Source organism: Loktanella sp. DSM 29012 (genome assembly GCF_900110705.1).
In the GTDB taxonomy this organism is placed as follows: domain Bacteria; phylum Pseudomonadota; class Alphaproteobacteria; order Rhodobacterales; family Rhodobacteraceae; genus Loktanella; species Loktanella gaetbuli.
On sequence record NZ_FOEJ01000005.1, the window covers coordinates 336,924 to 392,618 of the forward strand.

At 61.2% G+C, this 55,695-nt stretch carries 57 protein-coding genes (2 of these 57 running past the window's edge); 27 read left to right on the plus strand and 30 right to left on the minus strand.

Annotated features, from left to right (window positions below):
* Positions 1 to 682 carry the 3' portion of an EI24 domain-containing protein gene (locus BMX27_RS13455; protein ID WP_090160320.1) on the plus strand. 32 nt of this gene lie to the left of the window's left edge, so the window shows 682 of its 714 coding nt (coding positions 33–714); its start codon lies off the left edge, out of view; its stop codon occupies positions 680 to 682.
* Here BMX27_RS13455 and BMX27_RS13460 read toward each other — a convergent pair.
* The gene (locus BMX27_RS13460) at positions 645 to 932 is read right to left on the minus strand and encodes a DUF1467 family protein (protein WP_090160321.1); all 288 of its coding nucleotides are present in this window, start codon (positions 930 to 932) and stop codon (positions 645 to 647) included. The two genes, BMX27_RS13455 and BMX27_RS13460, sit on opposite strands and share 38 nt — an antisense overlap.
* Before the next feature lie 3 nt (positions 933 to 935).
* Positions 936 to 1,340: a methylmalonyl-CoA epimerase gene (mce, locus tag BMX27_RS13465; RefSeq protein WP_090160322.1), complete on the minus strand. Its 405-nt coding sequence runs from the start codon at positions 1,338 to 1,340 to the stop codon at positions 936 to 938.
* 147 nt (positions 1,341 to 1,487) lie between these two features.
* On the opposite strand from mce, the gene BMX27_RS13470 reads away from it, so the two are divergent.
* A complete protein-coding gene (locus BMX27_RS13470; protein ID WP_090160323.1) occupies positions 1,488 to 2,204 on the plus strand; it encodes a response regulator in 717 nt (238 codons plus the stop codon).
* On the opposite strand, the gene BMX27_RS13475 is transcribed toward BMX27_RS13470, so the two are convergent.
* From BMX27_RS13475 to BMX27_RS13485, 3 genes are read right to left on the minus strand one after another with little or no spacing between them, the layout of a single operon-like run.
* On the minus strand, positions 2,201 to 2,956 hold the full coding sequence (locus BMX27_RS13475) for a GNAT family N-acetyltransferase (protein WP_090160324.1): 756 nt from the start codon (positions 2,954 to 2,956) through the stop codon (positions 2,201 to 2,203). The two genes, BMX27_RS13470 and BMX27_RS13475, sit on opposite strands and share 4 nt — an antisense overlap.
* A complete protein-coding gene (locus tag BMX27_RS13480) occupies positions 2,934 to 4,136 on the minus strand; it encodes a DUF1501 domain-containing protein (RefSeq protein WP_090160325.1) in 1,203 nt (400 codons plus the stop codon). Before BMX27_RS13480 ends, BMX27_RS13475 begins: the two co-directional genes overlap by 23 nt.
* A 2-nt stretch (positions 4,137 to 4,138) precedes the next feature.
* Positions 4,139 to 5,521 carry a DUF1800 domain-containing protein gene (locus tag BMX27_RS13485; protein ID WP_256212537.1) on the minus strand — a complete coding sequence of 461 codons (1,383 nt, stop codon included), beginning with the start codon at positions 5,519 to 5,521 and terminating at the stop codon, positions 4,139 to 4,141.
* A 198-nt stretch (positions 5,522 to 5,719) separates the two neighbouring features.
* Here BMX27_RS13485 and BMX27_RS13490 point away from each other — a divergent pair, with 198 nt between their 5' ends.
* Positions 5,720 to 6,322 (plus strand): L,D-transpeptidase, encoded by a 603-nt coding sequence (locus BMX27_RS13490; protein WP_090160326.1) that lies wholly within the window; start codon positions 5,720 to 5,722, stop codon positions 6,320 to 6,322.
* A gap of 69 nt (positions 6,323 to 6,391) precedes the next feature.
* Here the strand turns inward: BMX27_RS13490 and aspS are convergent, their stop codons facing one another.
* Entirely contained in the window at positions 6,392 to 8,170 is a 1,779-nt protein-coding gene (gene aspS, locus BMX27_RS13495) for an aspartate--tRNA ligase (protein WP_090160327.1), read from the minus strand.
* 209 nt (positions 8,171 to 8,379) lie between these two features.
* On the opposite strand from aspS, the gene carB reads away from it, so the two are divergent.
* Both carB and BMX27_RS13505 read left to right on the plus strand, forming a co-directional pair.
* Positions 8,380 to 11,712, plus strand: coding sequence for a carbamoyl-phosphate synthase large subunit (gene carB / locus BMX27_RS13500; protein WP_090160328.1), 3,333 nt, complete (start codon positions 8,380 to 8,382; stop codon positions 11,710 to 11,712).
* A 65-nt stretch (positions 11,713 to 11,777) separates the two neighbouring features.
* A complete protein-coding gene (locus BMX27_RS13505; protein ID WP_090160329.1) occupies positions 11,778 to 12,050 on the plus strand; it encodes a hypothetical protein in 273 nt (90 codons plus the stop codon).
* Positions 12,051 to 12,052: 2 nt separating this feature from the next.
* Here the strand turns inward: BMX27_RS13505 and BMX27_RS13510 are convergent, their stop codons facing one another.
* The gene (locus BMX27_RS13510) at positions 12,053 to 12,649 is read right to left on the minus strand and encodes a DUF805 domain-containing protein (protein ID WP_090160330.1); all 597 of its coding nucleotides are present in this window, start codon (positions 12,647 to 12,649) and stop codon (positions 12,053 to 12,055) included.
* A 122-nt stretch (positions 12,650 to 12,771) separates the two neighbouring features.
* On the opposite strand from BMX27_RS13510, the gene BMX27_RS13515 reads away from it, so the two are divergent.
* On the plus strand, positions 12,772 to 13,890 hold the full coding sequence (locus BMX27_RS13515) for a beta-ketoacyl-ACP synthase III (RefSeq protein WP_090160331.1): 1,119 nt from the start codon (positions 12,772 to 12,774) through the stop codon (positions 13,888 to 13,890).
* Here BMX27_RS13515 and BMX27_RS13520 read toward each other — a convergent pair.
* Entirely contained in the window at positions 13,887 to 14,720 is an 834-nt protein-coding gene (locus BMX27_RS13520; RefSeq protein ID WP_090160332.1) for an aldo/keto reductase, read from the minus strand. The two genes, BMX27_RS13515 and BMX27_RS13520, sit on opposite strands and share 4 nt — an antisense overlap.
* 133 nt (positions 14,721 to 14,853) lie before the next feature.
* Here BMX27_RS13520 and BMX27_RS13525 point away from each other — a divergent pair, with 133 nt between their 5' ends.
* Together BMX27_RS13525 and BMX27_RS13530 are read left to right on the plus strand one after the other, a co-directional pair.
* Entirely contained in the window at positions 14,854 to 15,453 is a 600-nt protein-coding gene (locus BMX27_RS13525) for a thymidine kinase (protein ID WP_090160333.1), read from the plus strand.
* 34 nt (positions 15,454 to 15,487) lie between these two features.
* The gene (locus BMX27_RS13530) at positions 15,488 to 15,976 is read left to right on the plus strand and encodes a cytochrome b (protein ID WP_090160334.1); all 489 of its coding nucleotides are present in this window, start codon (positions 15,488 to 15,490) and stop codon (positions 15,974 to 15,976) included.
* Here BMX27_RS13530 and BMX27_RS13535 read toward each other — a convergent pair.
* The 4 genes from BMX27_RS13535 to BMX27_RS13550 form a co-directional block, all read right to left on the minus strand.
* Positions 15,973 to 16,917, minus strand: coding sequence for a 2-hydroxyacid dehydrogenase (locus BMX27_RS13535; protein ID WP_090160335.1), 945 nt, complete (start codon positions 16,915 to 16,917; stop codon positions 15,973 to 15,975). The genes BMX27_RS13530 and BMX27_RS13535 overlap by 4 nt on opposite strands.
* Positions 16,914 to 17,255: a tRNA-binding protein gene (locus BMX27_RS13540; protein WP_090160337.1), complete on the minus strand. Its 342-nt coding sequence runs from the start codon at positions 17,253 to 17,255 to the stop codon at positions 16,914 to 16,916. The genes BMX27_RS13535 and BMX27_RS13540 overlap by 4 nt, the downstream gene beginning before the upstream one ends.
* On the minus strand, positions 17,248 to 18,063 hold the full coding sequence (gene proC / locus BMX27_RS13545) for a pyrroline-5-carboxylate reductase (RefSeq protein ID WP_090160481.1): 816 nt from the start codon (positions 18,061 to 18,063) through the stop codon (positions 17,248 to 17,250). The genes BMX27_RS13540 and proC overlap by 8 nt, the downstream gene beginning before the upstream one ends.
* An 80-nt stretch (positions 18,064 to 18,143) precedes the next feature.
* Positions 18,144 to 18,647, minus strand: coding sequence for a type III secretion system chaperone family protein (locus BMX27_RS13550; RefSeq protein WP_090160339.1), 504 nt, complete (start codon positions 18,645 to 18,647; stop codon positions 18,144 to 18,146).
* Positions 18,648 to 18,937: 290 nt separating this feature from the next.
* Between BMX27_RS13550 and BMX27_RS13555 the strand changes: the two genes are divergently transcribed.
* The gene (locus BMX27_RS13555; RefSeq protein ID WP_090160341.1) at positions 18,938 to 19,969 is read left to right on the plus strand and encodes a M42 family metallopeptidase; all 1,032 of its coding nucleotides are present in this window, start codon (positions 18,938 to 18,940) and stop codon (positions 19,967 to 19,969) included.
* 88 nt (positions 19,970 to 20,057) lie between these two features.
* On the opposite strand, the gene BMX27_RS13560 is transcribed toward BMX27_RS13555, so the two are convergent.
* The 3 genes from BMX27_RS13560 to BMX27_RS13570 all read right to left on the minus strand — a co-directional run bounded on the left by BMX27_RS13560 (position 20,058) and on the right by BMX27_RS13570 (position 21,747).
* Positions 20,058 to 20,627, minus strand: a complete 570-nt coding sequence (locus BMX27_RS13560) for a fasciclin domain-containing protein (protein ID WP_090160343.1) — start codon at positions 20,625 to 20,627, stop codon at positions 20,058 to 20,060.
* Between the two features lie 149 nt (positions 20,628 to 20,776).
* Positions 20,777 to 21,469 (minus strand): HAD family hydrolase, encoded by a 693-nt coding sequence (locus tag BMX27_RS13565; protein WP_090160345.1) that lies wholly within the window; start codon positions 21,467 to 21,469, stop codon positions 20,777 to 20,779.
* Positions 21,469 to 21,747: a DUF3572 domain-containing protein gene (locus tag BMX27_RS13570; protein WP_090160347.1), complete on the minus strand. Its 279-nt coding sequence runs from the start codon at positions 21,745 to 21,747 to the stop codon at positions 21,469 to 21,471. The genes BMX27_RS13565 and BMX27_RS13570 overlap by 1 nt, the downstream gene beginning before the upstream one ends.
* Before the next feature lie 93 nt (positions 21,748 to 21,840).
* Between BMX27_RS13570 and BMX27_RS13575 the strand changes: the two genes are divergently transcribed.
* The 3 genes from BMX27_RS13575 (at position 21,841) to BMX27_RS13585 (ending at position 24,419) form a co-directional block, all read left to right on the plus strand.
* Positions 21,841 to 23,229, plus strand: coding sequence for a diguanylate cyclase (locus BMX27_RS13575; protein WP_177172725.1), 1,389 nt, complete (start codon positions 21,841 to 21,843; stop codon positions 23,227 to 23,229).
* Between the two features lie 109 nt (positions 23,230 to 23,338).
* On the plus strand, positions 23,339 to 23,734 hold the full coding sequence (locus BMX27_RS13580; RefSeq protein ID WP_090160351.1) for a DUF983 domain-containing protein: 396 nt from the start codon (positions 23,339 to 23,341) through the stop codon (positions 23,732 to 23,734).
* Positions 23,718 to 24,419 (plus strand): NUDIX domain-containing protein, encoded by a 702-nt coding sequence (locus BMX27_RS13585; RefSeq protein ID WP_256212550.1) that lies wholly within the window; start codon positions 23,718 to 23,720, stop codon positions 24,417 to 24,419. The genes BMX27_RS13580 and BMX27_RS13585 overlap by 17 nt, the downstream gene beginning before the upstream one ends.
* On the opposite strand, the gene BMX27_RS13590 is transcribed toward BMX27_RS13585, so the two are convergent.
* From BMX27_RS13590 to BMX27_RS13600, 3 genes are read right to left on the minus strand one after another with little or no spacing between them, the layout of a single operon-like run.
* Entirely contained in the window at positions 24,401 to 24,742 is a 342-nt protein-coding gene (locus BMX27_RS13590) for an arsenate reductase family protein (RefSeq protein WP_090160353.1), read from the minus strand. The genes BMX27_RS13585 and BMX27_RS13590 overlap by 19 nt on opposite strands.
* Before the next feature lie 38 nt (positions 24,743 to 24,780).
* Positions 24,781 to 25,263, minus strand: coding sequence for a dihydrofolate reductase (locus BMX27_RS13595; protein ID WP_090160355.1), 483 nt, complete (start codon positions 25,261 to 25,263; stop codon positions 24,781 to 24,783).
* Positions 25,263 to 26,081: a thymidylate synthase gene (locus BMX27_RS13600; protein ID WP_090160357.1), complete on the minus strand. Its 819-nt coding sequence runs from the start codon at positions 26,079 to 26,081 to the stop codon at positions 25,263 to 25,265. The genes BMX27_RS13595 and BMX27_RS13600 overlap by 1 nt, the downstream gene beginning before the upstream one ends.
* A gap of 182 nt (positions 26,082 to 26,263) precedes the next feature.
* Here BMX27_RS13600 and BMX27_RS13605 point away from each other — a divergent pair, with 182 nt between their 5' ends.
* The 4 genes from BMX27_RS13605 (at position 26,264) to BMX27_RS13620 (ending at position 29,895) form a co-directional block, all read left to right on the plus strand.
* Positions 26,264 to 27,277, plus strand: a complete 1,014-nt coding sequence (locus tag BMX27_RS13605; protein ID WP_090160359.1) for a hypothetical protein — start codon at positions 26,264 to 26,266, stop codon at positions 27,275 to 27,277.
* A complete protein-coding gene (locus BMX27_RS13610) occupies positions 27,274 to 28,698 on the plus strand; it encodes a hypothetical protein (RefSeq protein ID WP_090160361.1) in 1,425 nt (474 codons plus the stop codon). The genes BMX27_RS13605 and BMX27_RS13610 overlap by 4 nt, the downstream gene beginning before the upstream one ends.
* 64 nt (positions 28,699 to 28,762) lie before the next feature.
* Positions 28,763 to 29,191, plus strand: coding sequence for a VOC family protein (locus BMX27_RS13615; protein WP_056036122.1), 429 nt, complete (start codon positions 28,763 to 28,765; stop codon positions 29,189 to 29,191).
* On the plus strand, positions 29,191 to 29,895 hold the full coding sequence (locus tag BMX27_RS13620; RefSeq protein ID WP_090160362.1) for a DUF1194 domain-containing protein: 705 nt from the start codon (positions 29,191 to 29,193) through the stop codon (positions 29,893 to 29,895). The genes BMX27_RS13615 and BMX27_RS13620 overlap by 1 nt, the downstream gene beginning before the upstream one ends.
* 31 nt (positions 29,896 to 29,926) lie before the next feature.
* Here the strand turns inward: BMX27_RS13620 and acs are convergent, their stop codons facing one another.
* A complete protein-coding gene (gene acs, locus BMX27_RS13625) occupies positions 29,927 to 31,882 on the minus strand; it encodes an acetate--CoA ligase (RefSeq protein ID WP_090160365.1) in 1,956 nt (651 codons plus the stop codon).
* Positions 31,883 to 32,071: 189 nt separating this feature from the next.
* Between acs and BMX27_RS13630 the strand changes: the two genes are divergently transcribed.
* Positions 32,072 to 32,563 (plus strand): YdcF family protein, encoded by a 492-nt coding sequence (locus tag BMX27_RS13630; protein WP_090160367.1) that lies wholly within the window; start codon positions 32,072 to 32,074, stop codon positions 32,561 to 32,563.
* A gap of 58 nt (positions 32,564 to 32,621) precedes the next feature.
* Positions 32,622 to 33,290: a hypothetical protein gene (locus tag BMX27_RS13635; protein ID WP_143056829.1), complete on the plus strand. Its 669-nt coding sequence runs from the start codon at positions 32,622 to 32,624 to the stop codon at positions 33,288 to 33,290.
* 2 nt (positions 33,291 to 33,292) lie between these two features.
* Here BMX27_RS13635 and BMX27_RS13640 read toward each other — a convergent pair whose 3' ends face one another.
* The 3 genes from BMX27_RS13640 to BMX27_RS13650 all read right to left on the minus strand — a co-directional run bounded on the left by BMX27_RS13640 (position 33,293) and on the right by BMX27_RS13650 (position 37,762).
* Entirely contained in the window at positions 33,293 to 35,581 is a 2,289-nt protein-coding gene (locus BMX27_RS13640; protein WP_090160371.1) for a glycosyl hydrolase family 28-related protein, read from the minus strand.
* Between the two features lie 103 nt (positions 35,582 to 35,684).
* Positions 35,685 to 36,119 carry a DUF4864 domain-containing protein gene (locus BMX27_RS13645; RefSeq protein ID WP_090160373.1) on the minus strand — a complete coding sequence of 145 codons (435 nt, stop codon included), beginning with the start codon at positions 36,117 to 36,119 and terminating at the stop codon, positions 35,685 to 35,687.
* Positions 36,120 to 36,181: 62 nt separating this feature from the next.
* A complete protein-coding gene (locus tag BMX27_RS13650) occupies positions 36,182 to 37,762 on the minus strand; it encodes a lysine--tRNA ligase (RefSeq protein ID WP_090160375.1) in 1,581 nt (526 codons plus the stop codon).
* A gap of 111 nt (positions 37,763 to 37,873) precedes the next feature.
* Here BMX27_RS13650 and BMX27_RS13655 point away from each other — a divergent pair, with 111 nt between their 5' ends.
* On the plus strand, positions 37,874 to 38,290 hold the full coding sequence (locus BMX27_RS13655) for a tellurite resistance TerB family protein (RefSeq protein WP_056036141.1): 417 nt from the start codon (positions 37,874 to 37,876) through the stop codon (positions 38,288 to 38,290).
* Positions 38,291 to 38,340: 50 nt separating this feature from the next.
* On the opposite strand, the gene BMX27_RS13660 is transcribed toward BMX27_RS13655, so the two are convergent.
* The 3 genes from BMX27_RS13660 to BMX27_RS13670 form a co-directional block, all read right to left on the minus strand.
* The gene (locus BMX27_RS13660) at positions 38,341 to 38,592 is read right to left on the minus strand and encodes a hypothetical protein (RefSeq protein WP_090160379.1); all 252 of its coding nucleotides are present in this window, start codon (positions 38,590 to 38,592) and stop codon (positions 38,341 to 38,343) included.
* A gap of 130 nt (positions 38,593 to 38,722) precedes the next feature.
* Positions 38,723 to 40,246 carry a D-alanyl-D-alanine carboxypeptidase/D-alanyl-D-alanine endopeptidase gene (dacB, locus tag BMX27_RS13665; RefSeq protein WP_090160380.1) on the minus strand — a complete coding sequence of 508 codons (1,524 nt, stop codon included), beginning with the start codon at positions 40,244 to 40,246 and terminating at the stop codon, positions 38,723 to 38,725.
* Positions 40,247 to 40,255: 9 nt separating this feature from the next.
* The gene (locus tag BMX27_RS13670) at positions 40,256 to 40,897 is read right to left on the minus strand and encodes a nicotinate-nucleotide adenylyltransferase (RefSeq protein WP_256212560.1); all 642 of its coding nucleotides are present in this window, start codon (positions 40,895 to 40,897) and stop codon (positions 40,256 to 40,258) included.
* 141 nt (positions 40,898 to 41,038) lie between these two features.
* Between BMX27_RS13670 and ettA the strand changes: the two genes are divergently transcribed.
* The 3 genes from ettA (at position 41,039) to BMX27_RS13685 (ending at position 43,688) form a co-directional block, all read left to right on the plus strand.
* Positions 41,039 to 42,694: an energy-dependent translational throttle protein EttA gene (gene ettA, locus BMX27_RS13675; RefSeq protein ID WP_090160384.1), complete on the plus strand. Its 1,656-nt coding sequence runs from the start codon at positions 41,039 to 41,041 to the stop codon at positions 42,692 to 42,694.
* Between the two features lie 365 nt (positions 42,695 to 43,059).
* Entirely contained in the window at positions 43,060 to 43,266 is a 207-nt protein-coding gene (locus BMX27_RS13680) for a cold-shock protein (protein ID WP_056036158.1), read from the plus strand.
* Between the two features lie 212 nt (positions 43,267 to 43,478).
* The gene (locus tag BMX27_RS13685; protein ID WP_056036161.1) at positions 43,479 to 43,688 is read left to right on the plus strand and encodes a cold-shock protein; all 210 of its coding nucleotides are present in this window, start codon (positions 43,479 to 43,481) and stop codon (positions 43,686 to 43,688) included.
* Positions 43,689 to 43,714: 26 nt separating this feature from the next.
* Here BMX27_RS13685 and BMX27_RS13690 read toward each other — a convergent pair whose 3' ends face one another.
* Positions 43,715 to 44,320: an arylesterase gene (locus BMX27_RS13690; protein WP_256212562.1), complete on the minus strand. Its 606-nt coding sequence runs from the start codon at positions 44,318 to 44,320 to the stop codon at positions 43,715 to 43,717.
* Between the two features lie 70 nt (positions 44,321 to 44,390).
* Here BMX27_RS13690 and BMX27_RS13695 point away from each other — a divergent pair, with 70 nt between their 5' ends.
* Both BMX27_RS13695 and BMX27_RS13700 read left to right on the plus strand, forming a co-directional pair.
* A complete protein-coding gene (locus BMX27_RS13695; RefSeq protein ID WP_090160388.1) occupies positions 44,391 to 45,062 on the plus strand; it encodes an ABC transporter ATP-binding protein in 672 nt (223 codons plus the stop codon).
* Entirely contained in the window at positions 45,059 to 47,575 is a 2,517-nt protein-coding gene (locus BMX27_RS13700; RefSeq protein ID WP_090160390.1) for an ABC transporter permease, read from the plus strand. Before BMX27_RS13695 ends, BMX27_RS13700 begins: the two co-directional genes overlap by 4 nt.
* A 56-nt stretch (positions 47,576 to 47,631) precedes the next feature.
* Here BMX27_RS13700 and gltX read toward each other — a convergent pair whose 3' ends face one another.
* The 3 genes from gltX to BMX27_RS13715 all read right to left on the minus strand — a co-directional run bounded on the left by gltX (position 47,632) and on the right by BMX27_RS13715 (position 52,252).
* Positions 47,632 to 48,957: a glutamate--tRNA ligase gene (gene gltX / locus BMX27_RS13705; protein ID WP_090160392.1), complete on the minus strand. Its 1,326-nt coding sequence runs from the start codon at positions 48,955 to 48,957 to the stop codon at positions 47,632 to 47,634.
* A gap of 32 nt (positions 48,958 to 48,989) precedes the next feature.
* A complete protein-coding gene (locus BMX27_RS13710) occupies positions 48,990 to 50,438 on the minus strand; it encodes a DHA2 family efflux MFS transporter permease subunit (RefSeq protein ID WP_090160395.1) in 1,449 nt (482 codons plus the stop codon).
* A gap of 155 nt (positions 50,439 to 50,593) precedes the next feature.
* Positions 50,594 to 52,252 carry an NAD+ synthase gene (locus tag BMX27_RS13715; protein ID WP_090160397.1) on the minus strand — a complete coding sequence of 553 codons (1,659 nt, stop codon included), beginning with the start codon at positions 52,250 to 52,252 and terminating at the stop codon, positions 50,594 to 50,596.
* A gap of 131 nt (positions 52,253 to 52,383) precedes the next feature.
* Between BMX27_RS13715 and BMX27_RS13720 the strand changes: the two genes are divergently transcribed.
* From BMX27_RS13720 to BMX27_RS13730, 3 genes are all read left to right on the plus strand, one after another.
* On the plus strand, positions 52,384 to 53,835 hold the full coding sequence (locus BMX27_RS13720) for an MORN repeat-containing protein (RefSeq protein ID WP_090160398.1): 1,452 nt from the start codon (positions 52,384 to 52,386) through the stop codon (positions 53,833 to 53,835).
* Between the two features lie 9 nt (positions 53,836 to 53,844).
* The gene (locus BMX27_RS13725; protein WP_090160399.1) at positions 53,845 to 54,354 is read left to right on the plus strand and encodes a GNAT family N-acetyltransferase; all 510 of its coding nucleotides are present in this window, start codon (positions 53,845 to 53,847) and stop codon (positions 54,352 to 54,354) included.
* A gap of 66 nt (positions 54,355 to 54,420) precedes the next feature.
* On the plus strand, positions 54,421 to 55,413 hold the full coding sequence (locus BMX27_RS13730; protein WP_090160400.1) for an LLM class flavin-dependent oxidoreductase: 993 nt from the start codon (positions 54,421 to 54,423) through the stop codon (positions 55,411 to 55,413).
* Here BMX27_RS13730 and BMX27_RS13735 read toward each other — a convergent pair.
* Positions 55,410 to 55,695 carry the 3' end of a 2-hydroxyacid dehydrogenase gene (locus tag BMX27_RS13735; RefSeq protein WP_090160401.1) on the minus strand. The gene runs 647 nt beyond the window's last position, so 286 of the gene's 933 nt are visible here — the last part of the coding sequence; the start codon falls outside the window, past its right edge; it ends in the stop codon at positions 55,410 to 55,412. The two genes, BMX27_RS13730 and BMX27_RS13735, sit on opposite strands and share 4 nt — an antisense overlap.

Sequence of the window (55,695 nt, forward strand, 5' to 3'; positions counted from 1 at the left end):
ACAATTGCCCGACCCCCGGTTCCAGCGCGTACTGTGGCTGGGTGTCGGTCTGACGCTAGCGCTGCTGGTCGGTGCCTATCTGCTGATCCTGGGTGTGATCGGCTGGTTTGTGTCCGACCCGGTGTCCCTGCCCTGGATCGGCGAAGTGACCTGGATCGACAACCTGCTGGGTTGGGGATCGTTGTTTGGAGTCCTCATCGCATCGGTTTTCCTGATGATCCCTATCGCATCCGCAATCACATCGCTGTTTCTGGATACCGTCGCAGAGGCGGTCGAGGATGCCCATTACCCCGACCTGCCGCATGTCGCAGCCACCTCCATCTTGGACGGGGTGCGCGACAGTATCGCGTTTTTGGGCGTGTTGGTGGGTGCGAACCTTGTGGCGCTGATCGGGTATATTTTGGTGCCGTTTGCCGCGCCTTTCATATTCTACGGGATGAACGGCTACCTGCTGGGCCGCGAATATTTTCAGGTCGCAGCCATGCGCAGGCTGGGCCGCACCGGTGCGCAGGCCCTACGCAAACAGCATATGGGTACGATCTGGACGGCGGGCATCCTGATGGCGCTGCCGCTGTCCATTCCGCTGGTGAACCTGTTCGTCCCGATCATCGGAGCGGCCACGTTCACACATCTGTATCACCGGATCACTCGGACCGCAGGCTTGGCGGACCCATCCGGTTGAACCAGTCGAAATCGCGTACTTCGATTGCGCCCGAGAGGATGATCCCGGCCACAACAATGTAAATCCCGATCGCCCAAAAGGTCGTCGTCTTTGCCTTTTTCTTGAAACTGAAATCTGCCGGGGCCGAAGCATGGGTGCCCGGCTCGATCTCGTTGGTGTCGCCCTGCGTCACGTTGCGCAGGGGCAGCACGATGAACAGCGTCATCCACCAGATCACGGCGAACAGCACGATGGCGGAAATGATGCTCATGGTTCAGACCTCTTCAAGTTCGATGAGACAGCCCTGGAAATCCTTGGGATGCAGGAACAACACGGGTTTGTTGTGGGCACCGATTTTGGGTTCACCGTTGCCAAGGACGCGTGCGCCCGTCGCCACCAGCTTGTCACGGGCGGCGATGATATCGTCGACCTCGTAGCAGATGTGGTGGATGCCGCCTGCTGGGTTCTTGTCCAGAAAGTTCTGGATCGGGGACTCTGCGCCCAGTGGATAGAGAAATTCGATTTTCGTATTCGGCAGTTCGACAAAGATCACCGTTACACCGTGATCAGGTTGATCGATTGCAGGGCCGACCGCAGCCCCCAGCGCGCCGCGATATTGTTCTGCGGCAGCGTCAAGATCCGGCACGGCGATGGCCACGTGGTTCAGGCGTCCGATCATCACATTCCCCTAGCATTTTGCCAGTGTTATGCAGGCCGCGCAGCCCCTTGCCAAGAGGAGGGGGGATTTTCCGCTGCGACATTAAGCTCTCCTTCACCTTCGGATGGTTGTCTGGACCCCAGACGTTCAGATCATAGGAGTGGGGACATGGACAACGTCGAAGAATTCTTGGTGCGGCGACCGCCGACTGCATTGCGGCCCCTGTTGGGCATGACCCTGCTGGTCGTCGAGGACAGTCGCTTTGCCTGCGAGGCGGTGCGCATGCTGTGCATGCGGTCGGGCGCGCGCGTGCGCCGGGCAGACAGTCTGACCAGCGCGATGAAACACCTGTCCATCTACCGACCGACGGCGATTATCGTCGATGTCGGTCTGCCTGACGGGTCTGGTCTGACACTGATCCGGCAACTGGCGCAGGCGACGCCGCGGATTGATGTGATCCTGGGCACGTCCGGTGATCCGGACATGGCCGATGACGTCATCGCCGCAGGGGGTGATGGTTTCCTACCCAAACCGATCGCCAGCCTGTCGGATTTTCAACAAGCAATCCTGTCGCATCTGCCCGCCAACCGCCAACCACAAGGACCGCGGATGCTGTCCGGGGAACAGGTCGCACCCGATCGGATCGCCTATCGCGAAGACCTTGAATACGCGGCCAGGGTACTGAAACAGGATCAGGGCGGTGACACGCTCGACTACGTTGCGGGGTTTATTATCGGGATTGCGGGTAGCGCCGGCGACACGGACCTGGCGTGCATGGCCAGCCGGCTGATCCGTGACCGGCGGCGGGGGGATGCTACAGATGGGCCGCTGAACAGCCTCACGGACATGGTGACAGCCCGTCTGAAAACGGCGTCAGGATTTTAGGCGCGGTCTTTTGTTTCCAACGCGGGATCCGACGCGAAGCGATAGGGTGCCGTCAACACCCCCAGATTGCTGCATTGCTGGCCGCGCGCATCGAAATTTGTCGGTGCCAACCAATCCAGATAGGCAGACCGCAGACCCGGCCAGTCACCATCCGTCATCGCAAACCAGGCGGTGTCCCGATTACGTCCCTTGACGATCAGGTGTTGACGAAACGTCCCTTCGTAGCTGAACCCCAGCCGCTGCGCAGCCCGGCGCGAGGGCATGTTCAGCGCGTTGCATTTCCAGACCATGCGTCGATAGCCAGCATCAAAGGCCCAGTCGCACAAAAGAAAGAACGCTTCGGTGGCGACGGGTGTGCGCTGCAAATCCGGCGACAGATTGACGTTGCCGATTTCGATCCCGCCTGCGGCTGTATCGACGTTCATCAGGCAGGCATAACCCAGCGGATCGGCGGCACCAGCCCGACAGATCGCCAACGCCAGACCATCGGCGGCAAAAACAGCCGCCATGATCGCACCAAAATCACCGACCGTCGCAGGCGGTGCATCAAACAGATAATCGAACAGCCAGGGATGCGGTCCGATGCGGTCGAACAACGGGTCGGTATCGCGCGCGGGATCCAGCGGGCGCAGATGCGCATGGTGCCCTGTCAGGGTCAGATCAGCGGGCGGATCTTCAGGCGGCGTCCAACGCGCGACGATCGGCCCGACGTGACGCTCGACCACCGGATCAGACCGCCAGCCGTGGCGCATCAGTCATGTCCAGCCCCGGAAAAATCGTGTCTTCGATATCGCCGCGCGACAGGCCGAACAGATCCTGCATGACACGACCGGCGGCGGCCCGCACATCCGAAGTTGGCATCAGGTCGCGCCGATCGAACAAATCGGCCTCGGCCAGTCCGGGCCAGCGTCCCAAGACCTGCCCGCCACGCAGCGCCCCACCCGCAAACAGCATCGCCCCACCCGTGCCATGGTCGGTACCCAGTGTTCCGTTTTCGTGCGCCGTCCGCCCGAATTCCGTCATGCACAGCACCGCAGTTCGATCCCAGACCGGGCCCAACCCATCCCGCAGCGTCAGGATCGTTTCGGCCAGATTTTCCAACGCGCCGTTCAACTGGATGTCCTGACGGCTGTGCGTATCCCAGCCGTGCAACGAGAAACTGGCGATCCGCGTCTCGGCGCGCAGGCGCTGCGCCGCAAAAGCCGCGACGCCTGCATGTCCCCGCGTGGGTGCTGGCGCCATCATCATGCCCATCTCGCCGTCTGCGCCCGCATCCTCTGCGTCAGAGGTAGCCTCGGTGAACAGGGTGTCGGCAATGTCGACGGCCCGCAGAGCCGCATCGCGAAAGATCGGATCGTCATGCAGGATCAGGTCCAGCAGGCGTCGCGATTGCGGAGACAGGTCCAGTTCCGACCGGGGGGACCATTGCAGATAGGGGTTGGTCCCGGACAGGATCTTCATCTGTTCATATCCGACCGAATAGGCAGTTTCTGCGGTCATGCCCGGCACAATGCCCAACATCCGGTTCAGCCAGCCGCTGCGCGATTCACCGGCGGGAAATGTCCCGGCCTCCAGTACGTCCTGCGCGTCAAAATGACTGCGCGGCCCGCGGTACGGTGACGACGTGGCGTGCAGCGCTCCGAATTGCCCCGCGTCCCATAAAGGACGCAAGCCGGACAGACCGGGGTGCAGGGCCCAGGCGTCGTTCAGCCCCAGACCGGCGGTTTCCATCAGGCGCGGGCGCAGGCGCGCAAGGTCAGGGTCACCGATGGGTCGTATGACATCGAGGCCATCAAGTCCGCCACGCAGCACGATCACCACCAGACGCGCATCCCACGGCCCCTGTGCGAGGGCCACGGGCGTCACCAATGGACTGGCAGCAAGAGAACAGCCAAGGGCAAGACTGCGCGTCAGGAATGCACGGCGATCCATCTTCAAATCCTTTGAAATGCGGGTGACGTCAGCACGAGGCCGATGCCTTCGGACCGGGTTTCGGCGCTGCTGGCCGCAAAGGTGACCTCGGCCGGGGCCTCCGGACCCAAAGCGGTCTGCACGAAATCACGTGGATCAGGCAGCGGGTCGACCATGACACGCGGGGCCCCCATGGCCCAGTTGATCCGCCCGGCCAGACCTTGCGGGGTGATCCAGCTTTCCGCGTCCTCTGGCCAACCGTCCGGACCGGAAGGTGCCTGATAGGGCTGGCCCATGACCTGCAAGGGTCGCACCATCCAGTCCCGGTAATCCGCCGGTCGCATGTTCAGGATATCGTCGCCGTCGACCCCCAATGCGCGCAGGCTGGCCATCACGAACAGATCGGGGCGGCGCACCTTGGACCGGTGCACGATCCAGGCCGCCGGATGTGACACCATCGCCTGCGTCACCGCCAAAAGATCCCCGCCCGTTTCCCGGAAAACGCCTGCGAGGGATGCGACAAGGGTCGGATCGGGCAGGTCCGACACGAAATGGACCACCAGCTTGGACGCGATATGGTCCGCCACCTCTGGCCGTGTTGCCAGATCGACCAGCGCCGATTTCACAGTCTGCAAATCCGCCTCGGCACTGTAACGCCGGCCCATCACCACTTCGGCCCCGGGTTCGGCACGATCGGTGCGATAGGCAAAGCCCTGACGGAAATCATAGGTGACACCGGTCAAAAGCTCGGCCAACTCGGTGACGTCGCGCTGGGTGAACGGCCCATCGGCCCCGAACAGGTGCAGTTCCAGCAATTCGCGTGCGAGGTTTTCGTTCAAACCGAACCCGCGTTTTTGCCCGACAGTGCTGTTTGGCCCGACGGACACCCATTGATCCAGATAGTGCAGCATCGCCGGATGCAGCGTGGCCGCCACCACCATATCCGAAAACCGGCCGACAACATGCGGTCTGATTGCATCGGTGACATAGGGTGCGATCATCGACCGAAAGGCAAAGGTCTTTGCCCGGACGGCAAAATGGTCCGCCCAGAACAATGTCAGGCGTTCGCGTAGCCCGTCATCGGTGGTCACGGCGCGCGCAATTGTCCGCAGGTGATCATTGCGGCGGGTCACGTTCATGGCCTGCCGAAATTCACCTTCCTTCTTTCGCAACTCTTCTACTTCGGGCGTCCCCCGTGCCGCACGCCGCGCGGCGGCCGCAAAACGAAACTCTGCCATCGAGGGGTCGGTCTCTTCCATGCCTGCGATCGGATAGCGTTCGGCCGCAAGATCCGGCCCGGACAACGACGCGATCATGGCCTGCACCGATGCAGGACCGGGCGCGGACGGCCCCAACCCCACGCCAAAGCGAAAGGCAGCGAGTGTCGGATCAAATGGAATGGTCATTGCGGCAAATCCTTTGGGATCGGATTATCATTTTTTGCACTGCCGTGCACCTCAAACTCGCGGGTTTCGGCATGACAAAAGACCGATTTTGACGGATGTCGAAATATTCGCACATGCGCTTGTGACTGGCGCAACCTTGCGCGACCGTGTGAAATTCACCAGATAGTGATACAAAGACGCGACCAAAGGACCGTTGTGATGATTGACCGCCGCCGCTTTCTGACCTCTGCCGCCATCGGGGCCGGTGGGATGACTCTGCCGACCCTGTTGCAGGCCCAAGAAGACACGCAAGCCATCGCAGAGCCGACATTCGACATGTCGCCCAAGGTTGTGCAGCTGGACAACCCGCTGCCCCCCGGGGAAATCCACGTGGTTCCGGATGTCTATTCGCTGTACTGGACCCTGCCTGACGCCGAGGCGATCCGCTATTACGTGGGTGTCGGGCGTGATGAACTGTACGAAGCCGGCGAATTCACCGTAGGCGCGAAAAAGGAATGGCCCAGCTGGACCCCGACGCCCGACATGATCGAGCGTGATCCTGACTCCTATGCGAAATATGCCGACGGCATGCCCGGTGGCCCGGAGAACCCGCTGGGCGCACGGGCGCTCTATCTGTTCCAAGAGGGGATCGGCGACACGTTCCTGCGGATTCACGGCACGAACAAGCCCAGCACGATTCGCACCGATGTGTCGAATGGCTGCGCCCGTCTGACCAATGAACAGGTCATTGATCTTTATCCGCGCGTCCCGACTGGATCGCGCGTGTTCCTCTACGAAAAGAACCTGCTGCCCCGCGCTTGACCCGCATGGGGCAATGAAAAAAGGCGCGTCCCTTGCGGGGCGCGCCTTTTGCATTGTCAGGTCGTCTGACTATTTGTCGGCGGGGATTGTCCGCAAGTGCAGCTCGCGCAGCTGTTCGTTCTGCGGCAGGCTGGGGGCGTTCATCATCAGATCCTCTGCGCGCTGGTTCATCGGGAACATGATGACCTCGCGGATGTTCGCCTCGTCGGCCAGCAGCATGACGATCCGGTCGATGCCAGCGGCACAGCCACCGTGGGGCGGCGCGCCATATTGGAACGCGTTGACCATACCACCAAAGCGTTTCTCCACCTCTTCCTTGCCGTAGCCTGCGATCTCGAACGCCTTGAACATGATTTCCGGGCGGTGGTTCCGGATCGCGCCGGACACCAGTTCATATCCGTTGCAGGCCAGATCGTACTGGTAGCCCAGCACATCCTCCGGGTCGCCCTCCAGCGCGGCCATCCCGCCCTGCGGCATGGAGAAGGGGTTGTGTTCAAAGTCGATTTTGCCGGTTTCCGCGTCACGCTCGTAAATCGGGAAATCGACGATCCAGGCAAAGGCAAAGCGGTCGGTGTCGATCAGTTTCAGTTCCTGACCGATCTCGGTGCGCGCACGGCCTGCGACACCCTCGAACGCGGCAGGTTTCCCACCAAGGAAGAACGCCGCGTCGCCCACACCCAGACCCAGCTGCTGGCGGATCGCCTCTGTGCGTTCCGGCCCGATGTTCTTGGCCAGCGGGCCGGCGGCCTCCATTCCCTCGCCCTGATCGCGCCAGAAGATATAGCCCATGCCGGGCAGACCTTCTTTCTGGGCAAAGGCGTTCATGCGGTCGCAGAACTTGCGTGACCCGCCGCCCGGCGCGGGGATCGCGCGGATCTGGGTGCCCTCCTGCTCCAGCAGCTTGGCAAAGATGGCAAAGCCCGAGTCGCGGAAATGATCGCTGACGACCTGCATCTTGATCGGGTTGCGCAGGTCGGGCTTGTCCGTGCCATACCAAAGGGCCGCGTCGCGGTAGCTGATCTGTTCCCATGTCTGGTCGACTTTGCGGCCGCCGCCGAATTCTTCAAAAATGCCGCCGATGACAGGCTGGATCGTATCGAACACGTCCTGCTGTTCGACAAAGCTCATTTCCAGATCGAGCTGGTAGAAATCGGTCGGCGACCGGTCGGCGCGCGGGTCCTCGTCGCGGAAACAGGGCGCGATCTGGAAATACTTGTCGTAGCCGGACACCATGATCAGCTGTTTGAACTGCTGCGGGGCCTGCGGCAGCGCATAGAACTTGCCCGGGTGCAGGCGCGAGGGCACCAGAAAATCGCGCGCGCCCTCGGGGCTGGATGCCGTGATGATCGGCGTCTGGAATTCGCGGAACCCTTGGTCCCACATGCGCTGGCGCATGGACCGCACGACATCGGTGCGCAGTTTCATGTTGTGCTGCATCGCCTCGCGGCGCAGGTCGAGGTAGCGATACTTCAGCCGCGTTTCCTCGGGGTATTCCTGATCGCCAAAGACCTGCAACGGCAGCTCCTTGGCCGCACCCAGCACCTCGATGTCGCGGACGAACACTTCGATTTCGCCCGTGGGCAGCTTGGGGTTGACCAGCTCGGGGTCGCGGGCCTTTACCTCGCCGTCGATGCGGATGCAGTATTCGGCGCGGACCTTTTCCACCTCGGCAAAGGCGGCAGAATCGGGATCGCATAGCACCTGGGTCACCCCGTAGGTGTCGCGCAGGTCGATGAACAGGATTCCGCCGTGGTCACGGACCCGGTGAACCCAGCCGGACAGCCGGACCTTGTCACCGACATTCGCAGCCGTCAGATCGGCGCAGGTATGAGAGCGATAGGCATGCATGGCAGGGTCCTTGGGTCAAAAAACGTTTGTCCCGATACACCCCTTTGACCCCGATAAGTCAAGCATGGCACCCGCGCGCCGTCTTTGTGCGATCACGCCAGCCCGGTGGCGCCGATTTTTCGCGAAAAATCGGTTCCCGGTCATCGGGCCTTGCACCTTGCCCGCGCCCTTCTATAACGCGGACAATTTGCTGCAATTTGGGGGCCGCCATGCCAAAACGCGATGATATCAAGTCCATCATGATTATCGGGGCCGGTCCCATCGTCATCGGACAGGCCTGCGAATTCGACTATTCCGGCGCACAGGCCTGCAAGGCGCTGCGCGAAGAGGGTTACCGCGTCATCCTCGTGAATTCGAATCCCGCCACGATCATGACCGATCCGGGGCTGGCGGATGCCACCTACATAGAACCGATCACCCCCGAGGTCGTGGCCAAGATCATCGCCAAGGAACGCCCCGACGCGCTGCTGCCCACGATGGGCGGACAGACGGGGCTGAACACCTCGCTGGCACTGGCCGACATGGGCGTGCTGGAAAAATACAACGTCGAACTGATCGGGGCCAAGCGTGAGGCCATCGAGATGGCCGAGGACCGCAAGCTGTTCCGCGAGGCAATGGACCGGCTGGGGATCGAGAACCCCAAGGCCACGATCGTGACCGCGCCGAAAAAAGCTGAAGGCAAATTCGACATCAAGGCCGGGGTGCAGCTGGCCATCGACGCGATTGAATACGTGGGCCTGCCCGCGATTATCCGCCCTGCCTTTACCCTTGGCGGGACGGGCGGCGGTGTCGCCTACAATCGTGACCAGTACGAACACTTCTGCCGCACCGGCATGGAAGCGTCACCCATGGCGCAGATCCTGATCGACGAATCCCTGCTGGGCTGGAAAGAGTTCGAGATGGAGGTGGTGCGCGACACCGCGGACAACGCGATCATCGTCTGTGCCATCGAAAACGTGGACCCGATGGGTGTGCACACCGGCGACAGCATCACCGTGGCCCCTGCCCTGACGCTGACCGACAAGGAATACCAGATCATGCGCACGCACAGCATCAACGTGCTGCGCGAAATCGGCGTGGAAACCGGCGGGTCCAACGTGCAGTGGGCCGTGAACCCCGACGATGGCCGCATGGTCGTCATCGAAATGAACCCACGCGTGTCGCGGTCTTCGGCCCTGGCGTCCAAGGCGACGGGTTTCCCGATTGCGAAAATCGCGGCGAAACTGGCCGTGGGTTACACGTTGGACGAGTTGGACAACGACATCACCGGAGTGACCCCTGCGTCATTCGAGCCGACGATCGACTATGTCGTGACGAAAATCCCGCGCTTTGCCTTCGAGAAATTCGCAGGCTCTGAACCGCTGTTGACCACGGCGATGAAATCCGTGGGCGAGGCGATGGCCATTGGCCGCACCATCCACGAATCCTTCCAAAAGGCGCTGGCCAGCATGGAAACCGGGCTGACCGGGTTCGACGACATCGCGATCCCTGGCGCCCCTGACGTTGCCGCCATCACCAAGGCGCTGGCACGCCAGACCCCCGACCGCATCCGCGTGATCGCGCAGGCGATGCGTCACGGTCTGAGCGATGACGACATCCACGCCGTCACCAAGTTCGACCCCTGGTTCCTGGCCCGTATCCGCGAAATCGTGGACGCCGAAGAGGTGGTCAAGTCGAACGGCCTGCCCGCGGACGAGACGGGCCTGCGCAAGCTCAAGATGATGGGTTTTACCGATGCGCGTCTGGCGACCCTGACGGGTCAGTCAGAGGCAGACGTACGGCGCGCACGGACCAACGCCGGTGTCGTCGCCGTATTCAAACGCATTGATACCTGTGCGGCCGAGTTCGAGGCGCAGACGCCTTATATGTATTCGACCTACGAGGCCCCCATGATGGGCGAAGTCGAGGACGAGGCGCGCCCGTCCGACCGCAAGAAGGTCGTGATCCTGGGTGGTGGTCCGAACCGGATCGGACAGGGGATCGAGTTTGACTATTGCTGCTGTCACGCCTGTTTCGCCCTGACCGATCAGGGCTATGAGACGATCATGATCAACTGCAACCCCGAGACGGTTTCGACCGATTACGACACATCGGACCGGTTGTATTTCGAGCCGCTGACGTTCGAGCACGTCATGGAAATCCTGCGGGTCGAGCAGGAAAACGGCATTCTGCACGGTGTGATCGTGCAGTTCGGCGGTCAGACGCCACTGAAACTGGCGAACGCGCTGCAAGAGGCAGGCATTCCGATCCTCGGCACCTCGCCCGACGCGATCGACCTGGCCGAGGACCGGGAACGGTTCCAGGATCTGGTCAACCGTCTGGGGCTGAAACAGCCGGTGAACGGTATCGCGTCCACCGACCAGCAGGCCTTTGCGATTGCCGCGGACATCGGATTCCCGCTTGTCATCCGCCCGTCCTATGTGTTGGGGGGCCGCGCAATGGAGATCGTGCGCGATCAGGCACAGCTGGAACGCTATATCTCTGACGCTGTGGTGGTATCGGGCGACAGCCCCGTGCTGCTGGACAGCTATCTGTCGGGTGCGGTCGAGGTGGATGTCGATTGCCTGTGCGACGGGGAAAACACCCATGTCGCCGGTATCATGCAGCACATCGAAGAGGCCGGCGTGCATTCCGGCGACAGTGCCTGTTCGCTGCCGCCGCATTCGCTGTCCGACGCGATGATCACCGAGATCCGCCGCCAGACCGACCTGCTGGCCAAGGAGCTGCGGGTCGTCGGCCTGATGAACATCCAGTTCGCCGTCAAGAACGAAGAAGTCTACCTGATCGAGGTGAACCCCCGCGCGTCCCGCACCGTGCCATTCGTGGCCAAGGCGACCGACAGTGCCATTGCATCCATCGCCGCCCGTCTTATGGCAGGCGAGCCGCTGTCAAATTTCCCGCTGCGCGCGCCCTACCCCGAAACCGACAACCCGATGGATGTGTTGCCGCTGGGCGACGCCTTCACGCTGGCCGACCCGAAAACACCCTGGTTCAGCGTCAAGGAAGCGGTTCTGCCATTCGCGCGGTTCCCCGGCGTCGACACGATCCTGGGGCCGGAAATGCGGTCCACTGGCGAGGTCATGGGCTGGGACCGCAACTTTGCCCGTGCATTCCTCAAGGCGCAGATGGGTGCGGGCACAGACCTGCCGACGACTGGCCGCGTGTTCGTGTCGATCCGCGATGATGACAAGACGGACGCCATGGCAGAGGCCGCACGCGGCCTGACCGACCTTGGACTGTCCATCGTGGCCACTCGCGGCACCGCGAAATGGCTGGCCGATCTGGGCATCACCGTGGAAACCGTGAACAAGGTCTACGAGGGTGGCCGGACCATCGTCGATCAGCTCAAGGATAGCGAGATCGCGCTGGTGCTGAACACCACCGAAGGTGCGCAGGCCGTCGAGGATTCGCGCGATATCCGTGCCGTCGCCCTGAACGACAAGATCCCGTATTTCACCACTGCCGCCGCCGCACAGGCTGCGGTGATGGCGATGCAGGAACGTGCGAATGGCGAAATCGAGGTGCGCAGCCTGCAAGGCTGACACCCTGCGGTTAACGCTGCAATGCAAACGTGCTATGACGGGACCAGATCACGAAAGGTCCCGTCATGCTGCGCCTCACGCCTGTTGTTCTTCTCGCGGCCTGCACGGTCGCACCAACCTATACCCCACCCCTGTTCGGCGATGGCTACCGCGCTGACGGCGATCAATGCCGTCGTGTGGCCGAGGATGATTTCACCAATCAGTTTTTGGACGACGCAGCCGACCTCGTGGCCTGCCCCGTCGACATGGAAAACATCGGCGTCTTTGCATTGGATACGGGCGCGTCGGCCGTGGCACAGGTGCCCGGCTACATCCTGTATTCCGTCCCGCGTCGTTAGGATCAGCCGAACCGGTTCGGGCCATCGGGCACGCGACACCACCAGACGATCAGGATGATCCAACCGATCACGGGCAAAAGCAGGAGCAACTGCCACCAGCCCGATTTGTCGATGTCATGCAGGCGACGCGCGGTCAGCGCGATGGTCGGGATAAAGACGGCAAGCGACCAGATATTGCCTAGCACCCCGAATTCCTGACCAACTTCGCCAAACAGAGCGGCATCGACGATCCCCAGAACGATACCGATGATGATGCTGTCCAGCATGAACCACCAGAATTCACCGCGGTTGCTGCGTCCCTTGAAATCGAAATAGCGGGCAAAGAATTGCTGAAACGCGTCCTTCATCCCGCTTTGGCGGCGGTAATCGCGGCCCGTGTCTGCATACTCTGGCACTGCGGGTCGCCCGACACCCGCAGGCTGTGACGGGGTCCGCGACACGCCCTCGACATGCATGTGGGCGGGTTCCCATTCCTTCATGGTGTCGGTCCAGACCAATGTGCGGGGGCCTATGATGCCGGACCGGGTCAATGCCCCGAATTCGGATTCGTCAATCGGGCCGTGTTCCTTGCCGTCGTTCGCATAGTACCATTGTGCCATGGTCTGTCTCCTCGCGCTGTCGCTGGAAACCTGCGACGAAGCTGACGTCGTGTAAAGAGACCACTTGCTGGACAAGCGCGCCCGGCAACGGCAAAATCAGTTACCCAGCGAAAGGTCCCATCATGCCAAATGCCGCCATCACCGGAACGGGTGTGTTCACCCCGTCCGAAATCATCACCAATGCCGAGCTGGTGACGGCCTATAATGCCTATGCGGACCTGTGGAACGCGGAACATGCCGACGACATCGCCGCAGAGAAAACGGCGGCGAAGCCCCATTCGTCAGAGGATTTCATCGTTGCCGCATCCGGGATCGAGCGGCGTTATGTGATCGACAAAACCGGCGTGCTGGACCCCACGCGGATGTATCCGCATTTTCGCGCCCGCAGCGACGACGAACCGTCCTTGATGGCGGAAATCGCCCAGGACGCGATTACCAAGGCGCTGGCACAGGCGGGGATCACGGGCACGGATGTCGATCTGGTGATCTGTGCCGCGTCCAACATCGAACGCGCCTACCCGGCGGTGGCGGTCGAAATCCAGCAGTTGATCGGTGCCGGCGGCTTTGCCTTTGACATGAACGTGGCCTGTTCATCCGCGACATTCGGCATTCAGCTGGCCGCCGACATGATCAAGGCCGGGTCGGTGCGGGCGGCTGTCGTCGTGAACCCCGAAATCACCAGCGGCCATCACGAATGGCGCGACCGCGACTGTCATTTCATTTTCGGTGACGTCTGCACCGCGACGGTCCTGCAACCCGAGGACGCGGCAAGTGGTGCGCATTTCAAGGTCCTGTCGACCCGTTGCGCGACCGAATTTTCCAACAATATCCGCAATAACGCCGGTTTCCTGCGCCGGACGCGCGACCAGATGGAGGACCGCCGCGACATGCAGTTCATGCAAAACGGGCGGCGCGTGTTCAAGGAGGTGCTGCCCATGGTCAGCCAGCATATGGCGGACCACATGGCCGACGAGGGTCTGACCGCAGATGACCTCAAACGGCTGTGGCTGCATCAGGCCAACAAGACGATGAACAGCTATATCGGCAAAAAGGTGATGGGCCGGGACCCCGAACCCGATGAACAGCCGAATATCCTTCAGGATTATGCCAACACATCGTCGGCGGGCTCGATCATCGCGTTTTCGAAATACTCGGACGATCTGGTTCCCGGCGACAAGGGAATCATCTGTTCCTTTGGCGCCGGGTATTCGGTCGGGTCGGTCGTCGTCGAACGAGCCTAGTCGAGCCCGTTGAACGTATCGGGGTCAGGCCCGGTGCGTTCGCCGGTGTCCAGCGCCGCGATGGCCGTCAGGTCATCGTCGGTCAGGTTGAAATCAAAAATATCCATATTGGCCCGCAGGTGATCGGGATTGCCTGACCGGCTGATCACGACGTTCCCGATGTCGATGTGCCAGCGCAGGATCACCTGTGCGGGGGACTTGCCTGTGCGGTCAGCAATCGCCTTGATCGGGGCGGCATCGAACGATCGCGCACTGCCCAGCGGTGACCAGCTTTGCGTGACGATGTCGCGTGCATCGTAGACTTGGGCCAGTTTGGATTGCTGCAGGCGCGGGTTCACCTCGACCTGGTTCAGGACGGGTTTCACGCCGGTTTCGCCGATGATGCGGTCCAGATGATCCTTGTGAAAGTTCGACACACCGATTGATGTCATCTGCCCGTCCGCCTGCGCGTCAATCAACGCTTTCCATGCGGTGACATAGGTGTCCTGTTGCGGAAAGGGCCAGTGCAGGAGCATCAGGTCCAGTTTTTCCAGCCCAGTGCGTTTCAGGCTGTCATCGACCGATTTGCGCACGTCGTCATAGGACATGCCGTCGTTCCAGACCTTGGACGTGATGAACAAATCATCGCGTGACACCTCGCTTGCGCGGATGCCCTCGCCCAGCTCCTCTTCGTTCTTGTACATCGCCGCACCGTCAATCAGGCGGTAGCCCATGCCGATGGCATCGCGCACGACGTCAGCGCATGTATCCTTTGGCACCTGCCAGAGGCCCAATCCGAATTTCGGGATCGCGTTTCCGTCGTGAAAGGCTTGGGTCGGAATGTCGGTCATGGCTTTATCCTTTGTCTTTTCAGTCGGACAACGGATCGCAGGGCTGATCTGTTCCATGACGATCCGGCGGTGTGAGCGGCAGACAGGCACGCACGCTCTTGCAAAGGGTCGGACCGTGGCGGTAGGCAGGCGCATGGCGAAGCTCTATTTCAATTATTCCACGATGAACGCGGGCAAATCGACCGTGTTGCTGCAAGCCAGCCACAACTACATTGAGCGCGGAATGCAGACCTATCTGATGACGGCGCGGCTGGATACGCGCGCCGGTCAGGGCCGCATCGCCAGCCGGATCGGCATCGGCGACGTGGCCGATACATTCGCCCCCGGCGAAAACCTCTTCACCAAAATCGCGCGCCGACTGGACGCGGAACCGTGCGCCTGCGTTTTCATCGACGAGGCGCAGTTTCTGGAAGAGGAACAGGTCTGGCAACTGGCCCGGGCAGTCGATGATCTGGGCGTGCCGATCATGTGCTACGGGTTGCGCGTCGATTTTCAGGGCAAGCTGTTTCCAGGGTCGGCCACCCTGCTGGCGCTGGCCGATGAAATGCGAGAGGTCCGCACGATCTGTCACTGCGGACGCAAGGCCACGATGGTCGTGCGCAAGGACGCGGATGGCCGCGTCGTTCAGGCGGGCGATCAGGTGCAGGTTGGCGGCAACGACCGATATGTGTCGCTTTGTCGCAAACACTGGCGCGAAGCGATGGACGACGCGGAACCGGATCTGCTGATCTGAGTTTGATTCCTAGTCATTTGTTAGGTCCAAAGTCATGTCAGACAGCCTTCGTTATTCCCGTAAACACATGTTCCTGCACTGGATCATTGCCCTGCTGGTCGCCGTCCAGTTCTTCTTTGCGGAAAACATGGGGGCCGCTTTCGACGCCAAGCTTGAAACAGCCAGCGGCGGTTGGACGACCGGCGCTGCCTTTCACGCGATACTGGGCGCGTCGATTGGCCTACTCATGCTGTGGCGGTTGATGATCCGTCGCACGACCGACATCCCGCCGCCGCCGGCACATGCCCCAGATCTGATCCAGACGGTCAGCAGGGCCACCCACTGGCTGTTCTACGCAATCCTGATCGCCATGCCGGTCGCGGGCGCGATCGCATGGTTTTTGAAACTGGAATGGATGGCAGAGGTTCACGACGTCACCGGCAAGGTGCTGATCGCCCTGATCGTGTTACACATCGCCGGAGCGGCCTATCACCATTTCATCGGTGGTGACAAAAGCGTCATCCACCGCATGATCCCGCGCTAGACCGCGTTTGGCGGCGCATCCCCTTGATCCCACGCGATCAGGTTATCCACGGCGAGCTGTCCCATCGCCTCGCGGACCTCCAACGCTGCCGTGCCAAGGTGCGGCAGCAATACCACGTTGTCCAAGCCCAGCAATTCTGATGGCACCGTCGGTTCGTTTTCGTAGACGTCCAGACCGGCGCTGATGCGCCCGGATTTCAGCGCGGCCACCAGTGATGCCTCGTCCACGACGTCGCCACGCGCGATATTGATGAAAATCGCGCCGTCGCTCAGTTCCGCCAGTGCGTCAGCGTCGATCAAGTGGACGTTCTCACCGCCTCCCGGCACGGCCACAACGACCACGTCCGATTGGCTCATCACGCCGCTGAGTTCCTCGACCTGTCGGGCGGGGAAATCTACGTCTTTGACCGAGCGATTGTAATAGATCACCTTCATGTCAAAACCGAAATGCGCACGACGCGCGATGGCCTGACCAATGCGGCCCATGCCGACGATGCCGATACGTTTGCCGGTCAGATGCATCCCCAGCAGTTGCGTCGGCTCCCATCCGGTCCATTCTCCCGCGCGCACCAGACGCTCTCCCTCGCCCGCGCGGCGGGCGGCCATCAGCATCAGCGTCAGCGCGATGTCAGCGGTCGCATCGGTGACGGCACCGGGCGTGTTGGACACGGTGACGCCGGCAGCCTTGGCCGCGCGCACGTCAATGTGGTTGTAGCCAACGCCGAAATTGGCCAGCATCTTGCACCGCAGGTCGGGCGTCGCGAATGCCATGTCGGTGAAACCGTCACCCAAGGTGCACATGATTGCGTCGTATTCCTGCAAGGCCGATGCAGCGGCCTCGACGCTCAGCGGGCCGTCGTCGCTGATCGTAACATCAAAGTGTGGGCGCACCGCGTCGATGGTTGCGTCCGGAAACGGGCGAGTCAGCAGAAGGCGTTTCAATGCAACCGCCCCCCGTTCGGCACCGATTGGTCCGGCGTCGCCAGCACAACGGCACCATCGGCATCAGGAAATCCCATGACGAGGACTTCTGACATGAATTTTCCGATCTGGCGCGGTGGAAAATTCACGACCGCCATGACCTGACGTCCGATCAACCCTTCCGGTGTGTAGTGGACCGTCAGCTGGGCCGAGGTCTTGCGTTCACCGATGTCGCCACCGAAATCGATCCAGAGCTTGATCGCGGGCTTGCGGGCCTCCGGATAGGGTTCGGCCCGCACCACGGTGCCGACGCGCACGTCGACCTTCATGAAATCGTCGAAATCGATCTGATCAGTCACGCGACAACTCCCGTCCACGGTCAGCCGCGGCAGTGACGGCGCGCGACAATAGCTTGGGGAATCCGTGTTCCGCGTCCATCAACACCTCCAACGCGGCCTGGGTCGTGCCATTGGGCGAGGTCACGTTGCGGCGCAGCTGGGCTGGATCCTCGTCCGAGTCCTCTGCCAGCTGCCCTGCCCCGCCGACGGTCGCCTTTGCCAGTTTCATGGCAACATCCTCTGGCAGGCCCTGTTCGACGCCGGCAGCGGCAAGTGTTTCGATCAGATGAAAGACATAGGCCGGGCCAGACCCAGACACGCCGGTGACGGCGTCGATCTGCGCCTCGTCGTCCAGCCGGACAGTCTGGCCGACCGCGTTCATCAGCGTCTCCGCCAGTGACAGGTGGTCATCGGTCGCAGCGGCATTGCCGACCAGCGCACTGATGCCGCGCCCGATTGCGGCGGGCGTGTTGGGCATGGTCCGCACGATGGGACTGTCCGCGCCAAACGCCGCCTCGAACCGCGCCAGCGACGTGCCTGCAGCAACCGACACGAACAGCGTCTTGCCGCCACCCAAGGCTGCCATCGCAGGCAGCGCATCGCCCATCATCTGCGGTTTCACAGCCACCAGCGCCACGGCGGGTGCATCCGGCGTGCCATCGTTGATATGACAGCCCGTGGCGCGGACCCAGTCACTGGGATTGGGGTCCAGTATCCAGACCGAACCCGCAGGCAGGCCCGATTTCAGCCAGCCGTCCAGCAGGGCCGATCCCATCTTGCCACAGCCCAGCAGCACCAGACCACGGTCAGCAACGTCATTCATATCCATATCGGGCACCCCATCTGTCAATTCGCCCAAACGCTACGCCCCGTCATGCAGGGGCGCAAGCAATTGACCAACGCGCAGGTTCAGGCGCGACCGTAGGTTTCCGCAATGGCGATTTTCAGCGCCTCTTCGGGGGACCGGTTCGCCCAGGTGACCAGTTGCAGTGCGGGGTAATAGCGTTCGCAGCAGGTCACGGCGGTGTGGATCATCGTGTCGATCTGCTCGGGGCTGGCCACCTGCTCGCCCGCGAGTACAAGACCATAACGATAGACCATCATTTTTTGATCGCCCCACCAGGTGAACGTCCCGCCCCAACTGTCGTCATTGATCGCGTTCAGCGCCTCGAACAACGCCGGCAAGCGCGATGCGGGTGGCTCCATCTCGTAGGTGCAGATCAGGCGCAGAGTTTCATCCGCCTGCGACCAGGCCAGCGTCAACGCATAGGTGCGCCACTGGCCTTCGACAGCCATTGCGATCCGATCATCGTGCACACGGTCGAATTCCCAGGCGTGGTGTTCCGCCAGATGTTCGACCAGATCGATCGGATGCACATCGTCGGCGTCCAGAAACATGTCTGTCAGGGCCATATCGTTTGCCTCTCTACGGGACTTCGGAGGTGATCCTGCCCGTTTGTTTGCTGCTCTATGACGGGTATGGTTCTTGTTCCGCCCCTACAAGATATCGTGACGGCAGGTTTACTTTGTGTAAAGTCCGTTTTGGCGGATCTGCTGTGGATAAGGCGGCGAATCGCCGGTGCGCGGCACATTTCGCGGGGATAAGTCGCGTCCATTGTGCGCCGTTGCGAATGGCACCGCGTTGCGGGCCCCGCGGCACGGGCTTAGGGTGCCGGCAAATCCAAATTGCAAAAGGTGCCCCCATGAACATCGATCTGCTCAAGCGACTGTGCGAAACGCCCGGCGTCCCCGGACGCGAGGACCGGGTCCGCGACCTGATCCTGTCGGAAATCGACGGTCTGTTCGATCATGTCGAAACCGACCCGATGGGCAGCCTGCTGTGCCGCCGCGACGCGGGGACCGAGGATGCGCCACGCATCATGCTGCTGTGCCACATGGACGAAATCGGATTTCTGGTCAGCCATATCGACGACAAGGGGTTCATCTATGTCCAGCCTGTCGGCGGTTTCGACCCGCGCAACCTGTTTTCGCGCCGCGTCCTTGTCTGCACCGATCACGGCGACCTCAAGGGGGTAATGAACCCCGGCGGCAAGCCGATCCATATCTCCAGCCCCGAGGACCGCAAGAAGGTGCCGGAGGTCGGCGAATTCTTTATCGACACGGGCCTGGGTGCCGCGACCAAGGACCACGTCCAAATCGGTGATTTCGTGGTGATGGATGAGCCTCTGATGGAGATGGGCGACAAGATCGTGTCCAAGGCGCTGGACAACCGGATCGCCTGCTGGCTGGGGATCGAGGTCATCCGCGCGCTGGCCGAGGACGGTCGTGGTGCGGAAATCCACGTGGCATTCACCAGCCAAGAAGAGGTCGGCCTGCGCGGAGCCAAGACCGCAGCACACCGCATCCAGCCCGATATCGGCATCGGCATCGACACCACGCTGGCCTGCGACACCCCCGGTATCGCTGACCATCTGGCGACGACACGCCATGGCAAGGGTTTCGGCCTGCACGTGCGCGACAGTTCGTTCATTGCGGACACGGGACTGGTCCGTGAATTCGCGGCACTGGCCGACAAGGAAGGCATCCCCTACCAGCGCACCATGCTGGCAGCCGGTGGACAGGACGGGGCTGCAGCCCAGCAGGCCGCATCGGGTGCGCGCGCCATCGGGATCGTGGTCGGCACACGTTATATCCATACGGTTACCGAAATGGTGGACCGGGGCGATCTGGAAGCCGCGCGCCAGATCCTGACGGCCTATCTGCGCACGTTCTGATCCGGACCTGTCCCAACGCAAAGCCCCCGCACAGTGATGTGCGGGGGCGATGTCGTTCTGCTAATCCGGCCCGAGGGCCAGGATCAATTTATTGTGCGGGCAGAATGACCGTGTCGATGACGTGAACGACGCCGTTGGACTGGGTCACGTCGGCTTGTGTCACGGTGGCCACCTGGCCACGCTCGTCGGTCAGGGTGATCATGTCACCGTCCTGCTTTGCCATCAGCGTGCAGCCGCCGACGGTTTCCACGGCGAATTCGCCATTGGCGTCAGCGATCATGCCAGCAATCGTGCTGGAGTCTGCGTTGATCGCCACAACGTGACAGGTCAGGATCTGCGCCAGCGCGGCTTGGTTTTCCGGCTTGAGCAGTTCGGCAACCTGATCCTGGTTCAGTTTCGCGAATGCATCGTTGGTCGGTGCGAAAACGGTGAACGGACCGGGGCCGGACAGCGTGTCGACCAGACCGGCAGCAGCGACAGCGGAAACCAGCGTGGTCAGGTTGTCGGCGTTGGATGCGTTTTCGACGATGGTCATGCTGGGCAGCATTTCCGCGCCGCCAACCATCGGGTTCTCTGCGGCGTGGGCCGCTGCGAATGCGGAACCGGTAGAAAGGGCCAGAACGGCAGCGGCGGTCATCAGGGATGTTTTCATCGTCATAGCATATTCTCTCTGTTGTCTCGGCGGGTCATTCCGCCTTGTGATGCTAGAACCACGATGAAGCACGACACAGAGTTTCGCAGGCCGCCAGAAATTTTCCCACGCGGGGATCACGAAACCGTCAGCCATCAACCTGTGGGTCGTCAGCCCTAGTCAACCAGCCAAGCCGGGAGGTCGGCAATACTGTCGAGCACGACATCGGCGTGGGGTCCCAGCTCTGTGCGCGGCGCAGGTCCGGTCAGCACACCTATGCAAATCATGCCGGCGGCACGCCCCGCTGTCAGGTCGTGTGTGCTGTCGCCGATCATCGCGCAATCTTGCGGTGCAATCCCTGTCCGCGCACAGAATGCATTCAGCTGCCCCGGTCCCGGTTTGTGACCAAAGCCGCTGTCGGCCCCCGCAACAAAATCAAACGCAGTGTCGATCGCGTGGTCTGCAAGATGCCTGCGAGCGGGAGCCTCGCTGTCATTGGTGGCAAGCCCAAGGACATGACCGGCCGCGCGCAAGCGCGACATCAGATCGGGCAGATCTGCCGCCGGCTGCTGCGTGACCTCGGCGCTGGCCGCGTCCATACGCGCGATCAGGGCTGGCTTGTCCGTCTGGCCCGTGATCCACAGGATGGTATCGGCCACGACATGGACGGGTTCCGCAATGACGATGCTGCCGGCCAGGAACCGGCCTGCCGTCAGATCATAGCCCAAGGCCTGCGCCAGCCTTGCAACCAATGCCGTGTCCCCGCTGGCCTCTGCATCCAGCATGGTGCGGGTCCACGCCCCCCAGGTGGCGTTGAAATCGAACAGGGTGCCATCCTTGTCAAAGATCAGTCCGGTCGGGCGTGCCATCAGGTCCAGCTGACCTCCTCGTTTCCGGGCAAACCATAGCGGGCCTGCATCGGCACCTCGTAGGCGTGTCCATGCGCATCGCAAAATGCCATCACCCAATCATCCCGCTGGCACAGGAATTCGAGCAGCGCCGCGAGAAAGGCGGGATCCGTTGCGCCCGCCCGCATGTCACCGGCCGACAGACCGTTCGGCCCCATGAAGGCCGCGCTCAGGTCCTGATCCGCCACGACATGGGCCAGCGCCTGAAGCGCGATGATTTCGGCGTGTTCCGGTGTCATCGAATGTCCCCTGGCAATGATGAACCTTTTTTTAATCTATCGGGCGCAGTGTCCAGTCAGAAGGTGGTGAAACCATCAGACAGGGTTGGAAGAATGTCCGGTAGATTATTGATCGTGGACCCTGTGTCCACAAATCGCATCGTCCTGAGGGTGAAACTCCTCGCCGCCAAATATGAGGTCGAGGCTGTCAGCGACTGCACGGCCGCATATGCCAGCATTCAGAAACGATGCCCTGACATGATCCTGATCAATCTGACCGACAGCTTTTCCGATGGCCACGCATTCTGTGCGCATCTGCGGAGGCAGGTCGCGACGCGCAACGTGCCGATCATTTCGGTCGGCGGTCAGGATACCAGTGCGGCGCGTTTCATGGCGCTGGATGCAGGGGCGGACGATGTGCTGCCGCGCCCGGTCTGCGATACACTACTGCTCGCGCGGGTCCGCAATCTGCTGCGCCGCGGCAATCGCGCGCGTGAACTTGACCTGCGCAGCGAGACACTCCGCATGATGGGACTGGATGAAACGCGCAGCCCCCGGATCGCGCCAGCCTGTGTCACGCTGCTGTCGGATTACGCACAGGCGGCTGCGATCGTTTCAGCGCAGCTGCAGGCCGGGCTGGGGCAACGGGTGCGGGTCATGGACCGTGACGGTGCCCTTGCCGACGATTCCCGGGTCGCGACGGATGTTTTCGTCATCGACGCAACGCGCTGCCAGTCCGACGGGGACGATCTGTTCCGCCTGCTGGCCGATCTGCGCACCCGTGACCAGACGCGACATGCAGCACAGCTGATCCTGCTTGCCCAGGATGACCTGCGGACTGCCGCGCTGGTGCTGGATCTGGGGGCCGACGACGTGATCCTGGGACCGTTCGAACAGGACGAGCTGTGTCATCGCACGCGTGTCCTCGTTGCACATAAATGCCAGCGTGACCGCCTGCTTGATCAGGTCGAAACGGGGCTAGCCGCCGCGATGACGGACCCCCTGACGGGGTTGTTCAATCGCCGCTATGCCCTGGCCCATCTTCGTCGGATTGCGGAACAGGCCCGCGAAACCGGGTGCGACTATGCCCTGATGGTCGCCGACATCGACCACTTCAAGGCGGTGAATGATACCTATGGGCACAGCACTGGCGATCGCGTTCTGACGGGCGTCGGGGCCTGCCTGCGCAACAGTTTTCGACCTGACGATCTGGTGGCCCGGATCGGTGGTGAGGAATTTCTGATCGTGATGCCGCGCACATCGCTGGCGGACGCCACAACCGCAGCCCAGCGCCTGCGCGAAAGGATCGGAGCCAAATATTTTGACGCAGGCGGCGACCGCGGCCCGCTGCGTGTCACTATTTCGGTCGGCATAGCGGCAGGGTCCGGCGACGGGCAATCCCTTCGGGCGCTCGACGCGCTGTTCGACCGGGCCGACCTCGCGCTCTACCGGGCCAAGGCGGAGGGTCGCAATGCGGTCGCCGTCGATCTGTCCGCAGCTTGACCGGGGACGATAAAATCACGATCCGCACAGAACTCTGGCCTTTCAACCTGCAAAAGAGGGTTTCAATTTCGCCCCGGAATGCCATGTTGGTTCCAAAAGGACCAACGCCATGACCCAGAGCTATAAACAGACGCCGCTGCAAGACCGCGAGATGAAAAACGCCATGCTGCGCGGTTTCAAACGGATCTGCCCCAACTGCGGTGAGGGTGACATGTTCGACAGCTATCTGCATGTGGTTGATCGCTGCCCGGCCTGCGCCGAAGACCTGTCGCAGCATCGCGCTGATGACGGGCCCGCATATCTGACGATCCTGATTGTCGGTCACTTGCTGGCACCGCTGATGATCTGGGTCTTTACCGAATTCCGGCCAAGCGCGATGACGATGGCGATCCTGTTTTCGGTCTCGACTGTTGCCTTGTCCCTGTATCTCTTGCCACGGCTCAAGGGGGTGGTCGTGGGCATTCAGTGGTCAAAGGGGATGCACGGGTTTGGTCAGCCCGGCTGATATACCCATCCGCGATGCGGCCACGGTTATTCTGTTGCGCCGTGACGGCACCCCACGGGTGTTGATGGGACAGCGTGGGGCCTCTGCCGTTTTCATGCCCAATAAATTCGTGTTTCCCGGCGGTGCAGTCGATCCCAACGATGCCTTGGTTGCACCGACCGGCTTGTGCAACGAAACCCGGCGGGCCTTGCAAAACGACAGTGACGCGGATGCGCAGGCCGTGGTTGCCGCCGCAATCCGAGAGTTGTGGGAAGAGACGGGTCAGATGCTGGGCGTGCCCGGCGATTGGGCGGACCCGCCACGGGGATGGCGCGGTTTCGCAGCCAGCGGCCATCGCCCGACGGCTGCGGGCATGCGTTTCTTTTTCCGGGCCGTCACGCCGCAGGGTGCGCCCCGGCGGTTCGACGCCCGGTTTTTTCTGGTGGATGCCACGGCACTGATCACCGATCCCGATGACTTTGGCAGGGCCGAGGACGAATTATCCCACCTGCATTGGGTCGACCTGAAGGCCGCGCGCGCGCTGGACCTGCCGTTTATCACCGAAGTCGCGCTGGCCGAACTTGCCGCCCATCTGGCAAATCCCACGGCCCCCCTGACCGTTCCGTTTTTCCGCAACGACGACGAACGCCATTTGATTTCACGGTTGGGCGGCAGACGTCCGCTGGATCACGCGCCCGAGGTCTGACCAATGTGGGCGGCTTGCGCGTCAGCTTTCCAGCCCAGGGTCCAGACATCACCATTCTGAATGACGGGACGTTTCATCAGGGTCGGATGGGCAGCCAGCAAGGCATGGGGTGCCCCGGCGCGTTCGGTGTCCGACAGCTGACGCCAGGTTGCAGAGGACCGGTTGATCAGGTCATCGCCAAAGCGGTCGATCAACGCGGTCAAATCCGCCTCGGCGATACCGTCTGCCCGCACGTCGATCACCACAGGGTCATGGCCCGCAGCCCGCAGAGCCTTGATCGCCTTGCGGCAGGTATCGCAGGTCTTGAGTGAGAAGATACGCATGTCGTCGCAATGGCTCCTGTCTGGGCGGGATACGAGCGCTAGCCCTTGACCCGCAGATATTCGTGCAAAATACAAGTCGGGTCTGCGGGACGCAGCGTACGTGTCGCGATCTGCGTCCATGCCCCTGTGTCAAAGTCGGGAAAGAACGTATCCGCATCGGGCACGTCAAGATCGACCTGCGTGATCAGCAGGCGATCCGCCATGCCCAGCAATGCGCCATAGATGCCGGCACCGCCAATCCCGTAAATCCGCTGATAGCCCGCGGCATAGCAGGCAGCGACCGCCGCACCAACATCACCGAACACGTGTTCCGTCAGGCCGCTATCCTGCGAGACAACGCAATTCATCCGATTTTTCAGCGGCTTCACCGGAAGACTGTTCCAGGTGTGTCGCCCCATGATCAGCGCGCCACCCGTGGTCTCGCGCTGGAACATCGCCAGATCCTCTGGTGCGTGCCACGGGATGTCCCCATCGCGTCCGATGGCCCCGTTGCGGGCGCAGGCAACGATCAGTGTCAGCATCAGACGGCCACCGGCGCACGGATCGCCGGATCCGGATCATAGCCGTCAAAGGCAAAGTCATCGTATCTGAAATCGAAAATCGACGTCACATCGCGCGTCAGGCGCAGCGTCGGCAACGTCTTGGGGGTGCGGGACAATTGCAAATCCACCTGTTCGCGGTGGTTGTTGTAGATATGCGCGTCCCCGATCGTATGGATGAAATCCCCCGGCGTATAGCCCGTCACATGTGCCAGCATATGCGCCAGCAGCGCGTATGAGGCGATGTTGAACGGCACCCCCAGGAACATGTCGGCAGACCGCTGATAGAGTTGCAGATGCAGTTTGCCCCCCGCGATCCGGACCTGCCACAGGGTATGGCATGGCGGCAGGGCCATGGCGTCAACCTCGCCGGGGTTCCAGGCGGACACAATCAGGCGACGGCTGTCGGGTGTTGTGCGAATGGCCTCGACCAGTTTGGCAATCTGATCGACCTCGCCGAGCAGCACGATGCCGTCGTCGCCTTGTGTCACGCGGGGGAAATGACGCCACTGGTGACCGTAAACCGGTCCCAAATCACCGTTTTCATCGGCCCATTCGTTCCAGATCGACACACCGTTTTCCTGCAGATACCGTACGTTGGTATCCCCCGACAGGAACCACAGCAGTTCGTGCACGATGGATTTCAAGTGCAGCTTCTTGGTAGTGACAAGCGGGAACCCGTCAGCCAGCGGATAGCGGCACTGCATGCCGAAATGACTGATCGTGCCGGTGCCGGTCCGGTCGGTGGATGGCACACCCTGTTCAAGGACGAGACGCAGCGCGTCATGATACTGGCGCAAGGGGCAACCTCCTCGGACGGTGACGATTCCGGGGCAAGCTAAATGATGCCGTCGGCAAGTGCCACGTTGTAAATGGCGCACGCACGGCCCCGTTTTTCGCGCGTCTCGAGCGTATTGATTGACTCGGGGCCTGCCCCTGCGGACATTGGGGCAACAAAAACGACCTGAGCAGGTGTGCGACCATGACCCGATTCTTGACGACAGTCTCTGCACTGGCGTGGCTTGCCGCATGCGGTGATGGCCAGCCCCTATTCGAAGACGTGCAATCGGATGCGCAGGTCGCGGACGATGACGACCTTGACCTGCCCCCCGGCACCGAGGATGTCAGCGCATCGTCTGACATTTTCCGGTTCGAGGCCCGCAACAGTCAGGGCGGCGGTCTGGTGACCGATGTGTCCTACAATGCTGCGAACGACACGTTCAGTGTCGACAACCTCGGGTTTGATGGCGAAAACGTCTATACGCGCAAGACCGGTGCGCTTGCCACGCTTGGCACCACGCGCGTCTACGAGGCCGACGCGACGGTCCGCGATTTCCTGACGGGCGATCCCGTCAGCCAGATCGTGCCGTATGTGGCACTGTATGGTGTCAGCAAGAACCGGGTCGATGGTGACCCGCGCACCAGTTTCGCCATCGTGCGGACCGGCGGCTACGCAGGCTATGGGTTTGGTGGCTATGTCTATGAACGCAACGGCGGCACCGTCCTGCCAAACGAGGGGCAGGCGACATTTTCGGGCGACTACGCCGGTGTCAGGGTGTTCGCCCCGGCACGGTCACAGCTTGAATATGTCACAGGCCAGATGAGCATCGACATTGATTTCGAAGACTTCAACGCCAATGACGCGGTCAAAGGTGCGATCACGAACCGCCGGTTCTTTGACGAAAACGGTGTGCGGATTGTGACCGGGACCGGCCCTGACGACCTGCAAAGCCCGAACGTGCCAATTATCGTCGTCGAAGGCAGCAAATCGTTGAGCACCGCAGGCGAAATCGAAGTCGAACTGCAGAATTTCATATTGAACGAGTCCGGCGTGCTGGAACCGTACGAAGGCGGGAAATTCACGGGGATCATCGCTGGCGATACGACCAGCGGATCGGGCGGCGAAATTGTCGGTGTCGTGGTGCTGGAATCAGAGGACCCCCGGTTCGAAGGGATCACCGCGCAGGAAACCGGCGGCGTGATCCTGTACCGATGACACGCCTGTCCCAATGTCTGTCCGCCCTCGCCGTGGTTGCGGCATTGCAGACCTCTGCCGCCCATGCGCAGAACGTGGAACTGACCGCGGACGAGACGCGCGCACTGGCGATTGAACTGGCAAATGCAGGCGACCTGGCCGCGTCGCAATCCGTATTGGATGCGTTGCTGGCGCGTGACGACCGGGACGTGACCGCGCTGATTACGGCCGCGCGGATCGCCACGGCGCAAAACAGGCCAGCGGATGCGGTCGCGCTGGGTGCGCGCGCCTACAGCGCGTCCACAACCGACGTCGAAGCCTATGTCGCCGCCCGCATCGTGGCCCGCGCCCATGTTGAGCAGAACAACGATAGCCGTGCCCAGTTCTGGCTGCGGCGTGCCCGCCAGTATGCTCCGGACGCCGAAACCGCCGAAGGTGTGGCCGAAGACTATGCCTTTGTGCGGAACCGCAATCCACTGTCACTGGACCTGTCGTTCGGCATTCGGCCATCGTCCAACATCAATAACGGCTCTCAATCCCGAGAGGCGTTTTTGCTGGGACTGCCGTTCGCGCTGACATTGTCACGCGATGCGCAGGCCCTGTCGGGTCTGGCCTACAATCTGGGTGCGACCGCCCGCTACCGCCTGCGCGACAGCGAAACATCAGCGACATTTTTCGATGTCAGCATCGACGGGACCACCTACACCCTGAGCCAGGACGCCAAGGACGAACTGGAGGCAGAGGCCCGGCTGGAGGACGCGACAGGCGACACCCCCAGCGCCGAAGCCTTGCGTGATATCAAGGGCAGCGACTATGCCTTTGTGCAGCTGTCGTTCGGACTGACCCACCGGGTCAGACTGGCACCCGACCTGTTGCCGACCACGCTGTCGGCGCGGATCGGCACCAGTTGGTATGGTGGCGCCCCCTATCAGGATTTCGTCGACGCAAGCGTAGGACAGTCGCTGGCGACCAGTGATCGTTCGCGGCTGCGCCTGCTCGCGGGCGTGCAAAAACAGATCGCCGAAGACAGTTTCGACGACGTGATAAGCTACCGGTTCGGCGCGCGCTACAGCTATGTGCTGGACCGAGGTGATCTGGTGACGTTTACGATCGACGACCGGATCAGCGTGTCCGACAACGTCGAACGCGACTACACCGCGATCCGGGCCGGCGTCGACTACGACCTGTCGGAACCTGTCTATGGTGTGCGCCTGGGCTTTGGTTTGTCGGTCGAGAACCGCGCCTATGATTTCTCGCGTCTGAACGCCGGGCCCCGCGACGACCTGACAGTGGATGCACGTGCCACAGCGCAGTTCAGTCAGGTGGAATACTACGGGTTCCAGCCTGTCGGCACGCTGGAAATCAGCAAGACAAGCTCTGACAATGCGCTGTTCGACCGCGAATACATCAGCCTGGGATTTGACCTGCGTTCTGCATTCTGAGGCGTGACACGCGCCCACATGGCACTAGGTTTCGTGGCAGACACAGAACAAAGGAAGGCCTGAGATGCCCGTGAAATATCTGCACACCATGGTCCGCGTGAAGGACCTGGAAAAAACGATGGCGTTTTTCAACCTGTTGGGGTTGCGCGAAATTCGCCGCCGCGATGACGAGGGCGGACGCTTTTCCCTGATCTTCATGGCAGCCGAGGGCGACGAGGATTGTCCGGTGGAGTTGACCTACAACTGGGACGGCGACGACGCCCTGCCCGACGACAGCCGCCATTTCGGCCATCTGGCCTATAGCGTGCCCAACATCTACGAGATGTGCCAGCACCTGATGGACAACGGCGTCACGATCAATCGTCCGCCCCGCGACGGCAACATGGCATTCGTGCGGTCGCCCGACAACATTTCGGTCGAGCTGTTGCAGGACGGCGATGCCCTGCCGCCGGCCGAGCCGTGGAAGAGCATGGAAAACACCGGGCATTGGTGATGATGCGGGGGCTGATCGCAGGGCTGTCCCTTGCGGCGGCCCCCGCCGAGGCCTGCCGGCTGGCGCTGGTTCTGGCCATCGACGTGTCATCCTCGGTCGATGCGACCGAGGATGCATTGCAACGTCAGGGCCTTGCCGCGGCCATGATCGCACCAGAGGTGCAGGCGGCATTCTTTGCCTCGCCCGATCCGGTTGCGCTCTATGTCTTTGAATGGTCGGGCCGCTACAATCAGGTGGCGCTCAGCGATTGGCGCATGATCGAAACGCCCGGTGACCTCGACGCTGTTGCAGCCGCCGTGTCGTCCAGCATCCGCAGTCACAACGATTTTCCGACGGCCATGGGTTATGCGCTGGGCCATGCGGCGGGCGTACTAGAGGCAGGTCCAAGCTGTCTGTTCCAAACGATCGACATGGCGGGCGACGGCATCAACAACGAAGGGTTCGGCCCGATTGACGCTTACAACGCCTTTCCCTTGGGTGACGTCACGGTCAACGGATTGGTCGTGAACGCCGCTGATTTCGAGGGCGAGGTCAATCTGATCCCGTTCTACATGAACGAGGTCATCCGCGGACCCGGTGCTTTTGTCGAAGTCGCCAACAGCTTTGCCGATTACGAGACAGCGATGCGCCGCAAACTGGTCCGCGAACTGGGTGTCATCGGGCTGAGCGGCTGGCCCGCCGTGACAAACAGATCGCCGTCTTAGGCCCCCACCCGCCGGGCGGGGGCCAGAGGCGTCAACCCTTGTTCATCCGGTTGGCGATCAGATCATCGACCACCTCTGGTTCTGCGAGGGTCGAGGTATCGCCCAGCGCGCCATAGTCGTTTTCCGCAATCTTGCGCAGGATACGGCGCATGATCTTGCCGGATCGCGTTTTCGGCAGGCCCGGCGCGAACTGGATCAGGTCCGGTTTGGCAATCGGCCCGATTTCCGCGCGGACCCAGTCGGACAGCTCCTTGCGCAGTTCTTCTGACGGGTCCTGGCCCGCCATCAGCGACACATAGGCATAGATGCCCTGACCCTTGATGTCGTGCGGATAACCGACCACTGCGGCCTCGTTCACGGCCGTATGGGCGACCAGCGCGCTTTCGACTTCTGCCGTGCCCATGCGGTGGCCAGACACGTTGATCACGTCATCCACGCGACCCGTGATCCAGTAATAGCCGTCGGCGTCACGACGGCAGCCGTCGCCGGAGAAGAACATGTCCTTGTACTGGCTGAAATAGGTCATTTCGAACCGGTCGTGATCGCCCCAGATCGTGCGCATCTGGCTAGGCCAGCTGTCCGCGATCGCCAGCACGCCTTCGGCCTCGGTCGTGGTGATTTCCTTGCCGGTCTCAGGTTCCAGCACCACGGGTTTCACACCAAAGAACGGCAGTGTCGCAGACCCCGGCTTGGTCGGCGTTGCACCGGGCAGCGGCGTCAGAAGGTGCCCCCCGGTTTCCGTCTGCCACCAGGTATCGACGATGGGCACATTCCCGCCGCCGACCACGTCGTTGTACCAGTTCCATGCCTCTGGATTGATCGGTTCGCCGACGGTTCCCAGCACCTTGAGCGCGCTCAGGTCGTATTTTTCGACAAAGGCGTTCCCCTTGCCCATCAGCGCCCGGATGGCCGTGGGCGCGGTATAGAACTGGTTGACCTTGTGCTCTTCGCAGACCTGCCAGAACCGGCCCGCATCGGGATAGGTCGGCACGCCTTCGAACATCAGGGTCGTCGCGCCGTTCGCCAGCGGGCCATAGACGATATAGCTGTGGCCGGTCACCCAACCCACATCAGCCGTGCACCAGAACACATCGCCATCGTGATAGTCGAATGTGTACTGATGCGTCATGCTGGCATAGACCAGATAGCCGCCAGTGGTATGCACAACGCCCTTGGGCTGCCCGGTCGAGCCGGAGGTGTAGAGGATGAACAGCGGGTCTTCTGCATTCATTTCTTCGGGCGGGCAATCTGAACTTACGGTTTCTTCCATTTCGTGCAGCCAGACATCGCGCCCTGCGGTCATGGCGATGTCGCCACCCGTCCGCTTGACCACCAACATTTTCGAATCGACCGTCACCTTTTCGAATGCCTTGTCGGCGTTGACCTTCAGCGGGGTGTTTCTGCCGCCGCGCGGGGCCTCGTCAGCCGTGATCACGACCTTGGCCTCTGATCCATTGACGCGCGCTGCCAGTGCATCCGCGGAAAAACCCGCAAAGACGACCGAATGGATCGCGCCAATCCGCGCACAGGCCAGCATCGCATAGGCCGCCTGCGGGATCATCGGCAGGTAGATCACGACCCGATCCCCCTTGCCCACGCCCATCTCCTTGAGGACGTTGGCGAATTTCGACACATGCGCGTGCAACTGCTGATAGGTGATATGCTGCGCCCCAGCCTCGGGATCATCGGGTTCCCAGATGATTGCCGTCTGTGTGCCGCGCGTTGCCAGATGACGATCGATACAATTGGCCGCGACATTCAGGCTGCCGTCCTCGAACCACTTGATGTCGATATTGCCGGGGGCAAAGCTGGTGTTCTTGACCTTGGTATAGGGTGTCATCCAGTCCAGCCGCTTGCCATGCTCACCCCAGAACGCATCTGGATCCGCAACCGAGGCCGCATACATCGCCTCGTATGTGGCGCGGTCTGCATGGGCACCGGCAGCCATTTCCGCGCTGGGTGCATAGGTCTTGTCGTTGTCGGCCATGTCAGGTTTCCCCCCTTTGTAGTGCCCGCACTCCTCCCGGCTGTTCCCCGGTTGCGGTCGTTCGACTTCGCGTCATCATGAGCAAGAGCGTAGGGAATCCAAGCGGGCGGTGCCAGAGCATCGCACCTCTTGTAAACAATCGGGATCGATTTGACCAAAGTGTGTAAAGTTAATTACAATGCGCCGCCCGTGGCGGATGCCATCATTGTCCTGGGCGCAGCAGTCTGGGCCAGCGGTCCCTCGCCAACCCTGCAAAGGCGGGCACGACATGCGGCGGCGCTGTTCCTTGCAGGTCATGCCCCACTGATCGTTGCGACAGGCGGATTGGGCCTGCACCCGCCAACCGAAGCCATGGCAATCACCGATATCTTGATTTCGCAAGGCGTGCCTGCCACAGCCATCATCCAGGAAGACAGATCCACAACTACACTGGAAAATCTCCGTTTTTCCCGAAAACTGTTGGGCCCGGACACCCGGACAGTCATCATCGTGACCGACCGGACTCACGCACCCCGTGCGCGACTGACCGCGAGACACCTTGGCTATACGGCAACCACCATGTCGCCCAGTCTGCGCGGCGGACACCCGCGCACCATACTGCGCCAGACGATCAGAGAGTTTTTCGCATACCCGGCCTATGCACTGCGATTACGCATACGTGGGAAGGACACGGAAATTTAATGCCGCGTTAATTCGAAATTAACCCTGACCCAGGATCGTCGCCACACGGAGAATGGTGATGAAAATCCTGCTGATCTGGGTGTCCTGTCTCGTGGGGCTGCAATCAGCGGCCCATGCGGGCCCGTGGCCACGCGAAGAAGGTCATACCTTTATTGCGGCAGGCGGAAATTTCCTGCTATCCGACGGCGCAGAATTGCCGGTCCATTACGATCCGACGCTCTATGTCGAATATGGTCTGCGGCCAGAACTGACCGTCGGTCTCGATTTTTACTCAGCCGACAAGGGACGCATTTATTCGGCCTTTGGTTTCGCGGCCATTCCGGCAAACAACCTCGATGCCGACCTCAAATCCATGTTGTCATTTGGAATCGGATACCGCCGCAATGCCGACGGCAGCGAGGAATTGCTGACCCGCATCGGGATGTCACTGGGGCAATCGACGCCCAACGGCTGGCTCGCATTTGACGGTAACATTACCTACGGCGCAATCGACCAGACTTTTCGGCCAAAAGCCGATTTCACATGGGGGCGGTCGTGGTCCGACCAATGGACCACGACGCTTCAGGTGCAGACAGGACAAGGGTTTTCAGACGACCATTACGCCAAGGTCAGCCCCACCCTGATCTACACCATCAACGAACGCTACAGGGTCAATCTCGGCTCGGTTCACGCGCTGACGGGGGACCGCGGCAGCGCGCTCAAGATCGAGACCTGGATCCAGTTCTAGGATTACACCGGATTGTCCATCCGCACCGTATAGCGCACAGCCCCCCGCACACTGCGTTCGAACGCAAATCGCAAATCGCGGCTGTCGTTGCTGTAACTCGTTTCGACCCACGGCATATCATTGACGTTCGCCCCGTCACCGGTCCGCAAGGCTTGCACCATCGCGAGACCGTCGATCGTGCGTGCATGCCCCCTGAACGGCAAATACGGGTCAGTGCGTGCAACCCAGTTTGACGCCGCCGTGTTCTGCGTATGGATCAGCGATGCCGGGTTATAGACCGGCTCTTCGATGCCATTGTAGGTATTCGCGTCGATCGTGATCTGTCGCATCCGGGTCAGATCCAATCCCGCGAACGTGGTGTCGATCCCTTCCATCCGGTCGATCTTGCCGTTCACGGCGCGGAACACATTCCCCGTCATCGAAAACCCTTGGACGAAATGACCGGGCCCATAAGGCTTGATCCGCAAAAAATTGAACCCGGTCGTGGCATTCAGAGCGATGAAATGATTGCCGGTGATGGTCAGCCCGCCAAAGGAAAACTGGTTCACGAATTCCGGCTCGGATTCATATTCGTTCGTCCACTCGATCCAACCGTTGTCGATGTAGTTGCCTGTCACGACAGACCGACAGTTGGGTGTTGCAAAAATCAGTCCGGCAACGCGAACGCCACCCGTGACACTATCACCATTGAACCAATGGTTTGCCGTGATCGTCGTACCACCGCCACCGATCACGGCGAAATGCTTGAACAGCGCGCAGCGGTTGTCGCGGATCTTGACGTCCTCGGCGTTTGTATTCAGAGCGATCGTTGTCCGGTCCTGGACCCGCAGCCCCTGTTCGTTCGAATTGAACTGGCAACGGTCGATCATCATGCCCTGACAGCCCCGACCCGGAGAGGTGATCCCCCGATCCTTTGGCCGGGTGACAAAGCAGTCGCGGACGTGAAACGTCAGCCCCTCGGGTGCCATCAGGATGCCGCTGGCCAGTCCTGCGCATTGGAATTCGATATCGTCCAACACGAATTGCGCAAGATCGGCATAGCCCGAGAAATCCAGCAGGTATTTGAACCGGGTAAAGGTAAAGGTCTGCGATCCGACGGCATCATGCAGCGGCTGGCTCAGCTCCAGGGTACGGGCACCGACGTTAATCGCACGCACATAAATTTCACGTCCGACACCGGCCCCGCTGACCAGCGATCCCAGCTGAATATTTGCGATATTCGTCACATTCGTCAGCCGCCTATCGGCACTTCGGTCATAGGTTCCGGCCGAAGTCACCACATCCGTATCCCAGGCGGTGGTATTCGCAGGCTGAAACTGACCGTTGCGCACGACGCGGCGTGTCGCGAACACCTGCCGCGTCGGATCGCATGCCTGCATGTCAAGCGGCCCGTTCAGCGTCACCCTGATGCCGCACATATCCAGCGACTCGTGATCCGAGAAATTCAGCAAGGCTTGGTAGGCTTTTCTGAACGCCTGTTCCTCGTCGCCAAATGCCTCGACATAGGCGCGCAGATCATATCCGTTTTGCAGGATAAAGCGGCGGTCGTCAGGCTGGGTCACAGTCCCTTCGAACCGGATCTTGCTTTGGATACTGACATCGTTTTCCAGATGATAGACACCTGCCGGGACCAAAATTTCGCGCCCCTGCGCCGCACTGTCAGCCGCCTCGAAAGCAGCTGAATCGTCAGTTGTCCCATCGCCCTTGGCACCGTAGTCGCGCACATCGACCATCGACATCAGGTCCCGCAGAAACGCGACCGTGAAATCCTCGATCACGATATTATCGATCCGCACCAGACCGCCGGACGGGCCGACCAGATCAATGCCAAAGTGACCATAGATGGCGTCCAGCCAGATTAGATCGACGCCGGCGCGCGCGCCTGTCCCGACGATGGCGCTGACTTCCACAACCTCGCCATAGCGGGTCAGTTGCGTCTGCGGCCCTGTCGTAAGCGGAACATTGGCCGCCCCGCCACCTGCCACACCAGCATAACCCGCGACCCGCACGGCAGGCAGTGGTCCCGCCACCGCCTTGACCCGCGCCGTGATCCGCAGATAGCAACCGCGCAATAGAGGCGTCTCAGCCATGTAGCGCAGGCTTTGGACCGTCCCGGTTTTCTGAATTTCCAGACAGCCGCCGAAATCCTGATCCGATGGCACGAATACACCTGTCCCGCTGGTGGCATAGGTGTCGCTGCCAGGGGTGCCGTCGCCACTTGACCAGACCGAGAGGCCCGCCGCAAACGGCAGCGGCAGAAACACGATTCCGTCGGTAATTGCCTTGTTCATAACCTATCCTTTGCGCAAGCCGGATCGACCCGGTCGTCACGCAGGCAATAGGTTATGGGACGTTAATCAGACCCGTGGGGACCGCACGCACAAGCGGCAACACTCAGACCCCGACATCGGGCAGCGGCAGCACGGACACGCCGTCGATCTTCCACGCACCGTCAATCTGTATCATCGCGTATTCCAGCATGTGCAGCCCGCCCGATGCATCCTGTATCATCACCTGTTGCAGGATGCGGGCCCCCAGATCTTGCTGGGCGACAAAACGCGATGACGAATTGTTCCAGACCATCGGATAGCCTTGGCTGACCATACGGCCAAAGTTCTCAGGCCCGCCGAACAGACGCTGGATCATGGGACTGGCATAGGTGAATGCCAGATCGACATCGCGGTCGCGCAATGCATCCAATTGGTTAGTAATGACATCCTCGATGCCCTGCACAGCGGTCACAGGTGCCTCGGATGGGGCCGCAACCTGTGCCTGCACAGGCCCGGCCAACGCACCAACCACCAAAATTGCCATCAATTCAACTCGCATGTCATTCCCCCGTGTCCATTATCAAATCAGACACGGTGGAAATCGCCAAAGGGTTTCGTCTGTCAGACTTGCTGCAAATCGCCGCGCAAAGCAGCTTCTATCAGAGCGATTGTCTCATCCACACCATAAAGCGCGATGAAACCGCCGAAACGTGGTCCCTGACTGGCACCCAGCAAAATCTCGTACAGTGCCGTAAACCAGTCGCGCAGCGGGTCGAACCCATGCGCCTTGCCAACCGCAAAAACCTCGGATTGCAATCCTTCGGCGTCCAGACCGCCGTCCCATTGGCGCAAACGCTGTACCAGATCGTCCAACGCCGCTTCTTCACGCTCATCTGGTGCGCGATAGACTTTCTTGGGTTTGACGAAATCATTGTAGTACTGCACCGCGAACCCGGCTGCCTGATCCAGTTGCGGATGCGTTGCGGCGCTTGCCTCCGGCGCATAGCGCTGGATAAAGCCCCATAGCGTTTCCTTGTCCTCTGCGCCCGACACGCTGGCCAGATTCAGCAACATGGAAAACGGCACCACCATATCGGACGCGGGCACGTTATGCCCGTGAATATGGAACACCGGATTGTTCAGGCGCGCAGCCTCATCCTGATCGGCATAGGCCCGCAACTGCTGGTGATATTCATCAACCGCCTTGGGGATCACATCGAAATGCATCCGCTTTGCGGTCTTGGGCTTGAGGTACATGAAATAGCTCAGTGTTTCAGTCGCCGCATAGGTCAGCCACTCGTCGATGGTCAGGCCGTTGCCACTGGTCTTGGAAATCTTGTGGCCCTGGTCGTCCAGAAACAGCTCGTAGGTGAAATGCTCGGGCGCGCGTCCGCCCAAGACCCGGCAAATCCCGTCATAGATCGGCGTGTTGGCGGCGTGATCCTTGCCGTACATCTCGAAATCGACATCCAGCGCAGCCCAGCGCGCGCCAAAATCGGGCTTCCACTGCAATTTCACATTTCCGCCCGTGACGGGCAAAGTAACATCAGTGCCGTCCTCGTCAGCAAAGGTAATCATGCCATCCGGCGTCACCTCTTTCATCGGGACATACAAAACGCGCCCGGTCGCCGGGCTGATCGGCAGAAAGATCGAGTAGGTTTCCCGACGCTCTTCTCGCAGGGACTTCAGCATGATCTTCATGATGTCGTCATAGCGCGCGGCGCTGCGCAGCAGGATCTCGTCCATCTTGCCGGACTGGTAATATTCCGTCGAACTGGCGAATTCGTATTCGAAACCAAAGGTATCGAGAAAATTGTTCAATCGCGCGTTCATGTGCGCGCCAAAGCTGCCATGCGTTCCGAACGGGTCGGGCACGGCAGTCAGTGGACGCTGCATGTAGGGTTCCAAAGCCGCAGGATCCGGGACATTGCCGGGGATCTTGCGCATCCCGTCCATGTCATCGGAAAAACACAGCAACTTTGTCGGGATGTCGCTGATGACCTCAAAGGCACGACGCACCATTGTTGTCCGGCCCACTTCTCCGAACGTGCCAATGTGCGGCAGACCGGACGGCCCATAGCCTGTCTCGAACAGGACATAACCTTTTTCAGGGTCCTTTTTTTCGTACCGTTTGAGCACACGGCGTGCCTCTTCGAACGGCCAGGCCTTCGATGTCATTGCAGCGTCACGGAATGTGCTCATGGTTGGTCTCTCTTGTAGTCACAGCGGGTTGCGGTGATGCAGGCGCCTCACTATTGCGAGGGGGGCTTGGCGTCAATAAATGCCAATCACACGCATTCGAAAGGGGATAACATGTCAGCCGATACGATGACCGCGCAGGACGCGCTGGCCGCCCTCATGATCGCTGTCTCGGCGTCGGATGCAAACATCCAGACGTCCGAATTGATCAAGATCAACAGCGCAATCAACAATCTGCCTGTTTTCTCGGGTTTCGATGCAGAACGGCTGCCGCGACTGACGCAGACCGTTTTCGACCTGCTGGACCAAGAAGACGGCCTGGAGGCTTTGTTTGGGCTGATACGCGACGCCCTGCCGGAACGGCTTTATGAAACGGCCTATGCCTTGTCATGCGATGTTGCGGCTGCCGACGGCGCGATCGGTGAAACAGAAACCCGCATGCTCGAGGAAATTCGCTATGAGCTGGCGCTGGACCGTCTGCATGCGGCTGCAATCGAACGTGGCGCGCGTGCACGGCACATGACCCTCTAGACGAAAAAGGCCCGGTCACTGACCGGGCCTTTTGCATCAGGTTGTAAGGTTTAGTTGCCGGTTGTCTCGGCTTCTTCCTCTTCGGGGGACTGAACGTCCAGTGTCGGCACTTCAACGGTCGTGCTGTCGACTTCGACGTCACCCATTTCGACGTCAGCTTCGGGCAACTGGCCGCCTTCCACACTGACATCGACGTCAGGCAGCTGGCCTTCCTGGGTCTGTTCAACGTCAACCATGAAAAACAGCAGATAGACGACCACGACCAGAACGATTGCGGCGATAATACCAAGTACGGCTTTCATTTTTTCTTCCTTAATTTCTACGGCGACAAATTGTCGCTCTCTTCACCAATCGAACGGCAAAGGGACGCGATTGGTTCCGCGTCTTTTCAATTAAGTTTTTGGACCGGACGTATCGGGGTCCCGGATTTGATCAGCCGGTCATGTCTCCGAGGATCAGCCACCGTTGCAGTAGCTTCTGCTGCAGTCGTTTTGCCCGACCGTTGTATGCGGCCGTCCCGGCTGGCGCTTCATCCAGCGACGACTTGGACTGCTCGCGTGCCTCTGGGTCATGGGAAAAGATCGCGAAACTCAGCGACCGGCCTTGCGCAGTGGTCACGTATCCAGCCAGCGCGGAAACAAAATTCAACGTCCCTGTCTTGGCGCGAACGGTCCCTGAAAACCCGTCCAGCGCGCGGCGACTGTCATCGACCATCACCACTTCGCGCATCAGCGGCTCCAGCGTGGATTTCACACCAGTGCCCCGCAGGAACGCAACCATTTCGGCAGCGCTGATTTCATTCTGATCCGTCAAACCGGAATGATCCGCAAACCGCGCGACAGCGCCGGTCCGGTCAGCGACCCATTGCGCCATTTGGTCGGCTGACAGGCGCATCGACAGTGGTGCCCCCTGACGCGCAGCGGTGGCCGTCATGCCCAGCACCTCGGCCGTCAGGTTCGTCGAAAACCGCATCATGCCACGCGCAACATCTTCCAGCTTTTCGCTTTCATGCACGGCCAGATTCGCACCCTCGGGCTGCTTATCTGTCAGCGCGCCCCTTGGCAGCAAGATCCCGGACCCGGCGGCCAGCACCTGAAACACCTCAGCCGCGTAGATCGCAGGAAACCGGACCGGCAGCCACCGCGACCCTGACCCGCCCAACGCCCGGCGCGCCACTGTCCAATCGTCGAAATCAGCACCCTCTGCGTAGGTATATATCGGCGAAGACCGATCCACGACCCGCATGCGCGCCGCGGTCACAGGCGGGCGCAGGCTGTCGCTGCGCGCATCCATCGTGATGTCATATCCGCTCGCGGTGCGCGCCCACTCGAACATCACGCGGTTAAAATTCAGGTTCAGGCCACCCAAGGACGGATTGTAACTGAGTTGGTCCAACTGGCCAGGTTCGATTTCCTTGACCCCTGGCAATGCGCCATCCCAGACCAGAAAACGACCGTCGATCCCCGTGATACCCGCCGCCACCAATTGTGCGACCAGACCTGCCAGGTCATCGGTCGCCAGGGTCGGGTCGCCACCACCCGCCAGGATCAGGTCACCCTTCAAGACGCCCTCAACGATTGGCCCTGTCCCGATCACACGGGTACCAAATCGGTAGTCTGCACCAAGCGTCTCGACGGCATAAAGCGCGGAAATTGCCTTGGTCACGCTGGCAGGCGGCCGTGCAGTGTCAGGATCGACCGCCTCGAGGACCTGCCCCGTTGCAGCGTCAGCGATAACAAACCCGGTCTGCCCGTCCAGACCAGCCTCGCGGATCAGGTCGGCTGCCGTGCTGCGCAACATCGGCCGCGCAGACAACAGCGCCTCGCCCTGAATTTGCGCATCCGGCCGCACAACAGGCCGCAGGGTTTGGGTCGGAGCAGCGAATGCGGCACCGGCCCCTCCGGCCAGCAGCGATGCAATCAAGGCGCGACGCGTCAGATGAGATCTAGTTGTCATGCGAAGTAACTAGCCACCTTTGACGACAGCGGGCAACACGCTGCCGGTCACTTCCGCGCCAGACGCCCGCGCACGGATTGCAGATGACGAAAGGCGCATCATCGGCATGTTGACAAAACACCATGCCGGGACGTCCTTGTACGGCAGCCCATGTGATGCATTCGCAGGAATCCGCGCCGACTGATAGATTCGTGCAGCCTTGCTCAGACGGGCTGAAATGCGATCACCCGGCCGCGCCAGCACACCAACCGGCACATGATCCATGATCCAGCGCCAGTCCTGCCACTGATCGAACTGCGCCAGATTGTCGGCCCCCATCAACCACACGAAACGCACGCCCGGATATCGCGCGATCAACCTGCGCAAGGTCTGGGCGGTGAAACGCGTCTGCATGCGCGCTTCCAGTGCCGTGATCCTGACCCGTGGATGCTGCATCAAGGCCCGAGCCTGCTCGACCCGCTGCGACAAAGGCGCAGGACCATGCTGTTTCAGCGGATTACCCGGACTGACCAGCCACCAGACCTGATCCAGCCCGAACCGCATGAGCGCTTGGCGCGTCAGATGCGCGTGTCCGGCATGGGCGGGATCGAACGATCCGCCCAGCAAACCGATGCGCTGCCCACTGCGCGCGACTGGCCAACCCTGCCTCACAAACGCCCTCTCTCTTGCAGCAACCGGTAAATCGAAATGCAAACCCCGTGACAAGATCAACCGCACGCGTCTTTGATTGCCCCGCCGCCCCCTGACAGGTAAGACGATGCCAAATTTACACATCCAAAACGCGGTGCACACATGGCCAGCTATCAGTTCGTTTACTTTATGGACGGCGTGTCCAAAACCTATCCCGGCGGGAAAAAGGTATTTGAAAACATCCGCCTGAACTTTCTCCCCGGTGTGAAAATCGGTGTCGTCGGGGTCAACGGCACCGGTAAATCGACGCTGATGCGCATCATGGCAGGCCAGGACAAGGACTTCGCAGGCGAGGCATGGGCCGCCGAAGGTGCACGCGTCGGCTATCTGCCGCAGGAACCCGAACTCGACCCGAACCTGACTGTCCGCGAAAACGTCATGCTGGGCGTCGCGGAAAAAAAGGCAGTTCTGGACAAGTACAACGAGCTTGCGATGAACTACTCCGACGAAACCGCTGACGAGATGGCGAAGCTGCAAGACGAGATCGACGCGCAGAATCTCTGGGACCTTGACGCCCAGATCGACGTCAGCATGGAGGCCCTGCGCTGCCCCCCCGACGACGCCGATGTCACCACCCTGTCTGGCGGTGAGAAACGCCGTGTCGCGCTGTGCAAACTCCTGCTCGAAGCCCCCGACATGCTGCTGCTGGACGAACCGACCAACCACCTCGACGCCGAAACCATCGCTTGGCTCCAGCAGCACCTGATCGACTACAAGGGCACGATTCTGATCGTCACCCACGACCGCTATTTCCTCGACGCAATCACAGGCTGGATTCTGGAACTCGACCGCGGTTCGGGCATCCCGCACGAAGGCAACTATTCCAGCTGGCTGGAAGCCAAGGCCAAGCGTCTGGAAAAAGAGGCAAAAGAGGACAAGTCCAAGCAAAAGACGCTGGAACGCGAACTCGAATGGATGCGCCAGGGTGCCAAGGCGCGTCAGGCCAAGTCCAAGGCCCGCATCAGCGCCTACAACGACCTTGCCAACCAATCAGAGCGTGAACAGATGGGCCGCGCCCAGATCATCATACCCAACGGTCCGCGCCTTGGGTCCAAGGTGATCGAGGTCGAGAACCTGAAAAAAGGAATGGGCGACAAGCTGCTGGTCGAGGGTCTCTCCTTCGATTTGCCCCCCGGCGGCATCGTCGGCGTGATCGGTCCCAACGGTGCCGGTAAATCCACGCTCTTCTCGATGCTGACAGGTCAGCTGGAACCCGACGAAGGCTCCGTCACCTACGGCGACACGGTCAAACTGTCCTACGTTGATCAGTCGCGTGATGCGTTGTCACCAGATGCCACCGTGTGGGAGGAAATCACCGGCGGCGCCGAGATCATCGCGCTGGGCGACGCCCAGATGAACTCCCGCGCTTATTGCTCGGCCTTCAATTTCAAGGGCGGCGACCAGCAGAAAAAAGTCGGCCTGCTGTCAGGCGGTGAACGCAACCGCGTCCACATGGCAAAACTGCTGAAATCCGGCGGCAATGTCCTGCTTCTCGACGAACCAACCAACGACCTCGACGTCGAAACCCTGCGTGCGCTCGAGGACGCCCTGTCCAACTTTGCCGGTTGCGCCGTGATCATCAGCCACGACCGTTTCTTCCTCGACCGCCTCTGCACCCACATCCTCGCCTTCGAGGGTGACGCCCACGTCGAATGGTTCCAAGGCAACTTCGAGGATTACGAAGAAGACAAGAAGCGCCGCCTTGGCGCCGACGCGATGGAGCCCAAGCGGATGAAACACAAGAAGTTCACCCGCTAAGCAAAACACGACCAGATGTGACCTGCGACCTGCGCACACCCGCGCGGTCGCAGGTCACATATTCAAATCCCGCGGGACGCCGTGGGCTGCCACAGCGGTGTCACGCGAAAAGCGGGCCACGATCTAGCCCTGATGTATTATGTGTGTTCGGATCATACCTTGGCCACTGTCGGGCCAGATGCGCAAAGAAATGCCGCCTCCAACACAACCCTTGCTTTTGCGGGCAAACTGCCCCATACGCTTCCGTGCAGACGTTACCATCTCGACCCCACTGTTCTCCTTCATACGGCGACAGCGCTCTCGATGCACTGACTACGCCACCCCGTCGCAATCCTGTGGGCGGATACTTATGAAGGAATATTCACATGGCTACTGGCACCGTGAAATGGTTCAACGCAACCAAAGGCTTCGGCTTCATCGCTCCCGATGGCGGCTCCAAGGACGTTTTCGTCCACATCTCCGCTGTTGAGCGGTCCGGCCTGAACGGCCTGAACGACGACCAGAAGGTCACGTTCGACATCGAAGCTGGCCGCGACGGCCGCGAATCGGCTGTGAACCTGGCGCTGGCATAAGCGTTCAGAACAGTGGGATGCGCGCCTAACGCGCATCCCGACCGGCCCAAACCCTGCCGAAATCGGGTTCCCCCCAAAAAATTGTTGATTTAGCGCCGGCACCCCACATACTCGGTGATGCTACGTTACTTCTGTCGACCTCGTTCGAACCAGCTCTGACGGGCCGGGCTGCTGCACGTCCGCGAGCGGCGATTGACATAAGGAACGACAACATGGCCACTGGCACTGTGAAATGGTTTAACACGACCAAGGGGTACGGATTTATCGCACCCGATGGTGGCTCCAAGGATATTTTCGTCCACATCTCTGCAGTCGAACGCTCTGGCCTGACGGGCCTTGCCGACAATCAAAAGGTCAGCTTTGACATCGAAGCAGGACGCGACGGACGCGAAAGCGCCGTAAACCTGTCGCTCGCAGACTAATGCAGGGTGCCCCGCAGGGCACCTGATCACTCCGGGGCCAGGCTTTCTGCGAATTCCAGAATGGCTGGTCCCATCTCATCGACAATCATGCTCACGCCGTGGGCGTTCGGGTGGTTTCCATCCGGTTGCAGTGCATCAGTGTCGATGCCGTCGCCGCCCTGTATCGCCGCGAACCAGTCAGGAAAGAGCGGGACGGCCCGCGATTCGGCCAGATCTTCATACATTCCGTTGAAATCAGCGCGGTAGTCGGGCCCGTAGTTGCTTCCCGCCTGGATTCCGACCAACATTGCAGGCACGTCACGCGCTGCCGCCCCTTCCAGGATCGCGTCCAGATTGGCCCGCGAAACAGCAGGATCAAGTCCACGCAGGAAATCGTTGCCGCCCAGCGCCACGATGACCCCATCCACATCCGGCGTCAGCGTCCAGTCCAGCCGGGACAAACCGCCTGCCGTGGTATCGCCTGACACGCCAGCGTTGATCAACGTTACATCGGCCCCCTGTTCATCCAGCCATGCCTGCATTTGTGGCACAAACCCCTCTGCGGTGGGCAATCCGTATCCTGCCGTCAGACTGTCGCCCAATGCGGCGATGGTGATCGGCTCTGCCAGAACCGGTGTGGCCAAAAAGCACATGATCGCGGCGTTGCGGATAGACCGCGCCGCCCCATATCCACTAGAAGACCAACGCAGAAAGCTGCCCCACATGTCCGAACCTGTTCTTTCGTTGTCCAATGTTTCACTTTCGCTCGACGGAAATGCAGGCAAGGTCGACATCCTCCACGACATCTCGCTCGACGTCTCAAGCGGTGAGACGCTGGGCCTGATCGGTCCAAGTGGTTCTGGCAAATCGTCGCTCCTCATGGTGATGGGTGGCCTCGAACAGGCCACCGCCGGTCGTATCACGGCCCTTGATGCGCAACTGACCAACATGTCAGAGGATCAACTGGCCCGGTTCCGTCGCAATAATATGGGTGTGGTGTTCCAGTCTTTCCACCTGATCCCGACAATGACCGCATTGGAAAACGTGGCGACGCCCCTCGAACTGGCCGGTGTGTCTGATGCATTCGACCGCGCGCAGGCCGAACTGGTCGCGGTGGGGCTGGAAACACGCATGAACCACTATCCATCACAATTGTCCGGTGGCGAACAGCAGCGCGTGGCCCTCGCCCGTGCATCCGCCCCGCGGCCCCGCATCCTTCTTGCGGATGAACCGACGGGCAATCTTGATGCCACTACCGGTGCCGCGATCATCGACCTGTTGTTCGGACTGCGCGATCGCCACGGTGCGACGTTGATCATGGTCACCCATGCACCCGATCTGGCGGACCGCTGCGACCGTGTCATTCCGCTGCGCGATGGACGGCTGTCAGTATGAGCTTGCCACTTGCGATACGTTTTGCCCGCCGTGAACTGCGCGGCGGTCTGCGCGGATTTCGTGTCTTTCTTGCCTGTCTCGCGTTGGGTGTTGCGGCCATCGCCGCCGTTGGCACCGTCCGCGCAGGGATCGAGGCAGGTCTGGCCGAACAGGGTGCAGCCCTGCTGGGTGGCGACGCCGAAGCAACGCTGACCTATCGCTTTGCCACCGATGAAGAACGCGCCTTTTTTGACAGCATCGCGACGCAGGTGTCGGAAACCGCTGATTTCCGGTCCATGGCCGTTGTGGGGGACGATCGCGCGCTGACGCAGATCCGTGCTGTAGACGCGGCCTATCCGCTGATCGGCAGCGTCACACTGGACCCGCCCATTCCGCTGGCAGAGGCGCTGGCAGGTGACGACATGCGCCCCGGTGGGGTCATGGAACGTGTCCTGGCTGACCGTCTGGGCCTGTCGCCCGGCGACACCTTTCGGCTTGGAACCCAGGAATTCGTCTTTACCGCTGTGCTGGACAGCTATCCCGACAACGGCAGCGGTGGTTTTTCACTTGGGCCGCGCAGCATCGTTCTGATAGACAGCCTTGCTGATGCTGGCCTGCTTGCGCAGGGAACGCTGTTCGACACCGATTATCGCATGCTTTTGCCCGTCGGGGCCGACCTTGCTGCCCTCGAAACGCAGGCCGAAAGCCGGTTCCGCGATACTGGCCTGCGATGGCGTGACAGCCGCAACGGGGCTGGCGGCACCGCGCGTTTTGTCGACCGCATCGGTGCGTTTCTGATCCTGATCGGCCTGTCGGGCCTCGCCGTGGGTGGTGTCGGTGTCAGCTCTGCCGTGCGCGCCTATCTGGGTGGCAAAACCGGAACCATTGCCACGCTCAAGACGCTGGGCGCGACACGTGGTACGATCTTCCTGACCTATTTTCTGCAAATCGGGGCGCTGACCTTGCTGGGCATTGCAATCGGTCTGGTGCTGGGCGGCGGCATTCCCCTGATGCTTGCCCCGCTGATCGAGGCATCCCTGCCGGTGCCCGCGGATTTCACCGTCGCCCCTGCCCCATTGGCCGAGGCCGCCATCTATGGCGTCCTTGCCGCACTGATATTCACCCTCTGGCCGCTGGCACGTACCGAACAGATCCGCGCAGCAACCCTGTTCCGGGACGCCTTTGCCAGCGGAAGTGCCCTGCCGCGCTGGCCGTATCTCGTGGCAACGGTCGCGCTGGTGGCACTCTTGCTTGGCCTTGCGATCCTGTTTTCCGGTACGGCCTGGCTGACGCTTTGGACGGCTGGCGGCATTTTTGGCGCGCTCTTGCTGCTGGTCCTCGCCGCTGCTGTGATCCGTTGGATCGCCCGCCGTTTGCGCGTTGTCTCGCGCGGCAGGCCTGCCCTGCGCGCAGCCCTCGCCAGTATCGGTGCACGCGGCGGAGAAAGCACTTCTGTCGTGTTGTCCCTCGGGCTTGGATTGTCAGTGCTGGCAGCGATCGGGCAGATCGACGGCAACCTCCGGCAGGCCTTCAATTCGGATCTTCCGGAAATCGCACCCAGCTATTTCTTTGTAGATATCCAACCTGACCAGATCGATGGTTTTCGTGCGCAGCTGGCCGACAACCCGGCGGTCAGCCAGGTCGATACCGCCCCCATGCTGCGCGGCATAATCACCCGCATCAACGATGTCCCTGCCGAAGAGTTCGCCGATGGCCATTGGGTTGTGCGCGGCGACCGCGGCATCACCTACGCGGGTGCCATGCCGGACGGAACGACCGTGACCGCAGGCGAATGGTGGCCGGACGACTACGCTGGCACGCCGCAAATCAGCTTTGCCGCCGAAGAGGCCGCTGAAATCGGCCTGCAACTGGGCGACACCATGACGGTCAACGTGCTGGGCCGCGACATTACCGGCACCGTCACCAGTTTCCGAGAGGTCTCATGGGAGGACGCCGGCATCGGCTTTGTCCTCGCCATGAACGAAACGGCGCTGGCCGGTGCGCCACACAGCTGGATTTCGACAGTTTATGCGACCCCGGAATCAGAGGCACCGATCCTGCGCGACTTGGCGAACGCCTATCCCAACATCACGGCAATCCGCATTCGTGACGCGATCGACCGTGTTGCCGTACTGGTCGAAGGCATTACCGCTGCGACCCGTTATGGCGCACTTGCCACCTTGATCACCGGATTCCTCGTGCTGATCGGCGCGGCTGCCGCTGGCGAACGGGCCCGCACATTCGAGGCCGCGGTTCTGAAAACGATCGGGGCATCGCGGGCGACGATCCTTCTCAGCTTTGCGCTCCGGTCGGCCCTTCTGGGCTTGTCTGCCGGCGTCGTGGCACTCGCCGCAGGAATCCTCGGTGGCTGGGCCGTACAAACCTTCATCATGGAAAACGACTATACCGTGATCTGGTCGAACGCATTCTGGATCGTGGGCGGCGGGATCGCGGTGTCGCTCGCGGCGGGTCTGGGATTTGCCATACGCCCACTTTGGGCGCGCCCCGCGCGCGTGCTGCGCGCCCGCGAATGATCCATGAAAAAGCCGCCCTGACAACAGGGCGGCTTTTCCGATGTCCATTCGCGATCCTAAAGTGTCGGTTTTTTCTGTAGCAGTGGCATCACATCAGCCATTTCCGGGCCGCGTGCCTGCCCTGTCACCGCCAATCGCAGCGGCATGAACAGTTGTTTGCCCTTGCGGCCCGTCGCATCCTTGACCCGGCCTGTCCAATCAGACCACGTGTCCGCCGCGTAGGGCGGATCGCCCAGCAGATCAAAAGCCTGCGCTGCGAAATCGCGATCCTCGTCAGCGACTACCGCAGTGCCACCGTCGCGGAACAGATCCCACCAGGGGGCCACGTCATCCAGTTTGGTCACATTGCCTTTGACGGCATGCCAGAACGCGGGTTGCAGGTCGGCAGGCACACCGGCGGCATCCAGCGTGTCAGCCACATCACCGGCCTCCAACCGTGCCAGATGGCGGGCGGTCAGCGGCCAAAGATCCTCGAAATCGAATTTCGTCGGGGCTGAACCAAAGGTCCCGATATCGAACCCCTTCACCACATCATCGATGCCGTCCACCAGCACCACTGGCTGCGATGATCCCAGACGTGCCATCAGTGACAACACCGCCTCGGCCGCGATGCCCTGCTCGCGCAGATCGCGCAGCGCCAGCGTTCCCAGACGTTTTGACAGCGCCTCGCCCTGCGGTCCTGTCAACAGGCTATGATGCGCAAAGCGTGGCACAGTGCCGCCCAGGGCCCGCATGATCTGGATCTGCGTCGCGGTATTCGTTACGTGGTCGGACCCACGCACGATATCGGTGATATTCATGTCAACGTCATCGACCGGCGAGGCAAAGGTATAAAGGATCTGGCCCGTTTCCTTGATCAGGACCGGATCACTGACCGACGTGCAATCAATGCTGATCGGCCCCATGATGCCATCGTCCCATTCGACCCGTTCAAGATCCAGCTTGAATCGCCAGTGCGGCCGGCGTCCCTCATCACGGTAGGCCTGTTTCTGCGCCTCCGTCAGCGACAGCGCCGCGCGGTCGTAGACCGGCGGTTTACCCATGTTCAGCTGTTTCTTGCGCTTGAGGTCCAGTTCGACGGGGGTTTCAAAACATTCGTACAACCGCCCGTCAGCGATCAGCTGGTCGCGCGCCGCGTTATAGCGTTCCAGCCGGTCGGATTGCGCGACGGTATCGTCCCAATTGATGCCCAGCCAGGTCAGGACATCGCGCACGCCTTCCTTGTATTCCGGCTTGGATCGTTCCTGATCCGTATCATCGATCCGCAGTATGAATGTGCCACCATTTTGCCGCGCGATGGCATAGTTGAACAAGGCGGCGCGCAGGTTGCCGATGTGCAGCCAACCAGTCGGCGACGGTGCGAAACGGGTAATCGTGGTCATGTCAGACGTCCTCTTGCGTTGCGCTCCGTCTGTCACGCAGCCACCGTATTGTCCAGTTTGGCTTGTTCTCCCTTGGGCAGCTGCCAGACAAAGACTGCGACACAGGCAAAGGTGAAGGTGGAAAACCACAGCGCATGGGTCAGCGCTGTCGAATAATCGGCCACGCCATCGCCGTTACGACCCAGGTAGCCAAAGAACAGCTGCCCCATGACGGCCAAACCCAAGGCTCCGCCGATCTGCTGAAACGATTGCAGCGCGCCAGAGGCAGACCCGGTATCGCCGTCGCGGACCTGCGCCAGCACGATGTTGAACATTGGCGAAATCGCCGTCCCCAGCCCCATACCACCGATCAGCAACGGCAGGATCAACGCCCCCCGGCGCAAGGTTTCCCCGGCCTGCGGCATGACGAACGGCAGCATCAGCACACAGCTGACCAGCAGCAACCCGCCCAGCGAAATCCGCAATTTGGGCACCCGGTTTCCCAACCGTCCGGCCATCCCCGAGGCAAGCAGCACACCGATCGAGAACGGCATCGTCGTCAGCCCCGATTCCAGCGGCGTCAGCCCATTGCCGACCTGCAACAGAATGGCGAGCACGAAAAAGAACCCCGGCACCCCGGAAAACAGCATCATCACCAGAAAGGAACCGACGACATAGCTGCGGTTCCGAAACAAGGCGACCGGCAACAGCTGCGCCTGGCCACGCGATGCCCGGAAACGCTGCCACCAAACGAACACCCCTGTCAGCGGCAAGGCCCCCAGCAGCATCCCGAAAATCCACACAGGCCAGCCCAGCTGGCGGCCTTCGATCAGCGGAAACAACACGCAAAACAGCGCAAGCGCCGCAATCGCGACGCCCACCAGGTCAATGCGCAATCCCTTTTCACCTGCAAGGTTCGGCACATACCGCAGTGTCGCCAGCACTGCGATGATGCCCACGGGCACATTCACCAGAAAAATCGGGCGCCATTCCAGCCCCCAGATATCGGCCCCGATCAGCACGCCGCCCAGAACCGGTCCCGACACGCTGGCCAGTCCCGCAGAAAGTCCGAACAGCGCAAAGGCCAGACCCCGTTCCTTGGGTGCGAACAGCGCGGGAACGATGGCAAGCGTCTGCGGAATCATCATCGCGCCACCGATCCCTTGCAGGACGCGCGCGCCGATCAGTCCTTCGATGGATGGTGCCATGCCACACAAGGCTGACCCGATCGTGAACACGCAAACGCCACTCACGAACATCCGTCGCCTTCCGAACCGGTCGCCCAACCGCCCCATCGGCAGCAGCAGCAGCGCAAACGTCAGGATGTAGACAGCGACAACCCATTCAATTTCGCTGTCTGTCGCATCAAAGGCGGCGGCCAGCGAGGGGATTGCCACATTGACGATCGTCACATCCATCAGGTTCATGAAACTGGCCACCAGCAACGCGGCCATCGCGATCCAACGCCCTCTGAGCGGTTCGTCATCATCCGTGCGGTTCATCGGGCTCAGCCTTGTTGTTGCGCACGTTACCTAGAACGGCGAACGGAACAGTCACGGATGATGAAGCGCATATCCACGGTGACGGCGGTTTCGCAGCAAGAGCCTGCCGAGCCGCAGGCCGCTTGGCCGCAGGGCCCAAGGCGTACCAATATCTCTCAACTGTTGTCGCGCCAACGGTTCACGATGGGATAGCGACGGTCCAGCCAGAACGCGCGTTTGGACAATCGCGTCCCGGGCGCAGACTGGAACCGCTTGTATTCGCTGATGTAAATCAGATGCTCGATTTTTTTCACAACCGCCCGGTCGTGGCCTGCTGCGACGCAATCCGCGACCGACTGTTCTTCGTCGACCAGGCGGAACAGGATATCGTCCAGCACCGGATAGGGCGGCAGGCTGTCCTCGTCCTTTTGATCGGGGCGCAATTCCGCGCTTGGTGGCTTGTCGATGATGGCAACCGGGATCACCTCGCCTGCCGGGGCCATCATCCAAGGACGATGATTGGCATTGCGCCAGCGGCAGATGTCGAACACCCGTGTCTTGTACAGGTCCTTGATCGGGTTGTAGCCACCCGACATGTCGCCGTAGATCGTCGCATATCCGACCGCGACCTCGGATTTGTTGCCCGTCGTCAGCAGCATCTCTCCGAATTTGTTCGATTGCGCCATCAACAACAGCCCCCGCAAGCGAGACTGGATGTTTTCCTCGGTCAGATCCGCATCCAGACCGTCAAACAGATGCGCCAACGCCTGATCCACGGCACGCACAGGTTCCTTGATGCTGACGGTATCCAGCTTGCAGCCCAGCGCGTGGGCGCATGCTGCCGCGTCGTCCAACGAAGCTTGCGAAGTATATTCCGACGGCAGCATCACGCAGCGCACGTTGTCAGCGCCCAGCGCGTCGGCGGCGATGGTCGCGACAATTGCGGAATCGACTCCGCCCGACAAACCCAGCAGCACTTTCTTGAACCCTGTCTTGCGGCAATAGTCCCGCAGCGACAGCACCATGGCATGATAGTCCTGTTCCAGACTTTCGGGCAAATGGGCCTTTGCACCGTCCAGAACCCGCCAGCCGTCATCGGTGCGTTCCAGATCGACATGCGCAATCGCATCTTCGAACACCGGCAATTGCATGGCAAGCTGACCGCCGGGGTTCAACACAAACGACCCGCCGTCGAACACCTGATCGTCCTGCGCGCCCAGCAGGTTCAGATAGATCAGCGGCACATCGTTTTCGACGACACGGGCCACCATGTTGTTCAGCCGTACTTCGAATTTGTCGCGGAAATATGGGCTTCCGTTAGGCACCAGCAGCACCTCTGCCCCACTTTCGACCTGCGCCTCGGCCACATCGGGATACCAGGCATCTTCGCAAATCGGTGTGCCGATCCGCGGGCCCGTCGTCGCAAATGGCCCTTGGATTTCACCGCGGTTGAACAGGCGTACTTCGTCGAACACGTTGAAATTCGGCAGAAAATGTTTGTCCGCCCGACCAATGATCGCCCCGCCCTTCAGCATGTAGTAACTGTTGTGCAGCCGGACACCGTCCAGCGCGGGACCGCCAATCGCAAGCGTCGGTCCATCCGCGCAACGCCGCGCCAGGGCTTCGATTTCGGCCACGGCAGCCAGGATGAAACCGGACCGTCGGATCATGTCCTGCGTCTGGTAGCCCGTGATGAACATCTCGGGCAGCGCCACCAGATCGGCACCCGCCGCCTTGCCCTGTTCCCATGCGCCAAATGCCAGTTCGGCGTTGCCGGACAGGTCACCCACCGTGGGATTCAACTGCGCGATCGTGATGCGGTAGGTATCGGTCATGCGGCCTCTTTCGTTTGTGATCCAGATAGCAGAAATGCCGCAAAGGGAAAGCCGCCCATGCCCGCCCTGCCCCGTTGTCACGTCAGCGCGCATTCTTTAGGTTGCCAGCAAAAGAGCAATTGAGGTTTTTCATGACGCGCATCGCCACGGCAGCTTTGATGGTTCTGGCCCTGACGGGTGTCGCATACGCGCAAGCCGTCGAAACCAAGCAATACGATGACGGCGGCGTCTACGAAGGCGCGTTCCTGAACGGCAAACAGCACGGTCAGGGCACCTACAGGTTGCCAAACGGCTATGAATATTCCGGCGAATGGGTCCAGGGCGAGATTTCTGGCAGCGGCCGCGCCGTTTTCCCCAACGGCTCGATCTACGAGGGCACATTTGCCGCAGGCAAACCTGATGGCACGGGCCGCATCGCTTTTGCCGATGGTGGGACCTACGAGGGCGACTGGTTGGCCGGTAACATGACCGGACGCGGCATTGCGACCTACGCCAACGGCGTCGTCTACGAAGGCGAATTTCGCAACGCGATGCATCATGGCACCGGGACGATGCGGAACCCCGACGGCTATGTCTACACGGGCAACTGGATCAATGGCGTCAAAGAGGGCGAAGGCACCATAACCTACGCGGACGGCGCGACCTACACAGGCACGCTCAAGGCCGGGACCCGTGACGGGGTCGGCACACTGACCCTGCCCGATGGGCTGACCTATAGCGGGACCTGGGTGGATGGCCAGATCGAGGGTGAGGGCACGCTAACACAGGCCAATGGCGACACCTACACCGGCACATTGGTTGCAGGACGCCGCAACGGCCAGGGCCGGGTCGTCTATGCCAATGGCGACACCTACGAGGGCGGCTTTGTCGACGACAAACGCCACGGCACCGGCACCTTTATCGCAACAGACGGCTATCGCTATACTGGCGACTGGGTCGCGGGTCAGATCCAGGGCGAGGGCGAAGTCGTCTATCCTGACGGGGCCATCTACACAGGCAGCTTTGCCGCCGATCTGGCGGACGGCACAGGCCGTATCGTCTACGCCGATGGATCATCCTACGAAGGCGAATGGTCCAATGGTGTGATTGATGGCCGTGGTACAGCGACTTATGCCAACGGCATGATCTACGAAGGCACGTTCAGCAACGCCAAGAACGATGGCCAGGGGACGATGACCTACCCCGATGGCTACGTCTATACGGGCGGCTGGTCTGACGGTCAGCGTGACGGGACCGGCACCGCCACCTACGCGGACGGCACCGTCTACGAAGGCAGTTTCAAGGCCGGTCAGCGCCACGGCACGGGCACGATCACCCTGCCAGATGGGTTCACCTACACGGGCGATTGGTCAGAAGGCGAGATGTCGGGCACGGGTGTCGCCACGTATGCCAACGGCGATATCTACGAGGGCAGCTTTGTCCGGGGCCGCCGCGAGGGGCCGGGCGTGATGCGTTACGCCAGTGGCCAGGAAACATCCGGCGAATGGGCGGACGGTGCGATCCTGATGCCCGACAATGCGCAAACCGAGACCGTGCCTGCCGAACCGGACGCCTCACCTGCCCCGGTCGATCCAGTCGAGTAACCCTGACTGATGCTGCCGATCACAACCAAAAGGCTGATCCTGCGGCGGATGACACCGCAAGACATACCGGCGCTTCAGCGTATCGGTGGCGATCCGCGCGTCGCACCCAATCTGTTTTCCGTTACATCGCCCTGGCCTGCGGAGGCGGTGGAACACTGGATCGAAACAAGTCAATTTGCCGATCGGCTAGGCTTTCGCCTCGGCATTGCGCTGCGTGAAAGACCTGACGAACTGATCGGCACGGTCGGTATCGGTGGCGCACCTGTTTCGGTTAGTTATTTCGTCGACCTCGCCCGCAATGATCAGGGATTTGCCACAGAAGCGGCAGGCGCGCTGCTGGAATTCTGCCGCAACACATTTCAGCTTCGCACGGTCACGGCTGACTATTATTGCGACAACCCTGCATCCGGGCGCGTTTTGGAAAAACTGGGATTTGTCCACGTGGGGCAGGACGTTGGCACATCGCCTGCACGGGCGGGTCCGGCCCCGATCACCCTGATGCGATTGGACTTGCCCTGATCCGCTGGTTGCACTGGCGGGCCTGCGATCCCATGTTGGATGGGCACACATCAGACGGCAGAACCAATGCAGTATTCCATCCTCGACCTTGCAACCGTGATCGAAGGCCAGACCCCGATACAGGCTATCGCGAACACAGTCGCCCTCGCGCGATTGGCAGACTGCAGCGGTTACAACCGTTATTGGCTGGCAGAGCATCACAACATGGCCGGGATCGCCTCTGCCGCGACGTCGGTTCTGATCGGGCATGTGGCAGGCCAGACCGACCGCATCCGTGTGGGCGCAGGCGGCGTCATGCTGCCGAACCATGCGCCGCTTGCCATCGCGGAGCAATTCGGCACGCTGGACGCGCTCTACCCCGGTCGCATCGATCTGGGATTGGGCCGTGCCCCCGGCGGCGATCACGCCGTGATGCGGGCCATGCGGGCCGGTCAACGCGGCGACAGTTTCCCTCAGGACGTGGTTGAACTGCTGGGATACCTGGGTGATGCCGATCCAACGGCACCCGTGCAGGCACATCCCGGACAGGGCAGCCACGTGCCCGTCTGGATGCTGGGATCGTCACTGTTCGGCGCGCAACTCGCAGCGCATCTAGGCTTGCCCTATGCCTTTGCAAGCCACTTTGCACCTGATGCACTGGAGGATGCGATTGCAACCTATCGTGCGTCTTTCCGTCCGTCGCAATATCTTGACCGGCCCTATTTCATGATGGCCGTCAACGTCTTTGCCGCCGATACGGATGCGCAGGCAGCCTACCTGCGCACCTCGCAGCAGCAGGCGTTCGCACGCCTGCGCAGTGGCAATCCGGGCAAACTGCCGCCGCCCGTGCGCGATATCGACGCCACCATCGGCGCAGGTCTGCATCAGGGCGTTGACCAAGCCCTGCGCATCAGCGCGGTGGGGTCGCAGATGACCGTCCGCCGCCAGCTGTCCGACATGATCGACCGCTATGCCCCCGACGAGGTTCTTTTGACTGGTCAGATGTTCGATCAGGACGAACGGCAAACATCCTTCACCCTCGCGGCAGAGGTCCTCTCGGACCTTCCGCTCGCCGCCTAGTAGCCGGCTGCCCTGTCAACCAGGTTCAAGGGCGGATCTCCGGCCTCGACCCGACGGACGTTCTCGGCAATCACCTGTGACGCAGAGGCCGCGCGCGTGGTCGAGGCGATATGCGGCGTCACGACGACCGTCGGATGCGCCCAATAAGGATGATCTGCCGGCAATGGTTCGGTGCGAAATGTGTCCAGCGTCGCCCCTGCAACATGTCCGCTGGTCAGCGCGGCGATCAGCGCATCATCATCGATCAACCCACCACGGCCGGGGTTCAGCACGTAGGCCCCT

Excerpts from the sequence above, each read along its gene's own strand:
- BMX27_RS13620 (WP_090160362.1), top strand. The coding sequence starts at position 29,191 with ATGATGCGGGGGCTGATCGCAGGGCTGTCCCTTGCGGCGGCCCCCGCC.
- mce (WP_090160322.1), bottom strand. The coding sequence starts at position 1,340 with ATGATCGGACGCCTGAACCACGTGGCCATCGCCGTGCCGGATCTTGAC.
- BMX27_RS13610 (WP_090160361.1), top strand. The coding sequence starts at position 27,274 with ATGACACGCCTGTCCCAATGTCTGTCCGCCCTCGCCGTGGTTGCGGCA.
- BMX27_RS13680 (WP_056036158.1), top strand. The coding sequence starts at position 43,060 with ATGGCTACTGGCACCGTGAAATGGTTCAACGCAACCAAAGGCTTCGGC.
- BMX27_RS13505 (WP_090160329.1), top strand. The coding sequence starts at position 11,778 with ATGCTGCGCCTCACGCCTGTTGTTCTTCTCGCGGCCTGCACGGTCGCA.
- BMX27_RS13655 (WP_056036141.1), top strand. The coding sequence starts at position 37,874 with ATGTCAGCCGATACGATGACCGCGCAGGACGCGCTGGCCGCCCTCATG.
- BMX27_RS13515 (WP_090160331.1), top strand. The coding sequence starts at position 12,772 with ATGCCAAATGCCGCCATCACCGGAACGGGTGTGTTCACCCCGTCCGAA.
- BMX27_RS13690 (WP_256212562.1), bottom strand. The coding sequence starts at position 44,320 with ATGTGCTTTTTGGCCACACCGGTTCTGGCAGAGCCGATCACCATCGCC.
- proC (WP_090160481.1), bottom strand. The coding sequence starts at position 18,063 with ATGGATATGAATGACGTTGCTGACCGTGGTCTGGTGCTGCTGGGCTGT.
- BMX27_RS13575 (WP_177172725.1), top strand. The coding sequence starts at position 21,841 with ATGTCCGGTAGATTATTGATCGTGGACCCTGTGTCCACAAATCGCATC.
- BMX27_RS13570 (WP_090160347.1), bottom strand. The coding sequence starts at position 21,747 with ATGACACCGGAACACGCCGAAATCATCGCGCTTCAGGCGCTGGCCCAT.
- BMX27_RS13485 (WP_256212537.1), bottom strand. The coding sequence starts at position 5,521 with ATGACCATTCCATTTGATCCGACACTCGCTGCCTTTCGCTTTGGCGTG.
- BMX27_RS13645 (WP_090160373.1), bottom strand. The coding sequence starts at position 36,119 with ATGCGAGTTGAATTGATGGCAATTTTGGTGGTTGGTGCGTTGGCCGGG.
- acs (WP_090160365.1), bottom strand. The coding sequence starts at position 31,882 with ATGGCCGACAACGACAAGACCTATGCACCCAGCGCGGAAATGGCTGCC.
- BMX27_RS13480 (WP_090160325.1), bottom strand. The coding sequence starts at position 4,136 with ATGGATCGCCGTGCATTCCTGACGCGCAGTCTTGCCCTTGGCTGTTCT.
- BMX27_RS13635 (WP_143056829.1), top strand. The coding sequence starts at position 32,622 with ATGAAAATCCTGCTGATCTGGGTGTCCTGTCTCGTGGGGCTGCAATCA.
- BMX27_RS13720 (WP_090160398.1), top strand. The coding sequence starts at position 52,384 with ATGACGCGCATCGCCACGGCAGCTTTGATGGTTCTGGCCCTGACGGGT.
- BMX27_RS13715 (WP_090160397.1), bottom strand. The coding sequence starts at position 52,252 with ATGACCGATACCTACCGCATCACGATCGCGCAGTTGAATCCCACGGTG.
- BMX27_RS13525 (WP_090160333.1), top strand. The coding sequence starts at position 14,854 with ATGGCGAAGCTCTATTTCAATTATTCCACGATGAACGCGGGCAAATCG.
- BMX27_RS13605 (WP_090160359.1), top strand. The coding sequence starts at position 26,264 with ATGACCCGATTCTTGACGACAGTCTCTGCACTGGCGTGGCTTGCCGCA.
- BMX27_RS13650 (WP_090160375.1), bottom strand. The coding sequence starts at position 37,762 with ATGAGCACATTCCGTGACGCTGCAATGACATCGAAGGCCTGGCCGTTC.
- BMX27_RS13475 (WP_090160324.1), bottom strand. The coding sequence starts at position 2,956 with ATGCGCCACGGCTGGCGGTCTGATCCGGTGGTCGAGCGTCACGTCGGG.
- BMX27_RS13685 (WP_056036161.1), top strand. The coding sequence starts at position 43,479 with ATGGCCACTGGCACTGTGAAATGGTTTAACACGACCAAGGGGTACGGA.
- aspS (WP_090160327.1), bottom strand. The coding sequence starts at position 8,170 with ATGCATGCCTATCGCTCTCATACCTGCGCCGATCTGACGGCTGCGAAT.
- BMX27_RS13555 (WP_090160341.1), top strand. The coding sequence starts at position 18,938 with ATGAACATCGATCTGCTCAAGCGACTGTGCGAAACGCCCGGCGTCCCC.
- BMX27_RS13560 (WP_090160343.1), bottom strand. The coding sequence starts at position 20,627 with ATGACGATGAAAACATCCCTGATGACCGCCGCTGCCGTTCTGGCCCTT.
- BMX27_RS13660 (WP_090160379.1), bottom strand. The coding sequence starts at position 38,592 with ATGAAAGCCGTACTTGGTATTATCGCCGCAATCGTTCTGGTCGTGGTC.
- BMX27_RS13550 (WP_090160339.1), bottom strand. The coding sequence starts at position 18,647 with ATGGCCCTGACAGACATGTTTCTGGACGCCGACGATGTGCATCCGATC.
- BMX27_RS13565 (WP_090160345.1), bottom strand. The coding sequence starts at position 21,469 with ATGGCACGCCCGACCGGACTGATCTTTGACAAGGATGGCACCCTGTTC.
- dacB (WP_090160380.1), bottom strand. The coding sequence starts at position 40,246 with ATGACAACTAGATCTCATCTGACGCGTCGCGCCTTGATTGCATCGCTG.
- gltX (WP_090160392.1), bottom strand. The coding sequence starts at position 48,957 with ATGACCACGATTACCCGTTTCGCACCGTCGCCGACTGGTTGGCTGCAC.
- BMX27_RS13490 (WP_090160326.1), top strand. The coding sequence starts at position 5,720 with ATGATTGACCGCCGCCGCTTTCTGACCTCTGCCGCCATCGGGGCCGGT.
- carB (WP_090160328.1), top strand. The coding sequence starts at position 8,380 with ATGCCAAAACGCGATGATATCAAGTCCATCATGATTATCGGGGCCGGT.
- BMX27_RS13510 (WP_090160330.1), bottom strand. The coding sequence starts at position 12,649 with ATGGCACAATGGTACTATGCGAACGACGGCAAGGAACACGGCCCGATT.
- BMX27_RS13590 (WP_090160353.1), bottom strand. The coding sequence starts at position 24,742 with ATGCGTATCTTCTCACTCAAGACCTGCGATACCTGCCGCAAGGCGATC.
- BMX27_RS13580 (WP_090160351.1), top strand. The coding sequence starts at position 23,339 with ATGACCCAGAGCTATAAACAGACGCCGCTGCAAGACCGCGAGATGAAA.
- BMX27_RS13595 (WP_090160355.1), bottom strand. The coding sequence starts at position 25,263 with ATGCTGACACTGATCGTTGCCTGCGCCCGCAACGGGGCCATCGGACGC.
- BMX27_RS13725 (WP_090160399.1), top strand. The coding sequence starts at position 53,845 with ATGCTGCCGATCACAACCAAAAGGCTGATCCTGCGGCGGATGACACCG.
- BMX27_RS13615 (WP_056036122.1), top strand. The coding sequence starts at position 28,763 with ATGCCCGTGAAATATCTGCACACCATGGTCCGCGTGAAGGACCTGGAA.
- BMX27_RS13730 (WP_090160400.1), top strand. The coding sequence starts at position 54,421 with ATGCAGTATTCCATCCTCGACCTTGCAACCGTGATCGAAGGCCAGACC.
- BMX27_RS13640 (WP_090160371.1), bottom strand. The coding sequence starts at position 35,581 with ATGAACAAGGCAATTACCGACGGAATCGTGTTTCTGCCGCTGCCGTTT.
- BMX27_RS13530 (WP_090160334.1), top strand. The coding sequence starts at position 15,488 with ATGTCAGACAGCCTTCGTTATTCCCGTAAACACATGTTCCTGCACTGG.
- BMX27_RS13710 (WP_090160395.1), bottom strand. The coding sequence starts at position 50,438 with ATGAACCGCACGGATGATGACGAACCGCTCAGAGGGCGTTGGATCGCG.
- BMX27_RS13700 (WP_090160390.1), top strand. The coding sequence starts at position 45,059 with ATGAGCTTGCCACTTGCGATACGTTTTGCCCGCCGTGAACTGCGCGGC.
- BMX27_RS13520 (WP_090160332.1), bottom strand. The coding sequence starts at position 14,720 with ATGACCGACATTCCGACCCAAGCCTTTCACGACGGAAACGCGATCCCG.
- BMX27_RS13470 (WP_090160323.1), top strand. The coding sequence starts at position 1,488 with ATGGACAACGTCGAAGAATTCTTGGTGCGGCGACCGCCGACTGCATTG.
- BMX27_RS13695 (WP_090160388.1), top strand. The coding sequence starts at position 44,391 with ATGTCCGAACCTGTTCTTTCGTTGTCCAATGTTTCACTTTCGCTCGAC.
- BMX27_RS13460 (WP_090160321.1), bottom strand. The coding sequence starts at position 932 with ATGAGCATCATTTCCGCCATCGTGCTGTTCGCCGTGATCTGGTGGATG.
- ettA (WP_090160384.1), top strand. The coding sequence starts at position 41,039 with ATGGCCAGCTATCAGTTCGTTTACTTTATGGACGGCGTGTCCAAAACC.